The organism is Vagococcus fluvialis bH819 (genome assembly GCF_900163795.1).
In the GTDB taxonomy this organism is placed as follows: Bacteria; Bacillota; Bacilli; order Lactobacillales; family Vagococcaceae; genus Vagococcus; species Vagococcus fluvialis_A.
The window spans coordinates 1-57,671 of the sequence record NZ_FWFD01000014.1 but is presented as its reverse complement, the minus strand read 5'-3'; the positions used below and the strand labels follow the sequence as shown (position 1 = coordinate 57,671).

Sequence of the window (57,671 nt, the reverse complement as noted above, 5' to 3'; positions counted from 1 at the left end):
TGTAAAAAAAGAGAATCCTTATTTACATTGCCTCAGGATATCATTTACAATCGACACACTTCATTTGTAGAGAATTTTTCAGTCCAAAATCCTTATATATTCGATAAATTAAAAAAAGCTATCATTCATACCATGCAACGTTTAGAAATGAATACCGATTATCTTTTTGACTATATTTTTTATTTAATTTTAACCAATTGTCATCTTATCATTGATGAAAAAGAAAATAAAAATATTATCATTTATAGTGATTTAGGTAGAAATCATGGTGATTTTTTAGCATACTCAATTATTAGAGCTTTTCTAGATGCACCTTTATCTACTATGGTCGTTGATAAAGAATTTTTTGAAAACTATCACTATGATTCAGCAGATTTAATTATTTCCACAACAGATTTACCTTGTGACGCTCCTATATTGTTTGTTAATGATTATTTGACAGAAAAACAATACTACCAATTACGAAAAGAATTAAAAATTATACAATAAAAAAAGGTGGTCAAAAGTTATTTCCCTCCCTAATTACACGAGGAAAATGACTTTTAAACCACCTTTTTATTTATAAACTATCTTGACTATCTTGAAAATAATTGAGAACAAATGCTAAGGCAACGAGTACAATCCCTACTATATAAACTTGATGTAAATTATTATAAAGAATCTCTCTTAAATCTCCAACTAACTTACTAGGCAATGAACTAACCGTATGAGGATTAATCAGTTTATTCATCATATCTTTAGTTACACCTAATTCTTGTTTTTCTGCTAGACCTTGATTCATTGAGGCGTTTAGAACTAATCCAAAAATCGATATCATGATCGTTTGACCAATCGTCCGAGATAAAGTAAAGAATGATGTTGCCACACCAATGTGATGATCATCAACAGATGTTTGTGCTAAGACAGTTAAAATCGTCATCGTCATCCCGAACCCAACACCTAAAATGGCTGAAAAAATAAAGAAAATACTGTAACTTGTATCTAGTTGCGCAAGACTTAAAAACAGCGCACCAATTAAAATGGGAATCATGCTAATAAAAATAGCCTTTTTAGCTGACCATTTCTGCATCACTTTCCCACCAGCTAATGAACCAAACATCCAAATAACTGACATCGGCGCTAAAACAATTCCGCCTAAAGCAGCCGACTTACCTAAAACCCCTTGCATCCACATAGGAATATAAACTTCCACTCCCATTAAGAAACCACTAATAAGAGCTGCTACTAAGTTGACAATCACATACGTTTTATTTTTGAATAACTCTAACGTAATAATTGGATCAACGGCTGATTTCTCGACTTTAATAAATGAAACTAAACCAATAATAAAAACTGCGAAAGAAGCAACTGTGATCAGACTAAACCCTTCACTGACCGTCTGGAAGCCATATAATAAGGATAGTAACATGACAACTAAGAATATGCTGCCTAAGTAATCGACAGGAGCTTTTTCCACTTCTCGTTTTTCTTCAATTAAATAGACCCAAACTAAGGCCATCAAAACAATTCCAATTGGCACATTAATCAAGAAAATCCAATGCCAGCTTAATGCATCTACAATAAATCCACCAGCTAATGGACCCACAATACTCGCAATTCCCCAAGCCGCACTATTAAGCCCTAAAATACTTGCTCTCTTTTCCACAGGATAAATATCAGCAATAATCGTTAAAGATACTGGAACAATCGCTCCTGCACCAATCCCTTGAATCGCTCTAAAAATAATTAACTGAATCATATTTTGACTTAAACCTGATAATGCAGAACCCACGATAAAAATTGAAATACCAATTAAATAAATTGGTTTTCTACCTATTTTATCTGCTAATTTTCCATATATCGGTGTCATCATCGCGTTCGTTAATAAATAAATTGAAAATACCCAATTCATAATAGATATTCCTTTTAACGACCCGACAATTGTTGGCATTGCCGTTGAAACAATTGTTCCTTCTACAGCTGTCATAAACGTTGCGATAAACACACAGGCTGTAATGACTTTTACATTTGTTTCTCTTTTCTTTGTCACTTAATTCTCCCCCTATCCAAAATAAAAAAACCTTTGTTAGATAGTGCGCTCTAACAAAGGTTTGAATTTTACATACCTAAACTTGTTTTTAATGCTGAGACTTTATCTAATTTTTCCCATGTAAAATCAGCATCTTCCCGACCAAAGTGACCATAAGCAGCTGTTTTTTGATAAATCGGACGTCTCAAATCAAGCATCTCAATAATTCCTACTGGAGACAAGTCAAAGTTTTCACGAATCGCTTCGATTAAAGCTGATTCTGCCACTGCACTTGTTCCAAACGTTTCAACAGAAATTGAAACAGGTTGTGCGACACCGATAGCATATGCTAACTGTACTTCACACTTATCTGCTAATTTTGCTGCTACAATATTTTTGGCAATGTAGCGCGCAGCATAACTTGCTGAACGATCGACTTTGGTTGCATCTTTTCCTGAGAAAGCTCCGCCTCCATGCCTTGCATAACCACCATATGTATCAACAATAATCTTACGACCTGTTAAACCAGAGTCCCCTTGAGGACCACCAATGACAAATCGACCTGTTGGATTAATGAAATATTTTGTTTCTTCGTCTATAAGTGTGCTTGGTATAACTTCTGCTATAACCAAACGTTTTACATCTTCAACAATTGTTTCTAATGTAACGTGTTCATCATGTTGTGTACTAACTACTATAGTATCTACTCGAGCAGGTTTTCCTGCTTCATCGTACTCGACTGTTACCTGTGATTTAGCATCTGGTCTTAAGTAGTTCAGTGTTTCATTGATTCTAAGTTCACCTAATTTTTTCATAATACGATGACTTAGCGCAATCGGTAATGGCATTAACTCTGGTGTTTCGTTATTGGCATAACCAAACATCAAGCCTTGATCTCCTGCTCCTAAATCTTCTTGGTCGTGACTGCCTTCTCTTTTTTCTAAAGAAGCATCCACTCCTTGAGCAATATCGGGTGATTGTTCATCAATTGCTACCATCACGGCACATGTGTCTCCATCAAAACCATATTTGGCACGAGTATAACCGATACCTTTAATCGTTTCACGAACCACTTTTTGAATATCCACATAGGCTGTTGTTGTGATTTCACCAAAGACAAGAACTAAACCTGTCGTAACAGATGTTTCACATGCCACACGAGCATAAGGATCTTTTGCTAGAATCGCATCTAGTATGGCATCACTGATTTGATCGGCGATCTTATCGGGATGACCTGCTGAGACTGATTCTGATGTAAATAATTTTCTTTCTAACATTTTTATTCCCCCTTTGTTTTGTCGGTTACAAGGAATATTTACATATCACACGTAAATCCTATCGGGAATCCTGCAACATTGCTAGTATAACAGATAAAACTTTTTTTACCTACTTAAAATTATTGACCTTTTCCCTCACATACCCTAAAGTAATAGGATAAGATAATAAAAAGAGGTTAGACGATTGAATAATACAAAAAAAGGCTTATTTGCCTTACCCTTTATAATTAGTGTCACACTACTCCAAACCACAATTTCTCTGCTTCCTGGTGTTCTTTTCTTACGTGATAGCAGCCGTGGTCCTGCTATTTTAACCTATATGGTTCTTTACTTACTACTTAGCGATTTTTTCCAGCTAATCGGTAAAGCATCTTATAAAAAAGGAACCTTCATCTCTATTCCTGTTTACGGAATGAAATTAGTAGCTTCTTGTGTTCTTATTTTTATGATTTCTAAACAAACAGCTTATCAATTTGCCTTAATTTTACTTGCTTATGAGTTATTTCAACTCTTAATTTTCTCTAAACAATTCTTTTATATTGATTCGATTTTTTACTCGATACTCAATGCCTTCTTTAAAGGAATTGTCTTCAATCAGTTATTAACGATTAATTATCCTTTTAATTATAATTTTGACTTAATCAAACCATTTATCTTTGCTTTTAGTTTGATTTTATTCATTACTATTTTAACTCAAGGAATGTACTCCTTTCTCTCTAGGCAATCATGGTTTTTTATTCTGGCATTACTTTCTCTAGGATTTATGTATTACTTACTCATTACACAGTACCTAAACCAAGAAACTGTTCTTTGGAAGCTTATCATCTTTGGACTATGTAATATTGGTGCTGTTTATTTCTTCTTGAAATCTAAAAATGCTAAGAAAAAAGAGTTAATTCTTAATTTATTCGCTCTTATCAGTTTGTTTATATACTATTTTTAAATAAGAAAAAGGCTAACAATATGTTAGTCTTTTTCTTATTTTTGCAAATAATTCTCTAATCCACTTGACATATGAATGTTTCGTCATATATAATAGTGTTAATTAAATGATTATTATTTAACCTAACAAAACATTAAAAGAAAGGGTGTTTCAAATGGAGAAAAATAAAAGCAACCACGACCACGATCACGGAGCAAGATTAGCAGTTACAATGTTCTTTATTGGATTAGCGGCATTCATTATCGGGCTTTTTGTATCAAACACGAATGAAACCTTTAGTTCAGTTCTCTTTATTATTTCTGTTATCACTGCTGGCTATCATATTATTTTTGAAGGTATTGGAAATACGATTAGCAAAACAAAACAAGCAAAAAAATTTCAGCCTAATGTTCACTTCTTAATGACTATTGCAACCGCAGGGGCTATTGTTATAGGTAATTATGAAGAAGCTGCTTTGCTTATTCTCATTTTTGCAGGCGCTCACTTTCTTGAAGATTATGTTGATGGAAAAAGTAAAAGAGAAATTACCAACTTACTTAATTTGAATCCTACAGAAGCTAGAATTTTATTAGCCGATGGAACATCTAAAGTTGTTTCTGTTGATCAAGTTAAAGTAGGCGATACATTACAAGTATTAAACGGTGCTCAAGTACCAACAGATGGTGTTATTATTAGTGGATCTACTTCAATCGACGAATCTTCTATTAATGGGGAAAGTATTCCAAAAGAAAAAAATGTCGGTGACGAAGTGTTTGGTAGTACTATCAATGGTTCCGGAACTTTCACTATGGAAGTAACTAAAGATAGCACAGAAACAGTTTTTGCTAAGATACTAGAACTTGTTGATCAGTCTCAACAAAGTTTAACAAAAACAGCAACATTAATTCAGCGTTTAGAACCTAGGTATGTCACTATTGCTTTAGCCCTGTACCCCTTTGTATTATTAGCAGGCCCTTATCTTTTAGGCTGGTCGTGGGATGTTAGTTTATACAGAAGTATGGTGTATTTAATTTCAGTATCACCTTGTGCTTTAGCAGCAAGTGCGGTCCCAACAACCTTATCTACAATTTCCAACTTATCTAAAAAAGGTGTTTTAGTCAAAGGTGGCGCGTACCTCTCTAAATTAAATGAACTTAAAGCTATTTCCTTTGATAAAACTGGAACTTTAACTAGTGGTAAACCAGTCGTAACAGATTTTTCATTTGCTTCTGAAGAAAATGAAGATCAATTAATTGATTTAATTGTTGCTATGGAGTCTCAATCAAATCATCCATTGGCTACGGCTATTATTAATAATTTTCCAGATCGTCAAAAATTAGATATTACTGTTGAAAATGAAGTAGGACGTGGATTATCTACTACTTATCAAGAAAAAAAATACCGAATTGGTAAACCAAGCTCGTTTGAAGATGTCTCTTCTTTCTACAAAGATGATGAACAAAAATTAGCTTCTGAAGGTAAAACAGTTGTTTTAATCGGTAAAAACGAAAAAGTAATCGGATTGATCGCTCTTATGGATGTGCCTAATGATTATGCTAAAGACGCCATCACTTACTTTAACGACCAAGGTATCCATACAACTATGATCACTGGAGATGCTAAACTAACTGGTGAAGCAGTTGGTCGTCAAGTAGGAGTCGCTGAAGTTGTTGCGAATGTTATGCCTGAAAATAAAGCAAGTATTGTTGCAGAACAACAGAAAAAATACGGTGCAACTGGTATGTTAGGTGATGGTATCAACGATGCACCTGCCTTAGTAACTGCGGATGTTGGTATCGCTATGGGAGATGGGACAGATGTAGCAATGGATGTTGCTGACCTCGTCTTAATGAAAAATGATTTATCAAAATTAGTTTACGCTCATAAACTAACTAAAAAAATGGATAAAGTGACATGGCAAAATATTTGTTTCTCAATGCTCGTTGTTGCTTTACTCGTGACCTTAAATTTCTTAGGAAAAATGAATATTGCGATTGGTGTTATTGTTCATGAGGGTAGTACTATTCTAGTTATTCTTAACGCATTAAGATTATTACGAACTCCAAAAAAATATTTGTAAGATTAGAGTTAGATACATGTAGGAGGTCTTTTCCATGGAAAATATTTCTCTAGAAAATACCACATATTCTGAACTGGAAGTAAGGGATAGCTTACAACTATTCCACTTATTGAGAAATGAAATACGATTTAAAATTTTATGCCTATTACTTAATAAAGAGTATAATGTTAGTGAGTTGGAAATAGCTATTCAAGAATCACAATCAGCTATTTCCCATCAATTATCTTTATTAAAAAATGCTAAATTAGTAAAATCAAAGCGTGTAGGAAGAAAGCAGTATTATCGAATTTACGATGATCATATAAAATGGATCATCTACCTTGCCCTATCTCACACTAAAGAGAGAAGTCAGTTAAATTAAGAAGAACTTCTTTTAGCTCTTCTAACCAAAAAAGAAGGGACTACAACATGAGTTTACAGACTTATGTTACAGTCTCTTCTTTTTCATTTATCAAAAAAGCAGTATACTAAAAGTATCATATTATTATACAAAGGAGTGAACCCAAGTATGGATCCAAATCGTAACCCTAAAAAAGAATATATCTACCGCACTGTCTCGTTAGGAATTGGTATTTTAATTGCTCTATTTTTAATGAAATATTTATAATCCAGAGTGGTGAAAATGGCGGTTAACTCCAAGCAGCTGGAAGAAAATTTTTATCTCCTGAGTTTCAATTTATTACTTGAGCTTCACACACTGTCAGCCTTTATACTTTAGAAAAAGAGGAGGTTATCTTGATGAAAATCAGTCATTTTTCAAAATTAGCCAATACCAGTGTCAGAATGCTACGTCACTATGAGGAAGTCGGTTTACTCACTGTCTCTCGTTCTTCTGAAAATAACAATTACCGAGACTACTCAGCCGAGCAACTCCCTCGCATCAACCAAATTAAAAGTTTACAGGAAATGGGATTCTCTTTAAGAATGATTAAAGAGATTTTAGACAATCCTGAAACAAAAACCCTAGAAACATACTTTGAACTTCAGAAAGAGTATTTAAAAGAGCAGCTAGAAAAAGTCAGCTATCAGCAAAATCTACTTGAATCTGTTGCTGAAATGATAAGTACCAACAATGAGTATTTGAATTACAACGTGGTATTAAAAGAATTACCTGAAAGACAAATCATGAGTTTGAGACGGACTGTTTCTGACTATCAAGAGGAACAAATCTTATGGCAAGAATTATACGAAGAATATTTAGCTCAAAATGTCTCATTTTCTGAACCACCACTAGGTCTAACCTTGTATCATAATGAAGCTTTTGAGGAAGAAAATATTGATTTGGAAATTCAAAGTAGTATCGTTGGTGAGTACCAAGATACTGAATCCATTACTTTTAAAACTGCTCCTAAAATCACTGTTGCTTCAACAACTTTCCAAGGCTCATTTGAACAAATGCCACTTATTATGGAAGCTCTTGGTCGTTGGATTGAAGTCAATCACTTAGAAATTGCAGGTCCCATGATTAATATTTATCACGTGACAGCTGCCCAAGATCCAAATCCAGATAACTGGCTGACAGAAGCTTGTTTGGTGGTTAAAACTAAGGAGGAATTATAGTGGCTAGAGCGAAAAATAAAGAAGAATTATTATTGCAAGGAGCGGAAAACTATCAAAAGTTAATTACTTTAATTGACTCCCTAAGCGAAGAAGAGCAAGTTGGTACTTTTCCTTTTGAAGGACGTGATCGTCAAATCAGAGATTGTTTGGTTCATTTATATGAATGGCACCAGCTCTTTTTAGATTTTGTCAAAAATAATCAACAAGAATTTGTCATACCTTTCTTACCTGAACCTTACAATTGGAAAAACTATGGCGAGATGAACATTAAATTTTGGGAGAAACATCAAAATACGTCTCTTGAAGATGCCAAGAAAATACTTGAAACTAGTCACAACGACTGCTTAGGTGTGATTAAACAATATTCTGATGAGGAGTTGTTCACGAAGAAATACTACAACTGGACAGGAACAACCAGTTTAGGCAGCTACGCCGTTTCAGCCACAGCTTCTCACTATGATTGGGCACTTAAAGCGGTTAGGAAGTATAAGAGGAGTTTGAAATGATGACTATTATGCTATACTAGATTTATTAAAAGGAATTCAATTAAGACCAAAACCACTAGTGGGCTGACTAGTGGTTTTTTTCATGTCATAAATATAATAAAAAAGTTATACTTAACCTATTGACCTTCACGTTACGTCAACCTATATGATAAGTGTGTCAGGAGGAATAACCATGGAATATACCATTAAAAAACTAGCTGAGTTGTCTGGTGTCAGCACAAGAACTTTACGCTACTACGATGAAATTAATTTACTAAAACCTGCTCGAATTAATTCATCTGGTTACCGAATTTATGGACAAACAGAGGTCGACCGCTTGCAGCAAATTTTATTTTACCGCTCACTGGATATGAAGCTTGAAACCATTAAACAAAGTTTAGACGAAACCGATTTTGATTTTTCACGTGCACTGGAAGATCAATACCAAGAATTAACTAAGAAAAAGGATCAAATCAACCATCTCCTTCTGACAATTGAAAAAACAATACGTTATCATAAAGGAGAAATTAACATGTCAGATAAAGAAAAATTTGAAGCATTCAAACAGGAAAAACTAGCTCAAAACGAAGCAACTTATGGAAAAGAAATCAGAGAAAAATATGGTAAAGACGCCATCGAATCTTCTAATAAGCAGTGGCAAAATTTAAGCGAAGCTGATTTTAAAAACATGACCCAAGCCGAAAAAAATTTATTTATAGCTTTAAAAGAACTGGTCAAAAAACAAGATCTTCATTCAGAAAGTGCTAAAACTGTTTTTGAAAAACACAAAGAATGGTTAACTTACACTTGGGCAACTTATTCCAAAGAAGCTCATATTGGACTAGCCGAAATGTACTTAGCCGATGAACGTTTTTCCGCTTACTACAATGACCAAATTGGAAATGACGCAACTCACTGGTTAACAGAAGCGATCAAAACATATGCCTAAAAAAGAAGCTTACCGAAATTCGGTAAGCTTCTTTTTAATTAGATAGTTACTCAGAGCTGAACGCCTTTTTCACTACCCTATTCTTTAATTAATGTTTCTAAGCCGACGATCATCATTTCATCAAATGTTGATTGACGTTCTTCTGATGTTGTTTCTTCACCTGTTACCATGTGATCGCTAACTGTCATCAATGCTAAGGCTTGAACATCGTATTTAGAAGCCAAGTAATACATAACAGCAGCTTCCATTTCTACAGCTAATACGCCATGCTCACCAAGTTTGAATGTATCTGATAAATCATCTTTATAAAAACTATCATCAGATAAAACATTACCCACATGAATATTAAAGCCTTTTTCTTTACCAATACTATAAGCAGTTGATAATAAATCATAATCAGCAATTGGAGCAAATGTATGATTAGGGAAATCAGCTTTCATGAAGGCCGAATTAGTCACAGCTCCTTGAGCAAGAACTAAATCACGAACATGAACGTCTTTTTTAAGAGCACCACATGTTCCCACACGTAATAATTTTTTTACATCATATTCACGAATTAACTCATTAGTATAAATAGATGCTGAAGGAATTCCCATACCAGTTCCTTGAACCGATACTTTCACCCCTTTATAAGTTCCAGTAAACCCGAGCATACCACGAACTTCATTATAGCAAACTGGGTTATCTAAGAATTTTTCTGCAATGTATTTTGCTCTTAAAGGATCACCCGGTAATAAAATTTTATCTGCAATTTCACCTTTTTTAGCGCCAATATGTACACTCATTTTATGTCCCCTTAAATTCTTTCTAATGTAATTTTTACTAACTCTTTAAAGTCAGCTTTCACGCGTTCAGTTGTTTCAACAACTTCTTCATGGTTTAAGTTGGCTTGCATACCTGCTGCTAAGTTAGTTACACATGTAATACCTAACACACGCATTGACATGTGGTTAGCGACGATTACTTCCGGAACTGTAGACATACCTACAGCATCTGCTCCTAAAACACGTGACATTCTGATTTCAGCAGGTGTTTCATAAGTAGGACCTGAGTATCCCATGTAAACCCCTTGTTGTAATCTAATTTTAAGCTCTGTTGCTACTTTTTTAGCCACTTCGCCATATGCTTTGTCATAGGCTTCTGACATATCTGGGAAACGAGGTCCTAAGTCATCTTCATTTAAGCCCATTAATGGATTATCGCCTGTGTAGTTGATTTGGTCAGTAATTAACATTAAATCCCCTGGTGCAAATGAAGTATTTACGCCACCTGCAGCATTTGTTACGACTAATGAATCAGCTCCTAAAGCTTTCATTACACGCACTGGGAATGTTACTGTTTGCATTGAATGACCTTCATAATAGTGGAAGCGTCCTTGCATTGCTAACACTTTTTTACCTGAGAGTGTTCCGTAAACCAATTGTCCAGCATGTCCAACAACTGTTGAAACTGGGAAGTTTGGAATTTCTTCATAAGGAATGACGATTCTATCAGTAATTTCGTCCGCTAATTCACCTAATCCAGATCCTAAAATCAAACCAAAATCGATTGAAGTAACCCCTTTGCCTTGGATATATTTTGCTGTTTCTTTTAATTTTTCACTTAATGTCATTGTATGTAACTCCTTATTTTAATTGATCTAAAAAACTTGTTCCGTTTTCTGTTTGTTTCACGCCAAAGTTTTCAGCAACTGTCGCTGAAATATCTGCATAGAATCCTTGTTTAAGGCTTCCTTGACCTGTCATGTTTTTACTGTAAGCAAGTAATGGCACATATTCTCTTGTATGATCTGTTCCTGGGAAAGTTGGATCATTTCCATGATCTGCTGTGATTAATAGTAAGTCATCTTCGCCCATTGCATCATAGATTTCAGGTAAGCGAGCATCAAATTCTTCTAAGGCGTTACCGTATCCCGTAACATCACGACGGTGACCAAATAATGCATCAAAGTCCACTAAGTTAGTAAAACTTAAACCAGTGAAATCTTCTTTCATCACGTCTAATAACTTATCTACACCATCCATATTAGATTTCGTACGAACAGTAGCCGTTGTTCCTTGACCATTAAAGATATCGTTGATTTTACCAACAGCAATCACATCTTTGCCTGCTTCTTTTAATGAATCTAGTACTGTTTTTCCAAATGGATCTAAAGCATAATCATGACGATTTGGTGTACGGGTAAAGTTTCCTGGTTCACCAACATAAGGACGAGCAATAATGCGTCCAATCATATATGGGTCATTTTTAGTATATTCACGTGTAAACTCACAAATTTTATATAATTCTTCTAAAGGAATAATATCTTCATGAGCTGCAATTTGAAGAACTGGGTCAGCTGATGTATAAATAATCAAATCGCCAGTTTTCATTTGTTCTTCACCGAAATCATCAATAACTTTAGTACCACTGTATGGTTTGTTTGCGCCCATAATAACACCGCGACCTGAAAATTCAGTGATTTTATCTAATAATTCTTGAGGGAATCCTTCTGGGAATACTCTGAATGGTGTTTGAATGTTTAAGCCCATGATTTCCCAGTGACCTGTCATTGTATCTTTACCAACAGAAATTTCTTCTAATTTTGTTGCATAACCTTTGTGATCTTCAACTGCCTTAACACCTTTAAGTGGCTCAATTGTTCCTAATCCTAAATTTTCCATGTTAGGAATATTTAAACCAGCAACTTCTGCAATGTGACCTAGTGTGTGACTTCCTAAATCACCAAATTTTTCAGCATCTGGTGCTTCTCCAATACCTACTGAATCAAGTACTACTAAATGAACTCTTTTAAACATATAGATCTGCCTTCTTCCAAAAAATTTTATTTATAGAAAACGTGCCAAAGAGGTTCCCTGGCACGTTCGTAATTATTTTGATTTCACATAAGTTTTACCAATAGCTTTTGGTCCTTGTGATTTACCAATAAATATTACTAGTACGAGTACTGTTAATACGTATGGTGCTGCTTGTAAGTATACTGCAGGTAATTCTTTGATACCTGGAATTAAGTTTCCAATAACAGCTAAACTTTGAGATAATCCAAAGAAGATTGCCGCAAACATGACACTAATTGGATTCCATTTACCAAAGATCATTGCTGCCATTGAGATAAATCCTTGTCCTGCAATCGTTGAAAGTGAGAATTGACCTGAAATTGATTGAACAGCTACAGCTCCCCCCATACCACCTAAGAAACCTGAAATTAACACGCCAGCATATTTCATACCATAAACATTAATTCCTAAAGTATCCGCAGCTTGAGGATTTTCACCAACTGCACGAAGTCTTAAACCAAATTTTGTTTTATAGATAACATAGTATGCTAAAACAGCTACTAGAATAGCTACATAAGCAGGTGCTGATGTATCTTTAAAGAAGATTTGACCAAGAACTGGAATATCTTTCAAAATTGGAAAACTAAATTTACCAAATGTTTGTTTGATCATATCTGTTTGTCCATGACCATCAAATAACATTTTAGTTAAGAATACTGTTAACCCTGGTGCCATTAAGTTGATAACTGTACCACTGACGATATGATCAGCACGTAAGTTGATCGTTGCCACAGCGTGAATAAGTGCGAATAAAATTCCCACAAATCCACCGAATAACATCGATATCCAAGGTGTCATTGAGCCAAAAGTACTTGCTGAGTAAAGGTTAAAGATTGTGGCACTAAAAGCACCAACAGTCATAATTCCTTCTAACCCAACGTTTACTATACCACTTCGTTCTGAGAAAGTTCCTCCCAAAGCTGTAAAGATTAAAGGAGCTGAATACACCAATGCTGATGAGACAATAATTGCTAACATTGATACCATGTCTTACGCATCTCCTTTCTTAATCTCTTGTTTTTTAGGTGTTGCTTTATCAAGTAAGTAACGAATAGCATAGCTGATACCTACAAAGAAGATAATTGAAGCAATAACGATTTCTACGATTTCATTTGGTACACCAGCACTACCTGGCATACTAAGTCCACCGATTTTTAATACTCCAAATAATAATGCTGAAACTAAAATTCCGATTGGGCTACCACTACCAAGAAGTGATACAGCCATACCGTCAAATCCAATTGTTGGTACTGAACCTAATACATAAAGGTTTTGGAATGTTCCTAATCCTTCAACAACACCACCCATACCAGCTAAACCACCAGAGATTAACATTGCTAAAACAATATTTTTCTTGGCATTCATACCAGCATATTCAGAAGCGTCTGGATTTAAACCTACGGAACGTAATTCAAAACCGACTGTTGTACGATTCATTAATACCCATACAACAAAAATCATCAATAGGGCTAAGAAAATCCCCATATTCAGACGAGAACCGCCTGTCATTTGTGTTAAGAAATCTGCTCTTAAACTTGCATTTTGACTAATTTGTGCCGTTGTATCTGCGTCATTTGTAAAGACATTACGTACTAAATGATTGCTGATATGTAAGATTGTATAATTTAACATAATGGTTACGATAACTTCACTTGTTCCAAATTGTGCTTTCAAGTATCCGGCAATCCCTGCCCAAAAAGCACCTGCTAGTGTTCCTGCAATAATACATAAAGGAACTAGAATAGCTTTTGGTAAATCTGGGAATAACATTGCTAACCAAATGGAAACAATCCAACCTGACAAAGCTTGACCTGACAAACCAATATTGAAGAATCCAGCTGTATTAGCTACAGCAAATCCTAAACCGGTTAAAATTAATGGTGTTGCTAGACGGACAACTTCACCAATGTTATACGTGCTACCAAGCGCACCATTCAACATTGCACTGTAACCTTCTACTGGGTTGTATCCAAACACTAACATGATAATTGCACCTAATAATAATCCGAATACGACGGAAAGAACTGGCACCGCTAAATTTTTGATTGTTGATTGTTGCTTATTCACTAGCTACAGCCCCTTTCCTTACTTCTTCAAGTGGTACACCGGCCATTAATAGCCCTAATTCTTGTTCATTTGTTTCAGAAGCTTTAACGATCCCTGTAATATTACCTTCAAACATAACGGCAATACGATCAGATACGTTTAAGATTTCATCTAACTCAAAGCTGACTACTAAAACACCTTTTCCATTATCACGTTGCTCGATTAGACGTTTATGGATATACTCGATTGCTCCAACATCTAAACCACGAGTTGGTTGAGCTACCATTAATAAATCTGGGTCACGGTTAATCTCTCTTGCGATAATTGCTTTTTGCTGATTACCACCAGATAACGCTGAAGCTGGAACTAATTCATTTGGTGTTCTTACATCAAACTCTTCGATCAATTTTCTTGCATGGGAATTAATTTCTTTATAATTTAATAACCCATTTTTACTTAGTGGTGCTTTGTAATATGTTTGTAGAGCGATATTTTCTGATAGCGTCATTGGTAAAACTAAACCAAAGCGATGTCTATCTTCTGGCACATGCCCCATACTATTTTCAGTGATTTCACGAGGACGTTTGTTAGTCATGTCTTGACCATTAATAACGATCGTACCTGATTCAACTTTTCGCATTCCTGCAATAGCTTGTAATAACTCACTTTGTCCATTGCCATCAATCCCTGCAATTCCGACAACTTCCCCCGCACGAACTTCTAGGTTTAGACTTTTAACTGCATCTAATCCCCTATTTTCTTTAACAACTAAGTCGTTAATTTTTAAAACAGGTTCTGTTGGATTTGATGGGCCTTTCGGTGTCTTAAATGACACCGAGCGACCTACCATCAAATCAGCTAATTCTTGTTGAGAAACATCTGCAACGGTAACTGTATCAATACTCTTACCGCGACGGATAACAGTACAACGGTCAGCAACAGCTTTAATTTCATCTAACTTATGAGTGATTAAAACAATTGACTTACCTTCTTTAACTAAACCATGCATAATTTCGATTAACTCATCAATTTCTTGAGGTGTTAAAACAGCTGTTGGCTCATCAAAGATTAATATTTCTGCTCCACGATAAAGAGTTTTTAAGATTTCTACACGTTGTTGCATCCCAACTGAAATGTTACCTACTAATTCATTAGGATCAATCTTAAAACCATATTTATCCGAAACAGCCATGATATCTTCAAAAGCTTTTTTCTTATCAATTACTACACCAGATTTTGTCGGCTCACTACCTAAAATAATATTTTCTTCAACTGTGAAATTATCAATCAACATAAAATGTTGATGAACCATCCCGATACCAAGTTTATTGGCAACTGTGGGATTAGCTATTTTTTCTTCTTTTCCATTAATATCAATAGACCCTGAAGTAGGTTCTAATAATCCAGATAAGATATTCATTAATGTTGACTTACCGGCACCATTTTCACCCAATAACGCGTGAATCTCACCTTTTTCTACTTTTAGATTAATATTATCGTTGGCTTTAAACGTTCCAAAAGCTTTTGTAATATTTTTCATCTCGATCACGTATTGTGATTCATTCACTTTCTTCACTTCCTAACTATTTCGGATAAACACTTTGAACTAAGTAACTAACTGTAATTATTTAGTTGGTTTTTCTGGAACTTCTACTTTACCATCTTTAATTTCTGTTTTAGCAGCATCTACAGCTTTTTGTACGTCGTCAGTTAATTGACCTTTAGTTAAATCAACACCGCCATCTTTAAGTCCGTATACTAATGTTTCGCCACCAGGGAATTTGTCTTCGTTTGCTTTAGTAGCAATATCTTTAACAACTGTTCCTACACCTTTAAGAGTTGAAGTTAATGTTACGTTTCCGCCATCATATTTTCCTTCTTCTTCTTGGTCACGGTCAACTCCGATTACCCAAACTGGTTCTGCTGGTTTACTCTTCATGATATCGCGAGCTTCTGAGAATACACCGTTACCAGTATCTCCTGAAGCATGGAAGATTACATCTACACCACTTTTGTACATTGCTGCTGCAATTGATTTACCTTTAGCAGCGTCACCAAATGATCCTGCATATTGAACGTCAACTTTGATTTCTGGATCTACTGATTTAACACCAGCTACGAAACCAGCGTCGAAACGTCCGATAACTTCACCTTCTTGTCCTCCAACAAAACCAACTTTTTTAGATTTTGTTGTTTTAGCTGCTGCGATACCAGCTAAGTATGCTGCTTCGTTATCTTTAAAGACAACTGATGCTACATTATCTTTTCCTTCTACTACTGAATCAATAATAACAAAGTTGTTATCTTTTTTGCTTCCAGCAATTTCTTCAATAGCTGGTTGTAATTTGAATCCGATACCAAAGATTGTTTTGAAACCATCATTGATTGCTTGGTTTAAGTTAGGTAAGAAATCTGCATCTGATGTTGATTGATAGTAGTTAAAGCCATCTTTACCTTTTTCTTTTTTGTTATCTTTACCCCATTCTTGTAAACCTTCCCAAGCTGATTGGTTAAATGATTTATCATCTACCCCACCGATATCAGTAACTAATGCTGCTGAATGGTTAGCTGAGTCTTTACCGCCATCTTTTTTTGCATCGTCTTTCTTAGCATTTCCACCACATGCAGTCAGTGTTAATGTTAACGCTAATGCCAAACCTGTTTTTACTAATGTACTTTTTTTCATTGTGTTATTCCCTCCAGAATTTTATATAAAATTTTTAAACACCTTAATTAAGAATTCATTTGATCACTTTCAAATGAATAGGGCAATAATTCAGAAACAGTTGTTTCTTTCACATCACCTTTTTTATTGATTAGTGTCACCGGCATCTTTGGTCCACAAAATTCAACCATCACCTGGCGACAGGCACCACATGGAGATATTGGTTCTTCTGTATCTCCTGCAACTACTAAATGACTAAATGAGACGTTACCTTCAGAAACTGCTTTAAAAAAGGCAGTTCTTTCAGCACAGTTGGTTAAACCAAACGATGCGTTTTCAATATTACATCCTTGAAAAACCTCACCTGTTTCAGTAACTAATGCTGCTCCTACTGGAAATTTAGAATAAGGCACGTAAGCTTTATTCATTGCATCAATCGCTGTATCAAGCCACTCTTGTTTTGCTAACATAAATGAGTTCCCTCTCTTTTCATCAATTTTTACTGTTATTGCTTACTTAAAGTTGGTAAAACAGTTTAACTATACCTTTTGGCTCTATTTTATTCTCACTTACAGACAAAACTTAAATGCTGACAAATGATAAAGTTAGAAAATAACTATTCTATACTTTATTATCATTCAGGATGATTAATAAAAATCCTAACGAATATTAGCCTCCTTTCGCTTATTAAAAGCTCACTCAATTTTAACATTTTTTCTAACAATAAACATCAAAATTATGTAGAAAAATTAGATTGTCACTTTTTAAGGTTTATCTCTTAATTATTAACATTAAAAAACTTATATTATCCTACAAAAAAACAATTTATCACATTCTAATTAAGTGAAAAAGACTTTCAAATATTTACTTCAGCTAATATTCCTTTTAGGTTTCTTATTAAAAAACTCACATTTCACATTCATCATTTGTGAACAATAAAAATTGTATAACATTTATTATTCGGTAATTACTTTATGGATTAAAGTTGGCTCTACACCTTCATCTCCAATTTCGATATTATCATAAAGAACTTTTTTAACATCTTCTACTTCTTCACGATTAGCATAAATAGTTACTAATGATTCGCCTTCTTTAACTGAATCTCCCACTTTTTTGTTCAAGAATAAACCAACAGCATAATCAATTTCTTCTTCTTTAGTACGTCGACCTGCTCCAAGTAACATAGCAGCAATACCAATCTGATCAGCGACCATCTTAGAAACGACACCTGTTTTTTTAGAAGGTACTTCTATTGTATATTTAGCTTGAGGTAATTTTTCGGGATGATCAACCACGCTGTCGTCTCCACCTTGATTTCTAATCATCTCTTTGAATTTAGCGATTGCTCTTCCATCTGCAATACTTGCTTCAAGCATTTTTCGAGCTTCATCTAATGTGTCAGCTTTTTTAGCTAAGACAACCATTTGACTACCTAATACGTAAACCATTTCCATTAAATCTTCTGGACCATCGCCATTTAAAGCATCAATCGCTTCTTTCACTTCGATAGCGTTTCCAATTGCATTGCCTAAAGGTTGAGACATATCAGAAATAATAGCCATTGTTTGACGATTGGCTAAACTACCAATGCGTACCATTGTATGTGCTAAACGTTCTGCATCTTCAATGCTCTTCATGAAAGCTCCGTCACCTGTTGTTACATCTAGAACAATTGCATCTGCTCCTGAAGCAATTTTTTTACTCATAATAGAACTTGCAATCAAAGGAATTGAATCTACGGTTGCTGTAACATCTCTTAATGCGTATATTTTTTTATCTGCTGGAGCTAAATCTCCTGACTGACCTGTCACTGCTACATAACTTTCATTCACTAAACGGATAAAGTCATCATTAGCTATTTCCACTTCAAATCCTGGGATAGCTTCTAATTTATCGATAGTACCACCTGTATGACCTAGACCGCGTCCACTCATTTTAGCAACTGCGGCACCAACTGATGCTACTAATGGAGCTAAAACGATAGTTGTTGTGTCCCCCACACCACCTGTTGAATGTTTATCAACTTTGATGCCATTAATTTCTGACAAATCAATCACATCACCTGATTGGCTCATCGCCATTGTTAAACAAGTGATTTCCTCATCTGTCATATCTTTAAAATAAACCGACATCAAGAAAGCACTCATTTGATAATCTGTAACGTCCCCTGATGTGTAACCTGTAACGATGAACTTGATTTCTTCCTCAGAAAGAACGCCACCGTCTCTTTTTTTCTGGATTAAATCTACCATTCTCATGAATAAAAACCTCACTTCTTTTTTAGTAAAACGATTTACAAGAAGTAAAACAAAAAAGTAAACCGTTTTACCTTTCGTAGTTATGTATTAACAGCGCTTACAAATTAAAAATATCATGTTTTTTATATTTTGTCAACAAGAGATGTACTTCCTCTAACAATAAATTTAGTCCCAAAGGTTTTATTAGGCACTTTTGCTTCTGGTTGGTTGATTGATTGAAAGAGATAACTGGCTGCTGTATAGCCTATTTCAAAGGCGGGTTGAGCAACTGTCGTTAAAGGCGGGTTCAGATATTCAGAAATTTCTAAATTATCAAAACCGATAATTGATAAATCATTAGGTATATGTAGACCTGATTCATACGCTGCCCGATAAGCCCCTATTGCCATTTGATCATTTCCACAACAAAGTGCAGTAATATCCGTTCTTGCTAGCACTCTTTTAGCAGCTTGATAACCGCCTTCAATTGTGACTGGTCCATCTTCTAAATAAGTTTCATTATAAGAAATATTATTATCTTTTAGACATTGACAGTACGCTTCATATCTTTCAGACATTTCATAATAACCAGATTCATTCGTTAACATGCCAATTTTACGATGACCTAGGTTGATTAAATATTGGACTGATTCGTAACTTCCATCGTATTCTTTAACAAGTAAGTTCCCTTCCGTTCGTGTGTTAAGTCCACGGTCAATTAAAATATAGGGACTTTTTAAGCTTGTTTCCAATTCTAAAGAGTTAGGACTAGCTAAAAGAATTCCTGCAACAGAACGATTTAACAACTGTTTAATATAGTCTTTTTCCATTTCATGTGAGTGATTTGAATTACAGAGTAAAATCATATAATCTTTTTTAGTTAGATAGGCTTCTACACCTTCAATAACTTTGGAGAAAAATAGATCTGTTACATCTGGAACAATCATTCCAATTGTTTTTGATTCACGATTAATCATATTCTTAGCAAAATAATCTGGATTGTAATCGTATTCCTCAACCGCTTTCAAAACTCTACGACGCGTTTCATCACTGAAGCGTTGACCTTTATTATTTAATATTTGAGAAACTGTTGTTGTCGATACGCCAGATATTTTGGCAATATCTTTGATGGTAATTTTCACGCCTGTTTCTCCTCTCCTATTTCCAAAATCATCATATCAAAATTTGATAAGAATGGGTAGCGTTTTTTTTATTACAATTAGTTAAAATTTTTTTCAAAAAAAATCCCTAGCTTTCGCTAAGGACTAAAAAGGAGTTGTTTATTTACTTTGGAGGAGTAAATAAAATGAAAAAGTTTGTTAGGGTTGTTTTGTTGGTATGCTTATATAATACTGCGTGACTGTGAAGAATTAATACCTGATTTGTTGCTTTTTTATGAAGAGTTATTTAAGAAATAGTAAATATCCCAAAATTCGGTATCCGATGATATTTCATTGAGTCTTCTAGATTTTTTTATTTTTTTAATAACTATTTTTATACCAACTATTCTCTAGTTACTATATTTTAATTTGATTCTACTATATAAAATAAATGCAGCAAAAAAGCTTTATAAAAACTATTTTTACAGTTTTTATAAAGCTTTTCACTTATTCTATTTTAATCCAACTACCCGCCAATTAAGAAATCTAAGACATTCCAACCGTCAGATGTATTTCCTTTGTACAACTCTGTATACCCACAACGTGTACAACTTACTGTGATAAATTTCTTGTTTTGCACGTCAAAAATCTTGGCAAAATTACCACCCGTTGCTTGAAATTGATCTGATTCATAACGATCGTTTCCACACTTTTCACAATGATATTGTTTCTTCTCCATTTTAGTCTCCCCCGTTTCTTATGAGAAAATGATAGCATGGAGATATTTAAAACACTATCCGTCTAAAGTCTAATTTTGACGTATTACTTTTGACCATGAATACGGAGTTGCCCGTAAGTACCAAATTTCTCAATAACTTCTTCTAATTGTTCATCATTTAGTAATACTGGTGTTCCGATTGATTTTGCACGGTAATAAAGTTTGGCAACAAATTCAATATCTTTCGCCACTGAAAAGGCCGAAGCTAAATTTTCACCAATAGATAGAGTCCCATGATTTCCTAACAATATTCCCTTATCATCCTTCATTTCTTCAAAGGCTACCTCCGCTAATTTAGCTGTACCAAATGTTTCATAACGACAACATCTCACCTTGTTGCCTATCGAACCAATGATATAGTGGAGCGGCAATATATCTTCTTGAAGACATGCAAAAACTGTTGCAAACTCAGAGTGTGTATGAACAATGGCATTAACATGCTCAGTTTTTTGATAAAATACTCGGTGCATATCGTATTCGCTAGATGGCTTTCTCACGCCTTCTAGTACGTCGCCTTCAAGAGTCATCAATACAATATCTTCTTCTGTTGTTTCATTGTAAGGAATGCCACTTGGTGTAATCAACATCACATTATCTTCTCTGACGTAAACACTTAAGTTTCCACCTGTTCCTGTTGTTAGTTTGTCTTCTAACATTTTTTTTCCATATTCAACTAATTGTTTTCTTTCTTCTAAATACTTCATGAAAGACCATCCTTTTTATTATCATTTCCCCTATAAACAAACAGTACTTGCTATCTGTCTCTTTTATACTGTATTTTAATAAAAACGTGTTTGTTCTAATTTAAAATACTCCTCTAAATCATAAGGTGAGTATATTCCTTTATTTGTTACAATGCCACTAATTCTTGAAGGTGCTGTGATATCAAAGGACGGATAAATGCCCTCTACACTTGGTAATGTATTAGGAATTCCACGATACTCTAAAACTTGTTTAGGGTCACGTTCTTCAATAATGATATCTTCTCTACCAAATTTGTCCGTATCTGGAATACCGGTTACAAAATAAGGTACCTCATAATGTTGAGCGACAATCGCTATTTGATTTGTTCCAATTTTGTTAGCAATATGACCATCTCGAGCAATAGAATCCGCCGCAGATGTGAAAACATCGATTCCTTTTGTTTCCATTACATAAGCTACCATATTATCAGTAATTACAGTTGTTTTAAACCCTAAATCTGCTGCACAACTTGAAGTAAGTCTTGCTCCTTGTAAATAAGGTCTTGTTTCTGCACAATACACTTCTAAGTCATTTCCTTCTTCTTTAGCCGCTCTTAACAAAGTTCCTACGATCGTTTCCCCAAAACACTGAGTTAAAATTTTACCATTTTGGGGTATTTTTTTCAGTAAAGTTCTTCCGACTTTATCCATGACTGTGTAGCGTCGATTCAAGGAATCAATGGTTGTTTGGAAAATGGCTTCAATTGCTGAACCGCCATTTTCTAATGCTGATTTTCCTACTTCATAACAATTATCCGTAATTTGAGTCATTCGATTAGCCGTTGTTGGACGAGCATATCCTATCGTATGAGCTGCTTTCTTTAAAAAATCAATTTGTTCACTTGTTGACAAGTTTCTAGCTTCATAAGCAGCTAATACCATTCCCATGCCAGCAGCTGTATACGGACCTGCACTCTGAGTCACCATATCTGTAATAGCTTGAGCTACCTCTTTGTGCGTTTCACATTCAACAAACTCGATTGATGTTGGATAAATTCGTCTATCTAAAATTCTAACTTTTCCATCTTCGTACCATGCTACATTTTCGTATTGTAAGAGAAACGGCATGTTATAATCGGCTCTTTTCATGTTTACTCCCCTATCTTTATGCTTTGACTAATTGAAAAGCCTTAACTAATTCTTCTCCTGAATTAAAATCATCTCGGTGTAAAATTAAATCAATTCCTAATTTTAATAAACTTCGTTCCATAGCAATGCGTTCTTTTCCTAAAGGTGCAGTAGCTACTTCTTTCACTTTAGAATCACCAATCACACGTCTAATAATTTCTGTCCCCACATAACCTAATGTATCCGCCATAATGCCATTAATAAATTGTGTTTTAAAGGCTTCATTTTGATAAATGGACAAACTAACTTTCTCTGCATAAGCTTGCGTTAATTTTTCTTTAACTTGATCAAAAATATCTTGAATGGTTGTTATTAACCATTCACTGAACTCTTCATCGTGATCATAAAACTCATTTTTTGCTAACGGAAAGAATAAATTTCCAATCACATTTCCAATATCGTATCCCATTGGTCCATAAAATGCGAACTCAGGATCAATCACTTTCATTCCGTCTTGATTAACAAAAATCGAACCCGAATGTAAGTCTCCATGAACAAGGGCTTGAGCATTATTCATGTAATTATTTCTTAATTTAGCAATTTCTGTTAACAAGGCTTGATTCATATAGATGAAACGTTCAACAAACTCTTGATTCCCTTCTATTATAACATTTTGTTTTTTATAATCGTTATACGGCTCTGTAAAGACTAAGTCCTCACTGATATCACACATATCTATATTAACAAAGTTTTTAACTTGTTTTTTCTTATCTTGTCGATCCCATACTAAATCAGTAGTTGATAATAACGTTTCTACCAAAAATGTACTTATTTCATCTGCTAATTTAGGAAATATTATCTTTTTTTCTAACTCATAACGTAGATTTTTATAAGCAGATATGTCTTCCATTGTTAATGCTGCCATAGCCTCATCATAATGGTAGATTTCTGGAATAAATTCTGGTACTAAATCATATTGAATTTTTAAAATATCTGCTTCAATCTTGTTACGATTAATATCTAAAGGTCTACCTGATGAACGCAGTAAAACATCTGCTTGTTTAACGACAACACTTTTTTTAGTTTTAGCATCTTCTACGATAAACACATAATTGATGTTACCATCGCCAACTTCTTTTACTACCAATTCTGCCTCTTTTGAAAAGAGATTTAACTTTTGAGTGACATATTCTTTCACATCATCATGTGACATTAAAAAATGTGCTTTAAATTTTTCCATATTAAACTTCCCCTTCTACTGTAACTGATTGACTTGTTACGCTTTTTTTGTGGTCTGATAAAGTTCCTTTTGGAAAACCAATCGCAATTGAAAGTAATCCAAAAACTAACATTAAAATCGAATACCAATTATATGGCATAATGCTAACTGGTGAAATACCTGCCATTCCACCAATAACTAACAATTGACCTGCATAAGGTAGTAATCCGTTAAACGCTGCAGAGAAAAGATCTAATAAACTAGCAGTTCTTGCTCTTGAAATCCCAAACTCATCTGAAATGTCTTTAGCTAGAGGTCCTGCTGCAATAATAGATATTGTATTATTAGTCGTTGCAATATCCATTAAACTAACTAGAGCTGCAATTGATAATTCGCCACCACGAGCACTTTTCGTATTTTTAGTTAATAATTCGAGTAACCAATCGATACCACCTAAATAATTCATCAAAGCTACCAAACCACCAACTAAAACAGCGATAATAGCCATATCTTCCATGCCCTTCATACCATCATGAGCAATTTTCATAAACTCAATGATATTGAAGTCTCCATGGATTAAGCCAATAGCCATTCCCGAAAGAATCCCGGCTACCATAACTAGCAACACTTGAACACCCACTAAAGAGAGAATAATTACTAAGATATAAGGTATGATGTTCACTAAATTGTATTCATGAGTAGCTGTTGATAAGGCGGTTGTATCAATTGGTTGTAAAGCTAAGACAACTAGATTAATTACCACAGCTGGTAAAACCATTAAAATATTTGCTTTAAATTTATCTTTCATCGAAACGCCTTGACTCCTTGTTGCCGCAATCGTTGTATCTGAGATAAATGATAAGTTATCTCCAAACATTGCTCCCCCAACAACAATACCACAAACTAAAGCTACATTGCTTCCTGTTTTTTCAGCAATATCAATCGCAATTGGCGCAAGCGCTGCAACAGTTCCCATTGATGTTCCCATCGCAAAACTTAAGATACAGCCAATAATAAAAAGTCCTGGTAAAATCAAGTTAGATGGTAAAACACTAAGGCCTAAGTTAGTAATCGAATCTACTGCATTCATTCCATTAGCAACTCCGTAAAAAGCGCCTGCTAAAATGAAGATGACAACCATTAACATTAAACCTGAATCTCCACCACCTTTACAAAACATCATAACGCGCTCTTCGAAAGTTGAAGGATTATCTTTGTTATTCATTAACAATGCAATAGACGATGCAATTAAAATCCCCACCATCAATGGCATGTTTTCAAAACTTCCTGTTATTAAACCTGTTGCCATGTACAAAATTAAAAAGATAATAAGTGGGACCATCCCCATAAAGTGCCCTTTTTTCTTCTTTTCCATTTTATTTTCTCCCCATTCAATAAGTTTTAATTAGTTTCACCTTAAAGCTTGATAGAACACGATTATTTTGTTACATCCCCTCCAAAACAAAAAATGTATTCGCTTCCAACTGATTGGATTATACCTAAATAAAAAAAGAAAAACAAGACATTTCGAAGAAAAACAAGAAATAATAAACGTTTTTTCTTTGTTTTTCTTTGAAAAGGTTTGTTTTTTTCTTTTTAATCTTTACTTTTTATTTATATTTGTTAAGATAAGAGTATCGAAAACCTTTAAGATAAGGAAAGAAAATAATGATAAAATATGATAGATTAAACGCTATACTTAACTTGTTAGAAAAAACAGGTAGCGTAAAAGTGACTGACCTTAGTTTAATGCTTGGTGTTACAGAAGAAACAATTAGAAAAGATTTAGATACTCTTGAAGATGAAAAAAAATTAAAGCGAGTTCGGGGTGGTGCCTTTATGCCGAACATCAAAGACAAAGAAGTGCCAATTCCACTACGAGAATCGATGTTCATGGAAGAAAAAGAGGTCATGGCCAAACTTGCTATTAGTTTAATTGAAGATAGTGACTCTATAGCACTGGATAGCTCAACAACGTGCCTAGCTATTGCAAACCAGCTACTAGACTCGCAATTAAAGATTACTGTCATTACTAATTCTCTTGATATATTCAATTGTCTAAAGGGAAATCCTAGAATTGATCTCATAGGAATTGGTGGAAATTTCAGACGTGTTTCTCACTCTTTTGTTGGAGCTAATGCTCAAGCTGATGTCGCGAGATACCTAATTGATAAGTCCTTTATTAGTAGTTCAGGACTTTCACTTGGAATTGGACCAACAGATAACAGTGAGGTTGAATCTCTTGTTAGAAAACAATTTATGATTCAATCTAAACAAAATATCCTGGTAGTCGACCATACTAAATTTGATTTTAGAACGATTCACTTAATTTCAAATTTTTCAAAAATTCAAACGGTCATTACCGATCAAAAACCGATTAATAACGAGTGGCTTTCTTTCTTTAAAGAAGAAAACATTCGATTAATATATTAATACCTATTCCTTCACTAAATGTATTTCTTCCAACTAATTAATCATTTATAAGGGAGCTAACTAATATGTTAAATTTTAATTATCACAATCCAGCCAACATTTATTTTGGTCAAGGGGAAGAAAAAAAAGTCGGAAAATTAATTAATCAATATACAGTAACAAAAAATGTTTTAGTCCTATATAGTGGCGATTATATTTTTGATTTAGGAATTTATCAAACGATTGAAGAAGAATGTCAGCAATATGATATTAATCTTTTTAAAAATGGTGATGTTGTCCCCAATCCTGAATTAAGTTTGATTCAACGATTAGAAAAAGAAGTGACAGACAATAATATTGATTTTATCCTTGCTGTAGGTGGTGGAAGTGTCATTGACACGGCCAAAGCCCTATCATTTGGTTCTTTATATGAGGGTGATACTTGGGATTTCTTTTTAGGTAAAGAAGAGGTATCAGATGCTTTACCTATTGGAGTCATTGCAACAGTTGCTTCTTCAGGCTCAGAAATGTCAAATGCGACAATCGTTTCTAAAGAGAAGCATAAATTAGGGGTAGAAACCAACTTAATTATTCCTAAATTTTCAATATTAAATCCCGAATATACATTAAAACTTCCTAAATATCATACCGGTGTAGGTGTTTCTGATATTTTAACTCATCTTTTGGAACGCTATTTTACAAACGAAAAAAATGTTAATTTAACTGATTTTCTTTTAGAAGGAGCTGCTAAGTCACTCATTATTAATGGAAATCATTTAATTAATGATCTAGAAAATTATGAATTACGCGCAGAAATCATGTGGACAGCCTCTATGGCGCATAATAATAGTTTAGAACTTGGCCGTGAGCCTGATTGGGCATCTCATAGAATTGAACATGAAGTGAGTGGGCAATACGGAATTGTTCACGGTGAAGGGATGGCTGTTATTTTCCCTGCTTGGATGACTTATGTTAGCAAGTCACATCCTGATATTTTTGTTCAATATGGGGTACGTGTTTTTGGGATTGATCCTTTCGCTTATACTGAAAATGAGATTATTACTTTGGGAATTGAAAAAACGAAAGAATTTTTCAATAAAATGGGCATGAGGTCTACATTAGCTGAGTTTGATATTGATAACACTCATTTTGAAGAAATGGCAAATCGAGCGACTAAAAATGATTCGCAAACTGTGGGCCATTTAAAACCTCTTAATTCAGAAGATATTATTAACATTTTAAAACTAGCTTTATAGTATATAATTAAAATAGAGACCGACGAAAAGGATAAATACTTTTTCGTCGGTCTCTTATCTATTTTGTTTCCAAAATTGTATTACTACTATTTTTTTTTAATTTCATATAAATATAATTAAATAGTAATCCCGCAACTGCTACTGCTATAGCAACATAAAAGGCACTTGTAAAACTACCTCCATTTGCTTCTGCCATACTAATAGCCATCTTAGGCGCAAAGAAAGCTGAAGCTGAATAACCAATGAACACAATACCATAATTAACACCCTGATTAGCCGGCCCATAGTTTTCCATTACCATAGGTGGAAAGACTCCCATAACGCCTCCAAAGCAAAGTCCCAACGCTATAATTCCCACCATGAAACCAACTTGAGTAGATAATGTTACCAAAGTGATAAAAGCTAATATAACAACTATCAAAATAATACTGAATGATCTATTTCTTCCTATTTTATCAGATACTGTTCCCCATAAGACTCTACCAAAACAGTTAGATAATGAATATAAGCTAACATAAAAGGCTGCTACACCAGGTGTTAAGCTAAACATTTTCTGACCAATAACTGAAGCATTCGAAGCAATCATCAGACCAGAAAAAGCACCACTAAACAACATAAAGAAAATCAAGTAAAAGAAGGGTGTGTTCAACATACCTTTCCAATTAACGTTTACTATAGGTTGTGAATTTCCACTTGCTACTAGATTAGCTGGTGCTGTTTTAATAAATAAGCTTGCTATCAAGACAACCACGATATAGCTTATCCCTAAAACTTTAAAAGCCACCATAACATCAAATGTCGCAATTAATTGATTAGCTATAGGAGCAGCAATAATAGCTGCTCCACCCATTCCAGCAGTAATAATGCCTGAAGCTAAACCTTTTTTATCCGGAAATAGTTTAATCGTATTACTTAAACAACCTGAGTAAGCTAATCCCTGACCTAGTCCACCTATAAGTCCATAAGTTAGGTATAGCATGGTTGTGCTATTCACAATCCCAGTTAAGAAAAAACCTATTCCAAATAATAGTCCCCCACTTACAATAACCCATTTAGCTAGGCCTTTATCCGTCATGAAGCCACCTAAAATCATTGGAATCGGCGCAATAGCTGCATTTATAGTAAATGCTAACATGACTTCTTCCATTGACCACCCTTTAGCAGCACTTAAAGGACCTGCTAAAACACTAAATGCATATACTGCACCTGTACAAAGTAATACGGCTGTTGAAGCATACAAAACAGCCCATCTATTTATCCCTTTATTCATCAGTTATCCCCCACTTATTTCGTTAATTGATTTACAGCTGACTGACCTGCAATCCTACCAAAGGTGAAAATGTCTGTTAGTGAGTTTCCGCCTAAACGATTACCAGCATGAATCCCACCAGCTACTTCCCCAGCTGCAAATAAGCCACTAATTACTTGTCCATTTGTGTCGATAACCTCTGTTTTAGTATTTATTTTTAATCCACCCATTGTATGATGGACTGCTGGTTTTCTTGGTGTTGCGTAAAACGGTCCTTTTTCTACTTTTAGATCAAATACATCTTTTCCAAATTCTGGATCTAATCCTTTTTCGACATAATGATTGTAGTTAGTAATCGTTTTTATGAAAACTTCAGAAGATATATTTAATTGTTTAGCTAAATCTTCCAACGTCTCTCCTCGATACAAAGTACCTGCTGCTACCTGCTGATCAATTTTTTCTTGGCTTGTGTTATAAGCAGTTTCTTTAATCATCTCATCTGCAATTAGATAGAATAATCCCCCGTTATCAATAGCTGCTTGAGTCAATTCATCACGGCTACCATACTCGTTTACAAACCTCTTGCCGTCTGTATTAATCATTACAAAGTTTTGTGGTGGAACTTGTAACCCACTGAATAGAGCTCCTGTATTAGGGTCCGACACTGGCATCATTTGAGAGAATCCCATTCCTACTAATTCAGCTCCAACTTCTTTCCCTAAATGTATGCCATCTCCCGTAATCGCTGGTGAGTTAGATGTTTTGATATCATCTGCAATCTCAGTCCAATACGTATTATATTGCTTCAACATTTTGGTATTTGCTCCAAAACCACCAGAAGCAATCACTACTGCATCGGCATTTACGGTTACTTTTTGCCCGTTCATTCCTTTACCGATTACACCTGAAGCCTTACCATTAGTCATGATAATCTCTTCGACTGCCGTATCCGTTATTATCTCTCCACCTTGTTCCTTAACAAATGTTTCTAAAGCTGCTACATAAGCATATCCTTCATTTTTTAACGGTTTATGACCACGTCTCCATAAAGCCCCAACAGGCATGGTTACATCATCTTGGTCAAACTCAACCCCAATATTTTCTAACCAATGAATTGAATTCAACGCTTCATCCGTTAAAATCTTAACTAAATCATATTGGCCGTATATTTTTTCTCCATTTTGATCAACTCTTTTGCCACCCAAGTAAGTTTGAATTCGATGTAAGATAGATGAATCAAATAAATAATCTTCATCAGCTAAATAAGCTCTTATTTGTTCTTTAAGTAACTTAACATCATTAACATATTCTTCATCTACTTCCCCTTCATCTAACGTTAACATATCTTCCAATGTATGATGTTCTCCAGGCATGGCAGAAAATCCTTTTTGCCATGTTGGGTTTGCCGCATTCATAGGTCCTCCTGTTCTAACTGTATTTCCTCCAATTGAAGGGAATTTCTCAACAATTACAACACTTTTCCCTTCTTGTAAGACACTTGCGGCTGCTGACAACCCAGCTCCTCCGCCACCAATAACAACTACATCGGCCGTTAGCTCAGTATCCTCTTTATCTAATGCACTTGGCGCCTTTGCTCTTTTTCTTAAAATATCCGGATTGGCTCCAGCTTGCTTAACAGCTTTGGCAACACCATCAATAACGCCCTGACTTGTCACTGATGCTCCAGACAGAATATCAATATTTAAGGTTTGTCCCTCAACTATTTGCGAAGGGATTCTAGTAAAGACAACATCGGCAATACCTTCTGATTCTCCAGACGTATCAATGCTAATATCTTCAATTCTTTCTTTTGTTAACGTTACAGCCATAGGTAAATTACCGTTATGACCTGGAGCTACAACATTGTAGATACCCGGCTCGTAGCATACTTCTTCTGGAATATTTAATAGATTTGAAATTTGTGTAAAGCGTAAAAAACGCAAGAAACAACTTTCTAAAAAGTCTACCGTTCCTTCATTTTTAATATTTCCATTTTCATCAAAAGCTTTATGTACTTGTCCTAATAAAAACTCATATCCAGGCATCACATTAGCATTAACCCCAGGAGCATCAAGGATTTGTCTTAAGTGTAACTGGGCTCTCGAAGACCCTTGTACGTCATAAGAAGCTCCTACAATCATGACTGGTTTACCATCAAAAGGATGCAACTGAAAAGAGAGCCATTCTAGAATACTCTTAAGTGATGAGGGAATAGAATGATTATGCTCTGGTGTAGCAATAATTACCCCATCAGCTTCCAATATTTTTTGATTAAATTCTTGAATAACTGCTGTATCCGATTGATCAATAGATTCATTAAACATAGGAACGTTAGTCAGTTCAAGTATCTCAATATCTGCCTGTTCTTTAAAGTGTTGTTGCATAAATGTTAGAAGAACTCTGTTATATGATTTTTTAGCATTAGTACCAACAATTGCAATTAATTTCATTCTTTTTCCCCTCCATCTTGAAATTTTTCCCAAGAAAAAACTTTATTTATTTCTCTAGTAGATTTATTCTCACTGATAAGGCGATTAACTATTTCAACAAACATGATAAATTCGTGGAAACAATCTTCTAACTCTGTTACTTTTTCTGCATAAACTAAATTACCCTCTTCATCAAAAGCTTGAAGTGATCTTCCTAGTAAAAACTCCGCACTAGGCATGATACGTGCTTTTAGTTCAGGTGAATCTAAAATTTGTCTTAAATGACCCTGCGCTCTAGAAGAGCCTAATGAACCGTGAGATGCACCAACGATCATAACGGGTTTATCAATTAATGGTCGTGTCGTATACGAAAGCCACTCTAATACACTTTTTAAAGCTGCCGGAATAGAGTGATCGTACTCTGGTGTGCTTATTATGACACCATCTGCATTAGCTATTTTTTTGGAGAATTCTTGAATATTACTTGGGGCTATTTTTTCTTCTGGTTCATTAAAGCTTGAAAACTCTGCAATTTCTAACAATTCAATTTCTGCTTCTTTTGAAAAGTGTTTTTTCATAAATTGAAGTAATTTCCTATTGGTTGACTCATTTGAATTGGTTCCTACTATGCCTACTATTTTCATTTGTTAACCCTTCCCTCTTCTATTGTGATTTAACGAGCAATATAAAGTAAAAAAATATTTAATAAATTAAATAAGCTTATAAACAGACTATAATAGATATAAACCGTTTTGTGAAATATTTATTTTTGTATGGAGTTATAAGTAATTTGTTATAATGATAATAGGAGGTGTTGGCATGACAACTATTGAATCAAACTTAATGTTACAATATTTAGAAATGCTTTTAAAACACGGTACATTTACTAAAGCATCAAAAGAATTGTATATATCCCAACCTTATCTAACCCAGACAATAAAAAAAACAGAAAAAATTTTGGGAGTCTCTATTATTAATAGAACCTCTAAACCACTTCAATTAACTGAGGCTGGTAAAATATATTATCAACACTTAACTTCATTGGAAATTGAACAAGATAACTTTATGAAAAAAATTCATACACTTTCCTATCCTGATCATCAAACGATTCGTATTGGAATCCTATCGAGTTTAGGGACCTACTTATTACCTATCATTCTTCCTAAATTTATCAAGAAGAATCCTAATTTGATGATTAATATTAATGAAGATATTCCTAGTGCTAATGAAGATAAAGTACTTAATGGAGATTTAGACTTTTTGATCGGCCAAAATCCTGAAACTATCTCTCCTAATTTAACTGTTAAAGATTGTGGTTCTCACTCTTACTTTGCTTTGATTCCTAATACTTCTTCTTTGTATCAAAAAAATACGCAGTTTCTCCCTGAAGGAACCTTGTCAATCAGGCAACTACTTAGCGAACCTTTAGTTTTAACAACACGCGGTTCTGCTATTCGTAGACAAATTGATTATCTTTTACAAAAAAATAATATAACTCCTAATATTTCCCTTGAGTGTGACAATATTTTTACAGTTGGTGAACTAGCTAGTCATGGAGTTGGTATCACGCTTCTTCCAGAAAGTACATTACCTTTTCAAAATTTAGACAATTGTAACTTATACTTACTCAATCAAGAGCTTATATCCTTAAAATACTTTATTGCTTTTTCTAATAAAAAAAATTTAACACCAGAAGAGGAACAATTGATTCAAATTTTTACTACTGAAATTTCCAAAAATATCAAAAATAAGAACAGATACTTTAATTAAAAAGGATCTGTCCTTATTTATACAAGCCTATTTTTTATTCCCTTTGTATAAGCCAATTCTCCATTCTTAGTCATTAAAATAGCTTCTAATGAATCATCTTGTGAAACTGTCTCTAATATTTTAGAGATGTTGTGACCAAATAATCGAGTTGTCCAAATCTCTCCATCTAATGATAACTTAGAAACAATTGTTAAGCTTACTAGGTCCGTAGCAACTGGATAACCTGTTTTTCGATCAAATATATGATGATATTTTTGATCATTATCAACTAATACTCGTTCATAAATGCCAGACGTTACAACCGATTGATTCTTTATCTTTAGGATCATAGCCTGATTTCCTCTTGGTAAAAATGGATTTTGTATACCCACTTTCCAAAAATCGTCCCCAGTATGAGAGGCTTCCCCAAAAGTTAATACATTTCCTCCTAAGTCAATGAAACCTGAAACAGCCCCCTCCTGCTTAAAAAAATGAATAATTTTATCAGCAAAATAACCTTTTGCCAAAGCTCCAAGATCAATTGACATCCCTTTTTCTTTTAATAAAACAGACTGTTTCGCATCGTCTAGTAGAATTTTTTTTGGATTACTTAATTGTAATTTTTCAGTAATTATTTCTTGTTTGGGCATCTGAGCATCTAAAAAGCCAATGTTCCAAGCTTTAATTAAAGGTCCTAAAGTAATATTTAAAAAACTGTCTGGATCATCACTATGACGCTTACCTATTTTGATAAGTTCATATAAATCTTGATCCAAAACCGTCACCTTTTCACCTGCATTTTTAGCTAACTTCATTAATTGAGAATTTTCATCATTTGCATTAAAGCGTTGTTCAAAATCAATTAACATATTCTCCGCAACTTGTAATATGTGGTGAGCATTTTCTGCTTGGACTTTCAATTTAATAGTTGTTCCCATACGATTAATTATCTTTTCCTCTTCCTTCACTCTTACTCTCCCTTAATACAAACATTTTTATTTGATACTACCATAACACTCTTAAAGGTATTGTGGTTAATAAAAAAAATCAAAATTAATTAAAATTTTGATTTTTCTACTTCTATTTAAAATATCCTTATCCTATTATTAAACTAAGTAATAACCCAATAACCTGGGCCCCATTAAAAATTATTAAATTTTTAATCGAAATACTAAAAGTTGTAGCTTTTTCTTGTTTTTGACTAAATGCTTGAACATTTTTATGGATCAATGGAAACGTCCCTAAAACAAGTAACATTATCCAATGATAGATACCTAAAACAATACCGCCTACTATAAATATATAACAACTATACATCAAAATTTGAAACAACCTTACGCCATTTTCTTTGCCAATATAGTAAGGCAAAGTATAACGATGATTACTAATATCTTGTTCCATATCACAAAGATTATTAGCCAACATAATATTGGCAATAGTGAAGATCATTGGAACCGATGCCCAGACAATAAAAAATAATTCTTTAATATTACCAACTAAGGCAAAATGTCCATCCATCAAAGACAGACTTAAAATGTCTAATTGAGCAATATTCAAGTAGATTGTGATAAAGAAAATACCAAAACCCATTGTCACACCACTAAAAATTTCACCTAGAGGCATACGTGATAGCGGAACTGGTCCAAACGTATAAAAAATACCAATTAAGAAGCACAATCCACCCATTGCTAGAAGCAAAAGACTTGTTCGGTAAGTTAGATAAATGCCAATGATACTTGAAAAAGCAATCATCCCGTAAATAAGGAAACTTACTTTTTTTTCATCTAATTTCGCCATACCAACAATATTTGTATTTTCTTGATAATGATCATTTTTAGCTTTTTTGAAATCCATTAAATTATTAATGGCTGTTGTTGCCATATCAAAAGTAAACATTGCCACAAAAAACAAGAACATATTTATACCATTTACTTGCTCAAAATAATAAGCAGAAAATAGCAAGCCTACTAAATAAGGAAAAAGACTTGCTAACTTCGTCCTAATCTCAACCAACTCTAAAAAAACTTTGACTGTCATTTTCTTCCCTCGCTATTTTAAATCCTTAATATCTTTTACTTTATAAGGAGAATCTTCATTTAATTTAAATATATCTTTCACACCACTACTTAGATAAATATCATCACTCTTCGTTATAAAAATCGCATCAATATCTTTACGGTCTTCCACATATTTCATTCCATCTTTCACACCCATTGAGAATACGCCTGTTGATAGTCCATCTCCAGCAATTGACGTTTCAGAGATAATCGTCACACCAGCAATTTCATTTTCAAAAGGATAGCCTGTTTCCGAGCTGAATAGATGATGATAAACTTTACCATCTACTTCTAAATTACGTTCATAAATTCCTGAAGTCACCAGTGACATATCTTTTTTCTCAACTGAACCAGCAATGGTATTTCTGGCCTCGTTAGGATCTTGGATACCAACTTTCCAATTTCCTGTTTTATTTTTAGGGCTATCACCTAGAACATAGATATTTCCTCCTAAATCGACAATCCCAGTTGTTACACCATTATCTTCAAGAACTTTCACAGCTTCATCGGTAATGAATCCCTTAGCAATCGCACCTAAGTCTAGTTCCATTCCTTTTTCTTCAAGGTAAACTGTTTTTTCTTTTTCATCTAACTTAACTTTTTTGTAATCAACTAATTTTAATTTATCATCAATTTCTTTTTGTTCTGGTTTTCTTGCATCATCAAATCCGATGTGCCACAAGCTTGTGATGGGTCCAATGGTTAAATCAAAACCACCTTTTGAATCTTCACTAAAATACAACGAATCTTTCGTTAAACGGTAAACATCATCCGATACTTTGACTGGTTTAATTCCAGCTTGTTCATTAATTTGATCGACTTCAGATCCTTTTTGATTAACCGTAATTTTTTTATCCAATTCTTTGATTCGATCAAACACTTTATCTAAGACATCTTCCTTACCTTCATCAAAAATTTGGACTCTGACATATGTTCCCATTAAAAATTCTTCTTTTTTATAAGGATCTTTTAAAACAGAGGTATTTTTACTCTCTACTTTGTTTTCTTTCTTAGATGTTGAGCTACATGAAGCTAAGGTTAACATCGCTATCGGTATAACTAACAATGCTAGCCAACCTTTTTTATTAATTTTCATTGATTTTCCCCCGTTTTTAGTTATCTGTTACATTTAACTATAAATTTGGTTTTTTTTCAAATTAAAACAAAAAAGAGGCTGACCTAAATGTCAGCCTCTTTTTTATTAATACGAATAATTATTGTTTAAAAACAAGGTTATCTACTTCGATTTTAGCAGTGTCGCCTTTTTCTGCAGCGTTAATTAATTGTTCTGCATACATTTGGAATGAATGAGTAGAATGAGTTGCTCCTGTTACTACGTCCATTTCAGATGGTTTTTGTTTTTCAACTAATGCTTTGTTTAACTCAGGAATATATTTTTCTGGGCTATTTTTTGAAACTTCTTCCATTTTTTTGTTGTATTCAGCATCTTCTGTTTTTGATTTACCATCTTTGTTGATGTTATCATATTTAGATTCAGCAATCTTACCATCTTTAACTACCATAGTGAACGCAGTACGGTAACCATTAGATTCATTTTTTTCTTCTAATGTGTATTCACCGTCTTTTAATTTAGCGCCATTATCGATTTCGATTTTGTCTGTTTTGCCAGCTTGAGCTGCTTGAATTAATTGTTGTGCATAGTTTTTGAATGATTCGGTAGAGTGAGTAGCACCTGTTACTACATCAACACCATCAGCTGATTGTGCTGCTACGAAAGCTTCATTTAATTCTGGAATAAATTCTTTTGGTCCAGTTTTAGTTACTTCTGTCATTTTTTTGTTATATTCTTCGTCATCTACTTTTGATTTACCATCTTTATTGATGTTATCATATTTAGATTCAGAAATTTTACCGTCTTTAACGACCATTGTAAATGTTGCACGGTAACCATTTTCTTCATTTTTTTCTTCTAATGTATATTCGCCATCTTTAAGATCGCCACCAGCTTCTTTTTCTTTTGGAGCTGCGTCTTCTTTTTTATCGTCTTTTTTAGTAACTTCTGATGATTTTGCTGTAGAGTCTTTTGTATCTTTATCTTTACTTCCGCCACAAGCAGCCAATAGTAATGTTGTCATAGCCAAAACTGTCATACCAGTAATTAATTTTTTCATTTTCATAATGATAAAACCACCTTTTATTTTTTAGTTCATGTGAACTTATTTACAGAATTTATTTTATCTCATTCCTATAAAAAAAGCAATTCTTTTTAAATATCAAATTCACTTTTTCACAAATTTTTAATAAAAGTCAGTAACTCTTAAAAATTCTAAAAATTTTATAAATTTTGTTAGACTTTTTATGCACTTGGCTTTATAATTAAATACGATTGTGTATTTTTTTTCACGTAATCAATTTATTTTTGTACTTATTATTATATTTTTTATTTATGAAAAGGGGAGAATTATATCATGGCTAAAACAGAGATTGTTGTAGTCGGTGCTGGATATTCTGGTATAGCAGCTGCAAAGATGCTTTCTAAGAAGCTTAAAAAAAATAGCGACATGCATATTACTTTAATTGACCGTCATTCTTATCAAACAATGATGACCGAATTGCATGAAGTTGCTGGTGGACGTGTCGAACCAGAAGCAATCCAATACGATTTACAAAGACTATTCTGCAAGAGAAAAAATGTGAGTGTTGTTACTGATTCAGTAGTCAACGTTGACAAAGAAAATAAAGTGGTAAAAACAGAACGTGGTTCTTATTCATTCGATTACCTAGTACTTGCTATGGGTGGCGAACCTAACGACTTTGGAACACCTGGCGTTAAAGAACATGGTTTCACTTTATGGTCTATGGACAATGCAATTAAAATTCATGATCATATCGAAAAAACAGTGACACTAGCTGCTATGGAGCCGGACGCTGAAAAACGTAAAGCAATGTTAAACTTTGTTGTTTGTGGTTCTGGCTTTACAGGGATCGAAATGGTCGGAGAATTAATCGACTGGAAAGAAGTTCTTGCTAAGAAAAATAAATTAGACCCAAGCGAAATTAACTTAATGGTCGTTGAAGCAGCTCCTACAATCTTAAACATGCTAGATCGTAACGATGCTGGAAAAGCTGAAAAATACTTACTTAAAAAAGGCGTAACTATTCTTAAAGATACTCCTATTGTTGAAGTAGCAGAGGATCATATCGTTCTTAAATCTGGCGAAAAAATTCCAACACATACTTTAATCTGGACTGCTGGTGTTAAAGCTAACAGTGACACTGAAGAATTCAAAATGGAATCAGCTCGTGCAGCTCGTTTAGTAGCTAATGAGTTCATGCAAGCTAAAGGTTACGAAGATAAAAATATCTATGTAATTGGTGATTTAGTTTATTTTGAAGAAAAAGAAAATATGGCAACACCTCAAATCGTTCAAGCCGCTGAACAAACAGGTCATTGTGCCGCTAAAAATATTTTAGCTGACATTAATGGAACTGAAAAAGTAGCTTATAAAGGTAAGTATGATGGATTCATGGTTTCTATTGGATCTAAATATGCTGTTGCTTGTGTCTTTGATAAAATTCACATGAGTGGTTTCTTCGCAATGGCGATGAAACATATTATTAACTTACGTTATTTCTTTGACATTCGTTCTGGATACTATGCTTTCCAATATATCATGCACGAATTCTTTAGAATTGGTGATCAACGTAACATTATGCGTGGTCACTCTTCTCGTAACAGTAATGTTTTATGGTCAGTACCACTACGTGTCTTCTACGGTTCTGTATGGTTAGTTGAAGCAATGAAAAAAATTGTTGGTAATGGTAAACTAATGCAACCTGGCACTTGGTTTGGTGAAGGATCATGGTTTACTGATAATGTTGCTTTTCCATTCCCATGGTTACAACAAGCCGCTGATGCAACAAGTGGTGCCAGTGAAGCAGCTGCTACAACTGATGTCGCTACTGCCGTGGCGGATCCTGCATTTGGTTTAAGCTATGCTTATGGCGAAGAACCAATGACAGTCTTTAAGACAATGCCTAAATGGTTCTCAAACATTATGGAATTCATGATGCCTAACCAAGACGTTGCTTTATTTATGCAAAAATTCATGACAATTTTTGAAGTATTATTAGCTCTAGCTATCATCGCTGGTTTATTTACATGGTTAGCTAATGCAACAACAATTGTCTTAGTTGTGATGTTCTGTCTCTCAGGTATGTTCTACTGGGTTAACATCTGGTTCCTATTTGTCGCATTCGCTTTAATGAACGGTTCAGGTCGTGCATTTGGTCTAGACAAGTGGGTAATGCCATGGATCCAAAGAACGTTTGGTAAATGGTGGTACGGTGACGTGAAGTCTCAATATGGCGATAACGCTTAATTGATAAATTAAATGAAGTTGTCACAGTGCTTAATTTTGTGACAACATTTGTTAGTATAGGAGGGATTGTGATTACTCAGTCACAGTCCTTTTCTTTTATAATTAGACAGCATTTTCAGTTGCTTTCCGATTTAAATGATAGTATTCTCACTATGATAGGAGAAACTTAATGAATAAAAATAAAAAATTAATTTATATTGCCTTACTCGTAGCACAAGGTATCATCATCGGTTTACTAGAAAATATGATTCCCTTTCCGTTTGCTTTTGCTCCAGGTGCAAAACTTGGACTTGCCAATTTAATTACAATTATTGCGATTTTTACCATGCCTGTAAAAGATAGTTTTTTACTCGTTATTCTAAGACTTTTCTTAACTACTTTACTTGGCGGAACTGTTTCAACACTACTTTATAGTGCAGCCGGCGCTATTTTAAGTTATCTTGGGATGCTTTCTTTGAAACAATTTGGCTCAAAAAGAATCAGTACCATTGGCATTAGTGCCGCTGGTGGTTTTCTACACAACGTGGGGCAACTTGTCATGGCTAGTTGGATTGCTAGATCTTGGAACGTGATGCTTTATCTACCTGTCCTCTCATGGATTGGTATCTTAGCTGGCATTGCAATTGGTATTGCGGCAAATTATGTGATGGAACATGTTAAAACAATTCAAGAATTTAAATTAGAATACGAATAAGACACACTCTATAAAAAGGAGACTATCTATGGAAATTCATGTCATGTGGAATGATTACCCAAAACTAAAAAAGGAGTTACAAAAAACTCTAGATTTGATGTCTTCCTCTATCTCTTTACCAAATAAAGAGATAGAAAACACCATCATCGAAATGTTTCACTCAGGTGGTAAATTGCTTCGCCCTGCTTATCTTTTACTTTTTTCAAAATTGGGAAAACAGCCTGATTCTAAAAAAAGTATCGCTCTAGCAGCTGCCATGGAAACATTACATACCGCAACACTCATTCATGATGATATTATCGATGAAGCAGATGTAAGACGGGGTGTTACAACTCTTCAAACAAAATTTGATAAAGATGTTGCTGTTTATTCTGGAGATTATTTATTTATTGTCTGTTTCAAATTACTTGTTCAATACACAGATTCTTTTAGAAGTATTAAATTAAACACTGCTAGTATGGAAAAAGTTCTTCTAGGCGAACTCGGTCAAATGGATACCCGATACCATATGGATATTACTGTTGATGAATATATTCAAAACATTTCTGGAAAGACAGCTGAATTGTTCGCTTTAAGTTGCTTTCTTGGGTATTTTGAAAATGGCGGTTCTAAAAGAGTGGCTGCTGATTGTCGTGAGATTGGAAAATCGATTGGCTTAGCATTCCAAATTGTAGATGATATTTTAGACTACTCACAAGATGAAGTTAGTATCGGAAAACCTGTGTTAGAAGATGTTAAACAAGGGGTTTACAGCTTACCTTTAATTTGTGCGTTAAAGGAAAATAAAAAATTTTTTGAGCCTTTACTCTCTAAAAAAGAACTGATGACAGATGAAGATTCCCTTAAAGTTCATGAAGGGGTTGTTCAATTCAAAGGGGTTGAAAAAGCGTATGAACTAGCTGATTTCTATACAGAAGAAGCTTTACGTCTCATCCAAACTCTCCCTAACAACAAAGCGAATACAAAAGATACAATCTATGAAATTACTAAAAATATTTTAACTAGAAAAAACTAAAAAAGATTGCCCATTCACTTGAGCAATCTTTTTTTAGTTATCTATCTTATATCCAGATTCAATATTATGCTCAATCATGCTTTCAATGTCACTGTCTGGTGGTAAATAATGGAAGTAGTCACCAATTCGTTTTTTTGACTCTTCCAAATCCTTTGATAGCGTGATGATTTTTGAAAACTTACTTTTACCCGTTGTAATTTCAGCGTCAACCCCCTCACTTTTTCTCTTTTTTTGATAGTAATCAATGTCTGTCATTGGAAAAGAGTAAGCTTTATCTGTTCCTGATTTAAACCAAGCCACATAAGTAATCTCACAATTTTGAACATTATTAACCACGTCTTCCATTTTGCCCTCAGCAATCTCTTCACCATTTAACATAGTGTTTCTTTCTCTCACTTCATCCTGCCAGCTTTTATAATCTAATTTAGTCGTGATCAACATATTATGACCACCTTCAAAATGCTGCCCCATATCATATACAACGATTATTTCATCTTTTGGTATATGGAATTTTTCTTCAAACAACACATAACTATCACGAGTTAATTGCTCTTTGAAAAAATAATGGCCGATTTTATTGGAGACAAAAATCAAGCTTGGGAGAAGGGTAATTGAAAATAAAATGACATATTTTATTCGTTTTTCTTTTTGTTGCTTTATTTGAAAAAGAAAATAACAAGGGGTTGCAATTAAACAAAAAATAATGAGATAAATCATCTATCAGACTCCTTTTTTGAGTATTATAGCACAATCCTTTTTTACTTTCTTGCATTCCCACGAGAAGCCCGATATAATCGAAAGGACACATAAATTAGTTTAAAGAAAAAGTGAGGGATTACATGATTACCGTATCAAATGTTAGTCTGCAATTTCCAGATAGAAAATTATTTGAAGATGTAGATATTAAATTTACACCAGGAAATTGTTATGGGTTGATTGGTGCCAATGGTGCTGGAAAATCAACTTTCTTAAAAATATTATCTGGAGAAATTGACCCATCAACAGGAAATGTAACGTTAGGTCCTGATGAGCGTTTAGCAACCTTAAAACAAAACCACTTCGATTATGAAGACCAAACTGTCTTACACACTGTTATGATGGGACATAAGCGTCTTTATGAAGTAATGCAAGAAAAAGATGCTATCTATATGAAAGCTGATTTTACTGATGAAGATGGCATTAAAGCCGCTGAACTTGAAGGTGAATTTGCCGATTTAAACGGTTGGGAAGCTGAACCAGAAGCAGCAAGTTTGCTTCAAGGACTAAACATTCCAGAAGAATTACATGACTTAAAAATGGCTGAGTTAACTGCTGGTCAAAAAGTGAAGGTTTTACTAGCCCAAGCATTATTTGGCCAACCAGATGTTTTACTTTTAGATGAGCCTACCAACGGCTTAGATCGTGAGTCGATTGCTTGGTTAGAAGAATTCTTAATCAACTCAGAAAACACAATTATTACTGTATCCCATGACCGTCATTTCTTAAATAAAGTTTGTACGCACATGGCCGATTTAGATTTTGGTAAAATCAAATTATTCGTCGGTAACTATGATTTCTGGTTAGAATCAAGTGAACTCGCAGCAAGACTTCAATCAGATCAAAATACTAAAAAAGAAGAAAAAGTAAAAGAATTGCAAGCCTTTATCGCAAGATTTAGTGCCAATGCTTCTAAATCTAAACAAGCAACATCTCGTAAAAAAATGCTGGATAAGATTGAATTAGATGATATTCAACCATCATCACGCCGTTACCCATTTGTTGGCTTTAAAGCCGAACGTGAAATCGGTAATGATTTATTACAAGTTGAGAATATTTCTAAAACAATTGACGGCAAAAAAATCCTAGATAATATTAGCTTCACACTTAGAAAAGATGACAAAGCTGCCTTTATCGCCAAAGACGATATCACAACAACCGTCCTTTTCAAAATTATCATGGGTGAAATGGAGCCTGATTCTGGAACAGTTCGCTGGGGAGTAACAACTAGCCAAGCCTACTTACCAAAAGATACCTCTCATGAATTTGATACAGATCAACCAATTGTTGACTGGTTGCGTCAATATGCTTCTAAAGAAGAATCAGATAATACTTTCTTAAGAAGTTTCTTAGGTCGTATGCTATTCTCTGGTGAAGATGTTCTTAAATCAGTTAATGTCCTTTCTGGGGGCGAAAAAGTTCGTTGTATGTTATCTAAATTAATGCTTTCTAAAGCCAACGTTTTAGTTTTAGATGACCCTACCAACCATTTAGATTTAGAATCAATTACTGCCTTGAATGATGGCTTAATTGGTTTTAACGGTTCATTATTATTCTCTTCTCATGACCACCAATTTATCCAAACAACAGCTAATCGTATCGTTGCTGTTTCAGATAAAGGGGTTGTGGATCGTGCAGAAACAACTTATGATGAATTCTTGGACAACGAAACTGTCAAAGAACAAATGAAACAAATCTTTTAATAAGAGTGGTTAAAAAGGCGTTTAGCTCTGAGTAACTGGAGGAAACTAGAAACAATCCTCGCTTTTCGGATTGATTTTAGTTTTTGAAGTTACCTCAAGGAGCTGCCTTTTGAACCCAGACTAAATAAGAGTGGTGAAAAAGACGCTTAGCTCCAAGCAGCTGAAGTAACTTTTAAATTCAAAATACAAACAAAGACGAGGATGACTAAAAAAGTCACTCTCGTCTTTATTTGCATGCATACTTTTTAATTATTTATAGATAGCCCAATACCTAAGAGCTTCATTTTGTATTTCTGCTTCTTTAAAGGCTTTACCTGTATGTTTTTTTTCATCTGTATCGCTTGGATTATTTAACCAAAAAGTATTGGTTTTTCTATCATATCCTGAGATTACCATGATATGTCCAACCTTCGTGAAATACCCTGGTTTTACAGAAACAACGATAGGATGACCTTTCTCTAAATGTTTTTTAGCTAACTCCTGCTGATCACCCAAGTCTTCAAATTCATACTCTTTAGACACAGCAAAATCATTAAATATCTGCCACACAGTCCCTTCGTTTTCATCATAATACCGATTGCCTGACCACTTTAATACATCTAATGGTGTTACTTCTTTTTTGTCCAAATAAGTACTTACCATAGCTAAAGTTGTAATGGCACATCCATTAATTTCCACAGTGTTCTTTAATGGGTCACTACCTTCTTCTCCGTAAAATTCATTCTTCCATTTCTTATCAGTTTGTAAAATTAAAGGAATAGGCATTCGATTTTTAAATTCGTTACTCATAATACGATCATTCATTTTTTCAACATACGTTTTTTTTGCCTCTTTATCCCTTGCAGCTTGCTTTATAGCCTCTTGCTTTTTAACAATCTCTGCTTCTCTGGCCCTTTCATTAGCAAATACACGATTAATATAAATAGAAAAAAATAATGTAATAACTACTAAAATACTAACTATTAGCAATAAAATAGAATGTTTCTCTTTCAGAAAAACACACCTCCTATTTTGATTTATATCCTACATTACATTATGCCATATATTTCTCAAATAAAATAGATTCTCTCTTTTCTCTCCTTAAACATTAATAAATGGTACGATAAAAAAAGTTGTTAATGCCAAAAATTGGAAAAACAATTTTTAGTATTAACAACTAATCTATTTTTCGATTCCAAATGAAAAGATAGCGATTGCTCCATATCCTGTATGACTTGCGATCGTTGGTCCCATAGGTAATATCTCTACTGCTTTAACCGGTATTGTTTCTTCGATTAATTTTTTAGTATATTCTCCAGCTTCTAGATCTCCTGCATAAGCAACTAATATTGTCTGATCTTCACTAGAAATTATCGTTCGTTTAGTCTCTGAGACAATTTTTTCCAATGATTTTTTTCGACCTCTTACTTTACCTACATTAACTAATTTTCCTGTAGGGTCGACATTAATAATTGGTTTTATTTTTACTAAGCTTCCAATAGCTGCTGATGTTTTAGAAATTCGTCCGCCACGTTCTAAGTGATTTAAATCATTGACTGTTACCCATGAGTGTACTCGGTTCACATTATTTTCTAGCCACTCTTGTACTTCTTTCAAGCTCTTGCCTGCATCTCTTTGCTTAATCACTTCTTTGATTAACAAACCTTCTCCTAATGACGCTGCTTTCGAATCAACAATCGTTACTGAAACCGAATCATTATCTTCTTCCAGAAGTCGCAAAGCAGAATATGCATTTCTTTGTGAGCCACTTAGTTCAGAAGAAAAAGCCACATACAACAAAGGTTTGTCTGCATTAACATAGTGACTAAAAGCCTCAGAATACGTTCCAATATTAATTTGTGAGGTACTAGGCATTTCTTCTGCTTTTAATTGCTCCATAAACCAATTATAATCAAATTTTTTCCCTAAATCATCGATATATTCTTTATGATTTAAATTAATAATCATACTAACTAACTGAACATTATTTTGTTCCAGATAATCAAAAGGTAAGTCAGAACACGAATCGACTAATAAATCAAATTTTTCTGTCATTTTACAACCTCCTCTACACATCTTACTACCTTTTAGTAAAAAAAAGAAGCAGTTTTTTAACTCCCCCTTTTTTTTGTTTATTAAATTTGTGCCCAAACGCTTTCTAAGACGTTCGTTTGTGTTCTATCTGGACCAACTGAGAAGGTTGAAATTCTAACACCTACTAGTTCAGAAACACGATGAACATAATTTCTAGCATTTTCTGGTAAGTCAGATAAAGTTTTACAACCTGTAATATCTTCTGTCCAACCTGGTAACTCTTCATAGACTGGTTTACAACGAGATAATTCTTTTAAACTTGCTGGGTAATGATAAATCTCTTTACCATCTAATTCATAAGCTGTACAGATTTTTACAGTTGGTAAACCTGATAATACATCAATTGAATTCAATGATAAATTGGTAATACCTGACACACGTTTCGAATGGCGCATCACAACAGTATCAAACCAACCCACACGACGTGGACGGCCTGTTGTTGTGCCATATTCACGACCCACTTCACGAATTTGTTGACCTGTTTCATCAAATAATTCAGTTGGGAATGGACCGTCTCCCACACGTGATGTGTAAGCTTTACAGACACCCACGACACGGTTAATTTTTGATGGTCCCACACCACTACCAATCGTCACACCACCGGCAACTGGATTTGAAGAAGTTACAAATGGATACGTTCCTTGATCAATATCAAGCATAACCCCTTGTGCTCCTTCAAATAACACACGGCGACCTTCGTCTAATGCATCATTCAAGATAACTGAAGTATCTGTCACATATTTTTTGATTTCTTGACCATATTGGTAGTACTCTTCAAAGATATCATCAAACTCTATAGCTTCTGAGTCAAACATTTTAACAAATTGACGGTTCTTTTCTTCTAAATTAATTTTTAAACGTTCAGCAAAAATTTCTTTATCTAATAAATCAGCAATACGAATTCCTACACGAGCTGCTTTATCCATGTAAGCTGGTCCAATTCCTTTAATCGTTGTCCCAATTTTATTTTCACCTTTAGCATCTTCTTGTAATTGATCCAATTTGATATGGTAAGGTAAAATGACATGCGCACGATCTGAAATTCTTAAGTTTTCAGTATTGATATTATGATCTGCTAAATATTGTAATTCTTTAGTAATTGATTTAGGGTTAATCACAACACCGTTTCCAATCACACTGATCTTTTCTTTATAAAAAATACCTGATGGAATTAAATGCAGTTTATATGTCGTTCCATCAAATTGAATAGTGTGACCTGCGTTGTCTCCACCTTGATAACGTGCAATGACTTCAGCATTTTCACTTAAAAAGTCGGTAATCTTTCCTTTTCCTTCGTCGCCCCACTGAGTTCCTACTACTACAACTGATGACATTTAAACACTCCATTCTTATTTTCAATAATACTTAACTATTCTAGCAAAACAGAACTTATATTACAATAAAATCGAACGTTATTTTTTATAATTTTACAAAAAGACAAATAAACCGAACATTAGAACTCTTCTCTTGGAGATAGTGAAGAAAACTTATTGTACTCTTTGATAAATAAAAGTTCTACTGTTCCCCGAGCACCACTCCGGTTTTTTTCAATGATTACTTCGATCACGTTGTTTGTTTCTGGTGGTTCTTCATCTTCACCATCTTCACTTCGATAATAATCATCACGGTAAAGAAATGCTACAATATCCGCATCTTGTTCAATTGATCCAGATTCACGAATATCACTTAGTACTGGTCGTTTATCTTGACGTTGTTCTACCCCACGTGAGAGTTGAGACAAAGCAATAACTGGCACATGTAATTCTTTGGCTAGCTTTTTTAGTTGTCTTGAAATCTCAGAAACTTCTTGTTGTCTATTTTCTCGTCCAGTTCCCTCAATAAGCTGTAAGTAATCAATGAGGATTAAACCTAAATCGCCTTGCTCCTGTGCTAATTTACGACACTTAGCACGGATTTCAGAGATTTTAATACCTGGTGTATCATCGATAAATATATTAGCTTTAGAGAGGCTTCCCATTGCGACAATGATGTTGTCCCACTCTTCGTCTGATAATTGACCAGTTTTTAAGTGACTCGCTTCTACTAAACCTTCCGAACATAACATCCGGTTAACTAAAGATTCCGCACTCATCTCTAAACTAAAGATAGCAACGGATTCATCTGTCTTAGTCCCTACATTTTGAGCAATATTAAGTGCAAACGCTGTCTTACCTACAGCCGGTCTAGCAGCCAAGATAATTAATTCTTCTGCTTGAAGTCCTGCTGTCATTTTATCCAATGCATGATAACCTGTTGGAAGTCCAGTAATTGCTTCACCTTGTTGTGATAGTTTTTCAATTTGATTAATCGAATCGCCTAGGACATCGGCAATCGCTAAAAATCCACTACGATTTCTTTTTTCTGATACTTCTAATATCTTTCGCTCCGCATCATCTAAAATACTTTCTACATCTTCATCTTGTTCAAAACCACTAGTAACAATATCAGTAGCTGTTTGTATCAAGTTTCTTAATAGTGATTTTTGTTCTACAATTTTAGCATAATAACCAACATTAGCTGCAGTTGGAACACTTAGTGTTAGTTCAGATAAGTAACTAACGCCACCAATATCTTCAATCATTTTCTTCTGTTCAAGTTGTTCTTTAACCGTAATCGCATCGATTGCTTCATTACGGTTGTTTAAATCAATCATAATTTGAAAAATAGTTTGATGACCACGACGATAAAAATCTTTAGCTTCGATGTATTCCATTGCTTCCACAATTGAATCAGAATCCAAAAAGACCGATCCTAGTACAGCCTGTTCAGCTTCAACACTTTGTGGTGGTATTCTATCTTGTTGGATAAGTTCCATGTTGTTTTTCCCCTACCCTTATTTTTTATTCAGTAATAACATGGACACGTAATTTTGCAGTTACTTTTTTATGTAACTTAGTTGGTACATTCGTATAACCTAACGCTTTAATAGGTTGTTTTAAATCCATTTTACGTTTATCGATTTTAATTCCGTGTTGCTTTTCTAACGCTTCAGCAATTTGTTTTGAAGGAATAGAACCAAATAAGCGACTATCTTCACCTGCTTTTGATTTAATAATCACTTCAAATTCTTCTGCTTCTATCACATCTCTTAATTTTTTAGCATCTTCCAATACTTCTGCATCTTCTTTTTCTTTTGCATTGGTTTTACCTTTTAACTCACTTAATGATTGTGCTGTTGCTTCTACCGCTAATCCTTTTTTTAATAAAAAATTTTGTGCATACCCTACAGCCACATCTTTTACTTCACCTTTTTTACCTTTTCCATTAACATCTTGTAAAAATATAACTTTCATATAAGAAACACTCCTTATCTACTTTAAAATTTAAGTCTGTACCTTACCATTTTAACATAATATTAATGTTTCATAAAACAAATATATAATTGTTTCACGTGAAACAAAAAAAGACATTCATTTAGAATGAATGTCCTCTAAAAATTATTGTTCTTCACCAACGAATGGTAATAGACCCATAATTCTTGCGCGTTTAATTGCGATAGTTAATTTTCTTTGGTGTTTAGCACAAGTACCAGTCACACGACGTGGTAAAATTTTACCTCTTTCAGAGATAAATCTTGCTAATAAATCAACATCTTTATAATCGATATTATCGATATGGTTAGCTGTAAAGTAACATACTTTACGACGTTTTTTTCCGCCTCTTCTTTGTTGAGCTGCCATTTTTATGCCCCTCCTATTCTATTTTAGAATGGTAAATCGTCATCCGAAATATCAATTTGTGATGAGCTTCCAAAAGGATCACTATTATCACGATCAAAATTCGGCATTTCGTTTTTACTTGAAGATTGACTAAATGACTGACTATTTTGATTTTGAGAAAAATTACTAAAATTATTTCCTGCATCTTGATTACCAAAGCCACCAGGTTGTTGCTGTTGTCTTTGTTCAGATACATTACGTGATTCTAATAATTGGAAATTATCACATACTACTTCTGTAACATATACTTTTTGACCTTGTTGATTTTCATAATTACGTGTTTGAATACGTCCAACCACACCTAGTAAAGTACCCTTTTTAGCGTAATTTGCTAGTGTTTCTGCTGGTTTTCTCCAAATAACACAATTAACAAAATCAGCTTCTCTATCGCCACTTTGATTTGTAAAGTTACGATTGACAGCTAAGTTAAAAGTTGCTACAGCTGATCCATTTGAAGTAAATCTCAATTCTGGGTCACGAGTAAGTCTTCCTACTAGTACAACGTTGTTAATCATTTGTCGATCTCCTCTCGTTTTTTAATGTTTCACGTGAAACATTTAATTAATTTTCTTCTTTAACAACCATGTGACGGATAATGTCAGCATTGATTTTAGCTAAACGGTCAAATTCGTTAATTCCTACAACATCAGTTGCTGAAACTTTAACGATATGATAGATTCCTTCATGGAAATCTTGGATGTCGTATGCTAAGCGGCGTTTGCCCCATAACTTAGATTCCAATACCTCTGCACCGTTATCTTTTAAGATTGAATCGAAACGATTTACAAGAGCAGTTTTTTCTTCTTCATCAATGTTTGGACGAATTATGTACATAATTTCGTAGTTTGTAGCTTGATTCATTGATTTTTCACCTCCTTATGGACTAAAGGTTCCTAATTTAATAGGAACAAGGAGAGTAAACATTTCTATTTACTCACATTTCAATATTTTACTACACTTGACAACTAATATCAATGATTTTTATTTATCTCATTTGATTTATTTTTTTAACTGGATATTCTTAATATACGTAAATATTTCATGTTTAATTTATAATCTTAATAAAAAACTGAATTTGATAAAATAAGCCAAAAACCATTTAAAATAGATTGCCATCCTACCTATAATTCATTTTATTATAATTATGAATTATGTTAACTAACTCAATACTTAATTGATATAATATTAATAACTAATAAAAAGGAGTTTCTTATGGATAATAAAAAGAGGGAGCAACAGCAACGTTACATTCGCCTTATTAATCAATCTGAAGATTACATAGAACAACATTTATCCACTCCCATTTCTTTAAAAGAATTAGCAGATAATGCTAATTTTTCTGAATATCATTTTCATAGAATTTTTAAACAATACTCTAATGAAACTTTAAAACAATTTATAACTCGGTTTAAATTAGAAAGAGCTGCTATCTTTCTGTCTGTGAACCAATCTTTATCATTGACAGATATAGCTTTAAGTTATGGCTACAATGACTCCAGTACTTTTAGTAAAGCTTTTAAAAATCATTTTGGAGTGAGTCCTTCCGCATATCGAAAAGAGCAAGAAACGACAAGAGTCTCAAAAAAATATATGACATAATAAAATCATCTTAAGACATGGAGGGATTTATATGATTAAACCTATTAATATTACTACTGAGCAGTTGGAAGATCAAAAAATTATTTATATTCGTTTTAGAGGAAGTCAAGCAGAGTTCAGAAAAAATAGCCGTAAATTATTTAATGAGTTATTTGAATTTGCAACAAATAATTACTTAGTCAATTCTGAGCTAACCAAAGTTTTAACAATTTATGATGATAATCCTTATATCACAGAAGATAAAAATTTAAGGACAAGTGTTGCTATGACAATTCCAAATAATATTAATGTCACCGAAAGTGGAAATATCTGTATTTCTAGTATTTCAGGTAAATTTGGAGTAGGTCATTTTGAAATTTCGGCAAAAGAGTATGGAAGTGCTTGGCAGTACATGTATCAAGAATGGTTATTTAAAGATGATAGCCAAGCTAGAGACGCCGTTCCATTTGAATTATATGTAACAGAACCACCTAAAAATTTTAAAGATAAAAGCTTAACAAATATATACATTCCAATTAATTAAATTGTTAAAACAATGGAGATATAAAAAGCTCTCAGAACAAATTTTTCTGAGAGCTTTTTAAGCTAAGCATACTAATCCCATGATTCTATTTTTTAGTTAAATTAAAGCTATCATCGATTAAATGTTTCACTTCATTCATATTATCATTATTAATTTTTGAAAGATCTACTGATATCCAATGTTCTTTATTCATATGATAGGCAGAAAAATATTCTTTTTTTCCTTTTAATATCGTTATTAATTCGGGCTCAATTTTTAAATCGATAATGTCGATTTCTTCTTTACCTTCACCATATATTTTTTCTCTCGGTGTGTTCATGATAATCCCAAACCATTTACGATTTTCTTTATGTCTAAAAATACAATAATTAGGAAATTTAGTAAATGTGTACTCTGGTGAAACATTATATTGATTTTCGATGTATTTAATGATGTCTTCTCTTATTTTTACCATTTCATTTCCTCCAATAAATTATTTCATTATTTATAGATGTACGTATTTAAAGTTCACTTTACTATTCTTTAAATGTAGACACAATATTATTTTCTGATGACCTGATAACTAATAGTTAAAACAGCTTTCATTTATTATTAACTATTTTTTCATAAATAATCATTACCTCATTCAAACAAACTTCACATTTTAAGACTAATATATAAATATACCAACAAAACAACCCTAACAAATAAACTTTTTCATTTTATTTACTCCTCCAAAGTAAATAAACAACTCCTTTTTTGCCTCTAGTATCGTGCTAGAGGCTTTTTTTTATATTGTCCACCTTGAATGTTAAATAAAAGTTACTCCTACTCCCAGAATTTTTTAAACATCCTCGAAAATATCCCCTTACTTCTCTTCTTCGAGACATTTTTCCATTCAGTTAATGTGGGGATTTCTTCATTGTTAAAATATTCTTTTCGTTCATCCGAATTTCTTCCTTTTTAACTGATTATACACCACTTTTTTGATATATTTAGTTAATTTGTTAATACTTTTAATGATTTTGAAACGAATATGGATACTCAAAAAAGAATGGTATGGCGAGTAAATGGATTAATAATTTTTTAAAGAGAATTTGTTTGTATTTGATGTAATACTAACGCTGTCTCCCCATTCTCTCTAGCATGAAGGGAGGTCTTTCTTTTGAATTTCATTCTTATTGTTGTGAGTGAAGTGACGTCACATTACTTCATCAAATTAAGCCCACTCATTAGTCTTAATTGAACGTAAAATAAGCCCCCCAGGGCCGGCACGCTTTGGGGTCTTTGATCTTTACTTGAACTTCTTCTTTGTTACTCAAATGTAGCATGACTTTATTTATCAATCAAAAGTATTGGATGGGTTTAATGTTACTAGGTAATGTTAAATTCTATTGGTTAACATAAACCGCGATTATACCAAGTTTATTTTTGTCATATGGTACAATAAATAAAAAGCAATGGGGGAATTTTTATGTCAGAAAAAAAGCTTTTGAAATCAGAAAAAATCCGTATCAAAAATGATAAGTTGCGTGCAAAAGGAAAAGACCCTTTAAAAGGCTCAAATTCCATTGTAAATACAGGAATGGTTGGTATTAATAAAGCGAATATTGGAATTAAGGATACAGATAATTCTAATTACATGGATAAAAATCCAAACAATCCTAATTTGAACAATGTTCATAAAAAAGATAATAAATAGTAGTTAATGATTTATTAACCCTCTTTTTTTGTTAAACTAAATAAGACAAAACAGTATGGAGGTAAAGATGAATCTAATAAAAACAAATCAATTTTATATTGTTTTATCACTTGTATGTGCAATAGCTATTTTCCAATGAGTATGCTATTTCAGATAACGCCATATTGGGGAAAAAGTATGATTTGGTATTGGATTGGAGTTGTTTTAACGTATGCTATTTGGTTAATTAAGATAATTTTTTTAATTTTAATATTTACAAAAAAAGTGGAGACTATAATTTGCTAGTAGCTGTTTTAAGTGTTGTTTTATGTATTTTATTAGTATTAGGATTTTTATGGACTACTTTTATAATCATTGCAGGTATGTCAGGTTTCTAAAATTTCATATTTTAACGTTATTTCCCCCTTAGTTAACATAATTTAACATTATAACGAGTTACAAAGATGTTAATATTAATTAATAGAAAGGGTGGTCTATCATAAATGCAAATAACACTTTTACAGAAATAGGTTTAGACTTTGATAATAATAAATTTGGACTTGGTGTTAGTACTGAGATAGAATCTTCCAACTATGAAGTTCGAAAAAAAGGACGAAATAACTTTAAATTTGTTTTAGGAATATCTGACAAATAACATATTCGCAGTTATACGGAGTTGGTTAACTACTGTGAGTATGTGAGTTTAATTAGTCTTCAACTTTTTGTAAAAGCCACCCTCGAACTGCACCCACCTCATTAGATTTCATATTTGGAAATGTTTTTGTCATTATTAATTGATTATCTAAATCAAGAGAAAATTTATATCGTATAGAATTATCAGGATTTGAATAAGAACTGTAGCCACTTGCAGTTGTATATGTTCCCACCGAATCTTGAGGAGCTGTAATATCAAGTTGTAATTGCTCAGTATCATTGTTCTTATAAATTTCTATTTCTATAGGCCAATCCTCTTCTGTGGAAGTCCATTTGCCAGTTATATACTCTTTAGATAGTTTTTCTTTCTTAACTTCAGAAGAAGAAGCGCTCGTTGATATGCTATTATCGATAGCTTGCTTATTATTAGAATTACATCCGAATAAAGATAAATTGAAATTTAATAATGCTAAGAAAATAATAGACTTTTTCATACAAACCCCACCTTTTTAAAGTTAATTAATTTTATCATATTTTATTTAGTTTAGATAACTGGTGATGAGACTAAGTTAAAAAGGCTCTCATAACGAATATGAGAGCCTTTATGACTTATTGGTAGATGTCTCGACGATGTCCTATCTCTAAAATCAAAATAGTTATAGTTTCATCATCAATGTTAGCAATTAATCTATAATCACCAATTCTGTAACGCCATTGTCCACTTTGGTTACCTACTAATCCTTTTCCGTGACTGCGTGGAAATTCATTTCCTTCTAAATTCTTAGAAATCCAAGATAAAATTAGTCTAGCTTGATGTTTATCCATTTTTTTAATGCTTTTTGAGCATTTTTCTCATATCTAACTGAATATCCTCTATTACTCATAAACCTAATTCTTTAAGCATATCGTGATGAGAAACACTTTCATCATTTAATTGGTGTGCTTTCATCGCTTTATCGTAAAGAACCATATCAATTTGATTTTCTAAACTTTCTAGTAATTTTGTTCTAGCTAGTTCTGATAAACTTAAACCATTTAAATCAGCCATTGATTGAATAAATGATTTTTCATCGTCTGTTACTCTAAATGTTACTGTACTCATACGTATGCATCTCCTGTATACATTTGTTCTACACATTAATCGTACAACAAATGTGTGCATTTTTCAATTATTTGATTGATTAAAATAAAAGCCATTATAGTAAGTAGCTTTATGAGTTATTAAATTAATTAGAGTTTCTGATATTAAGAGTTATAGAATAATTTTAAGTTCATTGATTAATAATTGTTACTTATTCTTTTTTGTTAAATCTCTCAAAAAAATTTTTATTTGTGTTGTATACGATAAACTGTAATTTTTTTTATTTTTTATCATATTTGAAAAAAAATCGGATGAATATTCTGCAATTAAAGCGCCTACTACTATAAATCCACCTAAACTAAAAAAAATATATTTTAAAACAGTTATCATATTAACATTAAGAAAAATGACTGTAGCCGACGCCGAGGAAGTCTTTATACTTGGACGAACTCTGAAACGACCGCTAAATATTTAACTTGGGCATCTCATGCCGCAATTGACGTGACAAAAGAATATCAAGCAGCCGAAGAAGAAAGTTAGCAAGAAGGTTGGAGAAAAATTCTGGAATCATGGTTATGTCAGTGAGGCTCTAATCACATCATGAAAAAAGCAAGCATGAGGCTTGAAGGCATTTTAAGACAATCTGGATTTAACAACTGAGATATTGTTGATGTGGCTTTCACAGAAAAGAAACACGATTCATTGCAATTTATTCACACTTTAAGACTATTATATATAGCATACTTACAAAACAACCCTAACAATAAATTTTTTCATTTTATTTACTCCTCCAAAGTAAATAAACAACTCCTTTTTACCTCTAGTTTTTTAGCTAGAGGCTTTTTTATTTTCTTTGAAAAATAGTTAACTTGAAGCTTAATAAAAACTTTTTTAATTAATATTTCATTTGATTTGCAAAATATTATGGATTGTTAACCTTTCGAAATAGATAGTTCAATCTAATATATGATTAAGTTAATCAATTAGTTCAATAACTTGGAATATATTGCTACTCTCACCATTTATTTTGTATAAAAAAAAAGAAACAAAAAAACTTTATAGTCATTTAACAAAAAAAACAATTTATAAGGTATAATAAAAGTATACATATCAATCAAATTTTAATAGAAAGGAAATGTTAATATGAAAAAAAAAATATCTACGTGGTTTAGTCTATTTGTTATACTTAGCTCTTTATTAGTAAGTCCCTTGGCTGCAATAGCAGAAAACACAGAAAATTATATTGCTAATCAACAAGTAATAGAGAATGTAGAAAAAGAGGTTATTAAAGATAATCAGAATCAGGAATCTTTAGACATAGAGACTACTAATTCTGAAACAATAAGTACTACAGACTCAGAAACTATGGTCGATACTGAAACAGACAAGAAACAAAAGTCAGAAATGATTGAAAGAACAGATCAACAAACAAGGGCTCCTAATAATGTAATTACTAATATAACAATTACAGATAAAAATGGAAACCCTTTATCTCAAGCTGTAAGTCAATGGGAAAATTTTAGAATTAATGGGAATTTTTCATTACCAAATGGGCAGATATCTGCTGGAGATATAACAACAATTACTTTACCTACTCAATTGAAATTTGGTAATATAACAGATTTTGAGGTAAAAGATGTCAGTGGAAATATAGTTGCCAATGCTACTATATCGCCTCTTACAAAACAAATTGTTTTAACCTATACGAGTTACGCAGAGTCACATTCTGATGTTAAGGGTTCTTTTTATTTTTATGCTGGGATAGATACTTCGGTAGTTAAGGAAGAGCAAACTATTACAACTGAAATTGATATTGATGGTGAAACATTTCCTATTGAAATTGAATTTGAAGGTGTTGGCAATGATACGCATCCTTTATCTAAAGCCGGTTGGTTTATCGAAGGGGAGGATCAACAACTTCAATATTATCTTGCAGTAAATAGAAGTAAAAAGAGTTATCCAAATGCTGTTTTAAAAGATTCGCTGAAAAGCCCGGCAGTTGCTTATGTACCGGGATCGTTTAAAGTTTATAAAGGGGAGTGGAAAAGAAATAGTGATAATACTGATTGGGAATTAGTTAATCAAGTTGATATAACTTCTACTTTGAATATTAATCTTTCTGAAGATAACAGATCATTCTCAATTGATTTTGGTAACATTACGGAGCAGGATCATTTTTCAGTCTATTATAATGCTAAGATGAATTATAAACCTGTAGATGGCGAAAAGATAAATAACACTGCTATGTTAATTTCAAACGATGAAATTGTTACAGAAACTACTATTGAAACGCCTTTCCAAGAAGGCGGTGGTGAAGCTGAAGGATATAATTTAACCATTAAAATTCATAAAAAAGACCCTAGTGGAAATAATTTATTAGGAGCCGAATTTGAAATTATTCGTGACAAAACAGGGGAGGTAGTTGGTAAAATTACGACTGATAACCTTGGAAATGCTAGTGTGTCAGGTCTGTTAAGAGATAACTATACAATTAGAGAAATAAAGGCACCTGATGGATATGAATTATCTAAAGAAGATATAAAAGTCTCTCCAGATGATTTTAATAATAATAAAGAAGTATTTAAAGAAATTATTAATAAAAAGAAAGAAATTAAACCGACTAATATTGTCTTAAACGTTAATAAAGTTCTAACAGGTAAAGAATTAACAGCTGGCGCATTTAACTTTGAGTTAAAAGATGAAGCAGGCAAAGTTCTACAAACAA

The 57,671-nt window shown here is 33.4% G+C and carries 54 protein-coding genes, 1 pseudogene and 1 riboswitch (1 of these 56 running past the window's edge); of the genes and pseudogenes, 18 read left to right on the top strand and 37 right to left on the bottom strand.

Annotated features, from left to right (window positions below; translation table 11 throughout):
* Positions 1–489 carry the 3' end of a helix-turn-helix domain-containing protein gene (locus tag FM121_RS09550; RefSeq protein WP_086951936.1) on the top strand. It extends 786 nt beyond the left edge of the window, so 489 of the gene's 1,275 nt are visible here — the last part of the coding sequence; its start codon lies beyond the left edge, outside the window; the stop codon is at positions 487–489.
* A 70-nt stretch (positions 490–559) separates the two neighbouring features.
* On the opposite strand, the gene FM121_RS09545 is transcribed toward FM121_RS09550, so the two are convergent.
* Together FM121_RS09545 and metK are read right to left on the bottom strand one after the other, a co-directional pair.
* Positions 560–2,029 carry an MDR family MFS transporter gene (locus FM121_RS09545; protein ID WP_256958444.1) on the bottom strand — a complete coding sequence of 490 codons (1,470 nt, stop codon included), beginning with the start codon at positions 2,027–2,029 and terminating at the stop codon, positions 560–562.
* Between the two features lie 68 nt (positions 2,030–2,097).
* On the bottom strand, positions 2,098–3,285 hold the full coding sequence (gene metK / locus FM121_RS09540; RefSeq protein ID WP_086951935.1) for a methionine adenosyltransferase: 1,188 nt from the start codon (positions 3,283–3,285) through the stop codon (positions 2,098–2,100).
* Positions 3,283–3,366, bottom strand: a riboswitch (SMK box riboswitch). It overlaps the preceding gene by 3 nt.
* A gap of 103 nt (positions 3,367–3,469) precedes the next feature.
* Here metK and FM121_RS09535 point away from each other — a divergent pair.
* From FM121_RS09535 to FM121_RS09510, 6 genes are all read left to right on the top strand, one after another.
* A complete protein-coding gene (locus FM121_RS09535) occupies positions 3,470–4,228 on the top strand; it encodes a hypothetical protein (protein WP_086951934.1) in 759 nt (252 codons plus the stop codon).
* A 154-nt stretch (positions 4,229–4,382) separates the two neighbouring features.
* Positions 4,383–6,287 carry a heavy metal translocating P-type ATPase gene (locus tag FM121_RS09530; RefSeq protein WP_086951933.1) on the top strand — a complete coding sequence of 635 codons (1,905 nt, stop codon included), beginning with the start codon at positions 4,383–4,385 and terminating at the stop codon, positions 6,285–6,287.
* Positions 6,288–6,321: 34 nt separating this feature from the next.
* Complete coding sequence (locus FM121_RS09525) at positions 6,322–6,648, top strand: ArsR/SmtB family transcription factor (RefSeq protein WP_086951932.1); 327 nt, start codon at positions 6,322–6,324, stop codon at positions 6,646–6,648.
* A gap of 377 nt (positions 6,649–7,025) precedes the next feature.
* Entirely contained in the window at positions 7,026–7,847 is an 822-nt protein-coding gene (locus tag FM121_RS09520) for a MerR family transcriptional regulator (RefSeq protein WP_086951931.1), read from the top strand.
* Entirely contained in the window at positions 7,847–8,353 is a 507-nt protein-coding gene (locus FM121_RS09515) for a ClbS/DfsB family four-helix bundle protein (RefSeq protein ID WP_086951930.1), read from the top strand. Before FM121_RS09520 ends, FM121_RS09515 begins: the two co-directional genes overlap by 1 nt.
* Before the next feature lie 172 nt (positions 8,354–8,525).
* Positions 8,526–9,281 (top strand): MerR family transcriptional regulator, encoded by a 756-nt coding sequence (locus tag FM121_RS09510; protein WP_086951929.1) that lies wholly within the window; start codon positions 8,526–8,528, stop codon positions 9,279–9,281.
* Between the two features lie 77 nt (positions 9,282–9,358).
* Here the strand turns inward: FM121_RS09510 and deoD are convergent, their stop codons facing one another.
* From deoD to FM121_RS09435, 15 genes are all read right to left on the bottom strand, one after another.
* Complete coding sequence (gene deoD / locus FM121_RS09505; RefSeq protein ID WP_086951928.1) at positions 9,359–10,066, bottom strand: purine-nucleoside phosphorylase; 708 nt, start codon at positions 10,064–10,066, stop codon at positions 9,359–9,361.
* A gap of 11 nt (positions 10,067–10,077) precedes the next feature.
* Entirely contained in the window at positions 10,078–10,893 is an 816-nt protein-coding gene (locus FM121_RS09500; RefSeq protein ID WP_086951927.1) for a purine-nucleoside phosphorylase, read from the bottom strand.
* Positions 10,894–10,906: 13 nt separating this feature from the next.
* Positions 10,907–12,079 (bottom strand): phosphopentomutase, encoded by a 1,173-nt coding sequence (gene deoB, locus FM121_RS09495; protein ID WP_086951926.1) that lies wholly within the window; start codon positions 12,077–12,079, stop codon positions 10,907–10,909.
* A 72-nt stretch (positions 12,080–12,151) separates the two neighbouring features.
* On the bottom strand, positions 12,152–13,105 hold the full coding sequence (locus tag FM121_RS09490; protein ID WP_086951925.1) for an ABC transporter permease: 954 nt from the start codon (positions 13,103–13,105) through the stop codon (positions 12,152–12,154).
* Positions 13,106–13,108: 3 nt separating this feature from the next.
* Positions 13,109–14,185, bottom strand: coding sequence for an ABC transporter permease (locus FM121_RS09485; protein ID WP_296745411.1), 1,077 nt, complete (start codon positions 14,183–14,185; stop codon positions 13,109–13,111).
* The gene (locus FM121_RS09480) at positions 14,178–15,731 is read right to left on the bottom strand and encodes an ABC transporter ATP-binding protein (RefSeq protein WP_373385079.1); all 1,554 of its coding nucleotides are present in this window, start codon (positions 15,729–15,731) and stop codon (positions 14,178–14,180) included. Before FM121_RS09480 ends, FM121_RS09485 begins: the two co-directional genes overlap by 8 nt.
* Before the next feature lie 57 nt (positions 15,732–15,788).
* Positions 15,789–16,850 carry a BMP family lipoprotein gene (locus tag FM121_RS09475; protein WP_086951924.1) on the bottom strand — a complete coding sequence of 354 codons (1,062 nt, stop codon included), beginning with the start codon at positions 16,848–16,850 and terminating at the stop codon, positions 15,789–15,791.
* A 47-nt stretch (positions 16,851–16,897) separates the two neighbouring features.
* Positions 16,898–17,299, bottom strand: coding sequence for a cytidine deaminase (locus tag FM121_RS09470; protein WP_086951923.1), 402 nt, complete (start codon positions 17,297–17,299; stop codon positions 16,898–16,900).
* A gap of 486 nt (positions 17,300–17,785) precedes the next feature.
* Positions 17,786–19,087, bottom strand: coding sequence for a pyrimidine-nucleoside phosphorylase (locus FM121_RS09465; protein WP_086951922.1), 1,302 nt, complete (start codon positions 19,085–19,087; stop codon positions 17,786–17,788).
* 122 nt (positions 19,088–19,209) lie between these two features.
* Positions 19,210–20,208 (bottom strand): LacI family DNA-binding transcriptional regulator, encoded by a 999-nt coding sequence (locus FM121_RS09460; protein WP_086951921.1) that lies wholly within the window; start codon positions 20,206–20,208, stop codon positions 19,210–19,212.
* Positions 20,209–20,692: 484 nt separating this feature from the next.
* Positions 20,693–20,905, bottom strand: a complete 213-nt coding sequence (locus FM121_RS09455) for a zinc ribbon domain-containing protein (RefSeq protein ID WP_086951920.1) — start codon at positions 20,903–20,905, stop codon at positions 20,693–20,695.
* An 83-nt stretch (positions 20,906–20,988) separates the two neighbouring features.
* A complete protein-coding gene (locus FM121_RS09450; protein ID WP_086951919.1) occupies positions 20,989–21,648 on the bottom strand; it encodes an L-fuculose-phosphate aldolase in 660 nt (219 codons plus the stop codon).
* 75 nt (positions 21,649–21,723) lie between these two features.
* Entirely contained in the window at positions 21,724–22,776 is a 1,053-nt protein-coding gene (locus tag FM121_RS09445; protein WP_086951918.1) for an S-methyl-5-thioribose-1-phosphate isomerase, read from the bottom strand.
* Between the two features lie 16 nt (positions 22,777–22,792).
* Positions 22,793–23,995 carry an S-methyl-5-thioribose kinase gene (mtnK, locus tag FM121_RS09440; protein ID WP_086951917.1) on the bottom strand — a complete coding sequence of 401 codons (1,203 nt, stop codon included), beginning with the start codon at positions 23,993–23,995 and terminating at the stop codon, positions 22,793–22,795.
* A gap of 1 nt (position 23,996) precedes the next feature.
* Entirely contained in the window at positions 23,997–25,349 is a 1,353-nt protein-coding gene (locus FM121_RS09435) for a Na+/H+ antiporter NhaC family protein (protein WP_086951916.1), read from the bottom strand.
* Between the two features lie 293 nt (positions 25,350–25,642).
* On the opposite strand from FM121_RS09435, the gene FM121_RS09430 reads away from it, so the two are divergent.
* Entirely contained in the window at positions 25,643–26,407 is a 765-nt protein-coding gene (locus FM121_RS09430; protein WP_086951915.1) for a DeoR/GlpR family DNA-binding transcription regulator, read from the top strand.
* Between the two features lie 65 nt (positions 26,408–26,472).
* Entirely contained in the window at positions 26,473–27,642 is a 1,170-nt protein-coding gene (locus tag FM121_RS09425) for an iron-containing alcohol dehydrogenase (RefSeq protein WP_086951914.1), read from the top strand.
* A 58-nt stretch (positions 27,643–27,700) separates the two neighbouring features.
* Here the strand turns inward: FM121_RS09425 and FM121_RS09420 are convergent, their stop codons facing one another.
* From FM121_RS09420 to FM121_RS09410, 3 genes are read right to left on the bottom strand one after another with little or no spacing between them, the layout of a single operon-like run.
* Positions 27,701–28,912: an L-lactate MFS transporter gene (locus FM121_RS09420; protein WP_086951913.1), complete on the bottom strand. Its 1,212-nt coding sequence runs from the start codon at positions 28,910–28,912 to the stop codon at positions 27,701–27,703.
* Between the two features lie 14 nt (positions 28,913–28,926).
* Positions 28,927–31,341 carry a flavocytochrome c gene (locus tag FM121_RS09415; protein WP_086951912.1) on the bottom strand — a complete coding sequence of 805 codons (2,415 nt, stop codon included), beginning with the start codon at positions 31,339–31,341 and terminating at the stop codon, positions 28,927–28,929.
* Positions 31,338–31,964: an NADPH-dependent FMN reductase gene (locus FM121_RS09410; RefSeq protein WP_086951911.1), complete on the bottom strand. Its 627-nt coding sequence runs from the start codon at positions 31,962–31,964 to the stop codon at positions 31,338–31,340. The genes FM121_RS09415 and FM121_RS09410 overlap by 4 nt, the downstream gene beginning before the upstream one ends.
* 175 nt (positions 31,965–32,139) lie before the next feature.
* On the opposite strand from FM121_RS09410, the gene FM121_RS09405 reads away from it, so the two are divergent.
* A complete protein-coding gene (locus FM121_RS09405; protein WP_086951910.1) occupies positions 32,140–33,090 on the top strand; it encodes a LysR family transcriptional regulator in 951 nt (316 codons plus the stop codon).
* Positions 33,091–33,107: 17 nt separating this feature from the next.
* Here the strand turns inward: FM121_RS09405 and FM121_RS09400 are convergent, their stop codons facing one another.
* The 4 genes from FM121_RS09400 to pplA form a co-directional block, all read right to left on the bottom strand.
* Positions 33,108–34,037 (bottom strand): FAD:protein FMN transferase, encoded by a 930-nt coding sequence (locus FM121_RS09400; protein ID WP_179203847.1) that lies wholly within the window; start codon positions 34,035–34,037, stop codon positions 33,108–33,110.
* Between the two features lie 127 nt (positions 34,038–34,164).
* Positions 34,165–35,106, bottom strand: coding sequence for a 1,4-dihydroxy-2-naphthoate polyprenyltransferase (gene menA, locus FM121_RS09395; protein WP_086951909.1), 942 nt, complete (start codon positions 35,104–35,106; stop codon positions 34,165–34,167).
* 12 nt (positions 35,107–35,118) lie between these two features.
* Positions 35,119–36,222, bottom strand: coding sequence for an FAD:protein FMN transferase (locus tag FM121_RS09390; protein WP_086951908.1), 1,104 nt, complete (start codon positions 36,220–36,222; stop codon positions 35,119–35,121).
* Between the two features lie 118 nt (positions 36,223–36,340).
* The gene (gene pplA / locus FM121_RS09385; protein ID WP_086951907.1) at positions 36,341–37,264 is read right to left on the bottom strand and encodes an extracellular electron transfer flavoprotein PplA; all 924 of its coding nucleotides are present in this window, start codon (positions 37,262–37,264) and stop codon (positions 36,341–36,343) included.
* A gap of 291 nt (positions 37,265–37,555) precedes the next feature.
* On the opposite strand from pplA, the gene FM121_RS09380 reads away from it, so the two are divergent.
* The 3 genes from FM121_RS09380 to FM121_RS09370 all read left to right on the top strand — a co-directional run bounded on the left by FM121_RS09380 (position 37,556) and on the right by FM121_RS09370 (position 41,178).
* Entirely contained in the window at positions 37,556–39,469 is a 1,914-nt protein-coding gene (locus FM121_RS09380; protein WP_086951906.1) for an NAD(P)/FAD-dependent oxidoreductase, read from the top strand.
* Between the two features lie 169 nt (positions 39,470–39,638).
* Complete coding sequence (locus tag FM121_RS09375) at positions 39,639–40,163, top strand: Gx transporter family protein (protein WP_086951905.1); 525 nt, start codon at positions 39,639–39,641, stop codon at positions 40,161–40,163.
* 28 nt (positions 40,164–40,191) lie between these two features.
* Positions 40,192–41,178 (top strand): polyprenyl synthetase family protein, encoded by a 987-nt coding sequence (locus FM121_RS09370; RefSeq protein ID WP_086951904.1) that lies wholly within the window; start codon positions 40,192–40,194, stop codon positions 41,176–41,178.
* A 33-nt stretch (positions 41,179–41,211) separates the two neighbouring features.
* On the opposite strand, the gene FM121_RS09365 is transcribed toward FM121_RS09370, so the two are convergent.
* Positions 41,212–41,895 (bottom strand): hypothetical protein, encoded by a 684-nt coding sequence (locus FM121_RS09365; RefSeq protein ID WP_086951903.1) that lies wholly within the window; start codon positions 41,893–41,895, stop codon positions 41,212–41,214.
* A gap of 122 nt (positions 41,896–42,017) precedes the next feature.
* Here FM121_RS09365 and FM121_RS09360 point away from each other — a divergent pair, with 122 nt between their 5' ends.
* Positions 42,018–43,637, top strand: a complete 1,620-nt coding sequence (locus FM121_RS09360; protein WP_086951902.1) for an ABC-F family ATP-binding cassette domain-containing protein — start codon at positions 42,018–42,020, stop codon at positions 43,635–43,637.
* A 249-nt stretch (positions 43,638–43,886) separates the two neighbouring features.
* Here FM121_RS09360 and FM121_RS09355 read toward each other — a convergent pair whose 3' ends face one another.
* From FM121_RS09355 to rpsF, 8 genes are all read right to left on the bottom strand, one after another.
* Entirely contained in the window at positions 43,887–44,606 is a 720-nt protein-coding gene (locus tag FM121_RS09355; RefSeq protein ID WP_086951901.1) for a C39 family peptidase, read from the bottom strand.
* A 192-nt stretch (positions 44,607–44,798) separates the two neighbouring features.
* On the bottom strand, positions 44,799–45,671 hold the full coding sequence (locus FM121_RS09350; protein ID WP_086951900.1) for a DegV family protein: 873 nt from the start codon (positions 45,669–45,671) through the stop codon (positions 44,799–44,801).
* An 80-nt stretch (positions 45,672–45,751) separates the two neighbouring features.
* Entirely contained in the window at positions 45,752–47,044 is a 1,293-nt protein-coding gene (locus tag FM121_RS09345; protein WP_086951899.1) for an adenylosuccinate synthase, read from the bottom strand.
* A gap of 119 nt (positions 47,045–47,163) precedes the next feature.
* Entirely contained in the window at positions 47,164–48,525 is a 1,362-nt protein-coding gene (dnaB, locus tag FM121_RS09340; protein WP_086951898.1) for a replicative DNA helicase, read from the bottom strand.
* A 25-nt stretch (positions 48,526–48,550) separates the two neighbouring features.
* Entirely contained in the window at positions 48,551–49,003 is a 453-nt protein-coding gene (gene rplI / locus FM121_RS09335; RefSeq protein WP_086951897.1) for a 50S ribosomal protein L9, read from the bottom strand.
* Between the two features lie 144 nt (positions 49,004–49,147).
* Positions 49,148–49,390 (bottom strand): 30S ribosomal protein S18, encoded by a 243-nt coding sequence (gene rpsR, locus FM121_RS09330; RefSeq protein ID WP_086951896.1) that lies wholly within the window; start codon positions 49,388–49,390, stop codon positions 49,148–49,150.
* Between the two features lie 23 nt (positions 49,391–49,413).
* Positions 49,414–49,944 (bottom strand): single-stranded DNA-binding protein, encoded by a 531-nt coding sequence (gene ssb / locus FM121_RS09325; protein ID WP_086951895.1) that lies wholly within the window; start codon positions 49,942–49,944, stop codon positions 49,414–49,416.
* A 46-nt stretch (positions 49,945–49,990) separates the two neighbouring features.
* Positions 49,991–50,290: a 30S ribosomal protein S6 gene (gene rpsF / locus FM121_RS09320; RefSeq protein WP_086951894.1), complete on the bottom strand. Its 300-nt coding sequence runs from the start codon at positions 50,288–50,290 to the stop codon at positions 49,991–49,993.
* A gap of 351 nt (positions 50,291–50,641) precedes the next feature.
* Between rpsF and FM121_RS09315 the strand changes: the two genes are divergently transcribed.
* Positions 50,642–51,028, top strand: coding sequence for an AraC family transcriptional regulator (locus tag FM121_RS09315; RefSeq protein ID WP_086951893.1), 387 nt, complete (start codon positions 50,642–50,644; stop codon positions 51,026–51,028).
* Between the two features lie 31 nt (positions 51,029–51,059).
* Positions 51,060–51,551 (top strand): AraC family transcriptional regulator, encoded by a 492-nt coding sequence (locus FM121_RS09310; RefSeq protein WP_086951892.1) that lies wholly within the window; start codon positions 51,060–51,062, stop codon positions 51,549–51,551.
* A gap of 85 nt (positions 51,552–51,636) precedes the next feature.
* Here the strand turns inward: FM121_RS09310 and FM121_RS09305 are convergent, their stop codons facing one another.
* Entirely contained in the window at positions 51,637–52,005 is a 369-nt protein-coding gene (locus FM121_RS09305) for an MmcQ/YjbR family DNA-binding protein (RefSeq protein ID WP_086951891.1), read from the bottom strand.
* Positions 52,006–53,004: 999 nt separating this feature from the next.
* On the opposite strand from FM121_RS09305, the gene FM121_RS09300 reads away from it, so the two are divergent.
* Positions 53,005–53,232: a hypothetical protein gene (locus FM121_RS09300; protein WP_086951890.1), complete on the top strand. Its 228-nt coding sequence runs from the start codon at positions 53,005–53,007 to the stop codon at positions 53,230–53,232.
* Positions 53,233–53,918: 686 nt separating this feature from the next.
* Here FM121_RS09300 and FM121_RS09295 read toward each other — a convergent pair.
* The 3 genes and pseudogenes from FM121_RS09295 to relB form a co-directional block, all read right to left on the bottom strand.
* Positions 53,919–54,359: a hypothetical protein gene (locus tag FM121_RS09295; protein ID WP_086951889.1), complete on the bottom strand. Its 441-nt coding sequence runs from the start codon at positions 54,357–54,359 to the stop codon at positions 53,919–53,921.
* A 115-nt stretch (positions 54,360–54,474) separates the two neighbouring features.
* Positions 54,475–54,749, bottom strand: a pseudogene (locus FM121_RS09290) (type II toxin-antitoxin system RelE family toxin).
* Positions 54,746–54,967, bottom strand: a complete 222-nt coding sequence (gene relB / locus FM121_RS09285; RefSeq protein ID WP_086951887.1) for a type II toxin-antitoxin system RelB family antitoxin — start codon at positions 54,965–54,967, stop codon at positions 54,746–54,748. Before relB ends, FM121_RS09290 begins: the two are co-directional and overlap by 4 nt.
* A gap of 1,122 nt (positions 54,968–56,089) precedes the next feature.
* Between relB and FM121_RS09280 the strand changes: the two genes are divergently transcribed.
* A partial coding sequence (locus FM121_RS09280; protein ID WP_256958443.1) for an Ig-like domain-containing protein occupies positions 56,090–57,671 on the top strand: 1,582 nt, incomplete at its 3' end.

Excerpts from the sequence above, each read along its gene's own strand:
- FM121_RS09490 (WP_086951925.1), bottom strand. The coding sequence starts at position 13,105 with ATGGTATCAATGTTAGCAATTATTGTCTCATCAGCATTGGTGTATTCA.
- FM121_RS09305 (WP_086951891.1), bottom strand. The coding sequence starts at position 52,005 with ATGGTAAAAATAAGAGAAGACATCATTAAATACATCGAAAATCAATAT.
- metK (WP_086951935.1), bottom strand. The coding sequence starts at position 3,285 with ATGTTAGAAAGAAAATTATTTACATCAGAATCAGTCTCAGCAGGTCAT.
- FM121_RS09345 (WP_086951899.1), bottom strand. The coding sequence starts at position 47,044 with ATGTCATCAGTTGTAGTAGTAGGAACTCAGTGGGGCGACGAAGGAAAA.
- FM121_RS09315 (WP_086951893.1), top strand. The coding sequence starts at position 50,642 with ATGGATAATAAAAAGAGGGAGCAACAGCAACGTTACATTCGCCTTATT.
- FM121_RS09525 (WP_086951932.1), top strand. The coding sequence starts at position 6,322 with ATGGAAAATATTTCTCTAGAAAATACCACATATTCTGAACTGGAAGTA.
- FM121_RS09375 (WP_086951905.1), top strand. The coding sequence starts at position 39,639 with ATGAATAAAAATAAAAAATTAATTTATATTGCCTTACTCGTAGCACAA.
- FM121_RS09430 (WP_086951915.1), top strand. The coding sequence starts at position 25,643 with ATGATAAAATATGATAGATTAAACGCTATACTTAACTTGTTAGAAAAA.
- FM121_RS09465 (WP_086951922.1), bottom strand. The coding sequence starts at position 19,087 with ATGAGAATGGTAGATTTAATCCAGAAAAAAAGAGACGGTGGCGTTCTT.
- FM121_RS09360 (WP_086951902.1), top strand. The coding sequence starts at position 42,018 with ATGATTACCGTATCAAATGTTAGTCTGCAATTTCCAGATAGAAAATTA.
- relB (WP_086951887.1), bottom strand. The coding sequence starts at position 54,967 with ATGAGTACAGTAACATTTAGAGTAACAGACGATGAAAAATCATTTATT.
- FM121_RS09300 (WP_086951890.1), top strand. The coding sequence starts at position 53,005 with ATGTCAGAAAAAAAGCTTTTGAAATCAGAAAAAATCCGTATCAAAAAT.
- mtnK (WP_086951917.1), bottom strand. The coding sequence starts at position 23,995 with ATGGAAAAATTTAAAGCACATTTTTTAATGTCACATGATGATGTGAAA.
- FM121_RS09520 (WP_086951931.1), top strand. The coding sequence starts at position 7,026 with ATGAAAATCAGTCATTTTTCAAAATTAGCCAATACCAGTGTCAGAATG.
- FM121_RS09350 (WP_086951900.1), bottom strand. The coding sequence starts at position 45,671 with ATGACAGAAAAATTTGATTTATTAGTCGATTCGTGTTCTGACTTACCT.
- FM121_RS09530 (WP_086951933.1), top strand. The coding sequence starts at position 4,383 with ATGGAGAAAAATAAAAGCAACCACGACCACGATCACGGAGCAAGATTA.
- dnaB (WP_086951898.1), bottom strand. The coding sequence starts at position 48,525 with ATGGAACTTATCCAACAAGATAGAATACCACCACAAAGTGTTGAAGCT.
- pplA (WP_086951907.1), bottom strand. The coding sequence starts at position 37,264 with ATGAAAATGAAAAAATTAATTACTGGTATGACAGTTTTGGCTATGACA.
- FM121_RS09390 (WP_086951908.1), bottom strand. The coding sequence starts at position 36,222 with ATGAAAATTAATAAAAAAGGTTGGCTAGCATTGTTAGTTATACCGATA.
- FM121_RS09470 (WP_086951923.1), bottom strand. The coding sequence starts at position 17,299 with ATGTTAGCAAAACAAGAGTGGCTTGATACAGCGATTGATGCAATGAAT.
- FM121_RS09420 (WP_086951913.1), bottom strand. The coding sequence starts at position 28,912 with ATGAATAAAGGGATAAATAGATGGGCTGTTTTGTATGCTTCAACAGCC.
- FM121_RS09295 (WP_086951889.1), bottom strand. The coding sequence starts at position 54,359 with ATGAAAAAGTCTATTATTTTCTTAGCATTATTAAATTTCAATTTATCT.
- FM121_RS09455 (WP_086951920.1), bottom strand. The coding sequence starts at position 20,905 with ATGGAGAAGAAACAATATCATTGTGAAAAGTGTGGAAACGATCGTTAT.
- rpsF (WP_086951894.1), bottom strand. The coding sequence starts at position 50,290 with ATGAATCAAGCTACAAACTACGAAATTATGTACATAATTCGTCCAAAC.
- FM121_RS09405 (WP_086951910.1), top strand. The coding sequence starts at position 32,140 with ATGACAACTATTGAATCAAACTTAATGTTACAATATTTAGAAATGCTT.
- FM121_RS09310 (WP_086951892.1), top strand. The coding sequence starts at position 51,060 with ATGATTAAACCTATTAATATTACTACTGAGCAGTTGGAAGATCAAAAA.
- rpsR (WP_086951896.1), bottom strand. The coding sequence starts at position 49,390 with ATGGCAGCTCAACAAAGAAGAGGCGGAAAAAAACGTCGTAAAGTATGT.
- FM121_RS09510 (WP_086951929.1), top strand. The coding sequence starts at position 8,526 with ATGGAATATACCATTAAAAAACTAGCTGAGTTGTCTGGTGTCAGCACA.
- FM121_RS09450 (WP_086951919.1), bottom strand. The coding sequence starts at position 21,648 with ATGAAGTATTTAGAAGAAAGAAAACAATTAGTTGAATATGGAAAAAAA.
- FM121_RS09435 (WP_086951916.1), bottom strand. The coding sequence starts at position 25,349 with ATGGAAAAGAAGAAAAAAGGGCACTTTATGGGGATGGTCCCACTTATT.
- deoB (WP_086951926.1), bottom strand. The coding sequence starts at position 12,079 with ATGTTTAAAAGAGTTCATTTAGTAGTACTTGATTCAGTAGGTATTGGA.
- FM121_RS09425 (WP_086951914.1), top strand. The coding sequence starts at position 26,473 with ATGTTAAATTTTAATTATCACAATCCAGCCAACATTTATTTTGGTCAA.
- FM121_RS09445 (WP_086951918.1), bottom strand. The coding sequence starts at position 22,776 with ATGAAAAGAGCCGATTATAACATGCCGTTTCTCTTACAATACGAAAAT.
- ssb (WP_086951895.1), bottom strand. The coding sequence starts at position 49,944 with ATGATTAACAACGTTGTACTAGTAGGAAGACTTACTCGTGACCCAGAA.
- FM121_RS09410 (WP_086951911.1), bottom strand. The coding sequence starts at position 31,964 with ATGAAAATAGTAGGCATAGTAGGAACCAATTCAAATGAGTCAACCAAT.
- FM121_RS09475 (WP_086951924.1), bottom strand. The coding sequence starts at position 16,850 with ATGAAAAAAAGTACATTAGTAAAAACAGGTTTGGCATTAGCGTTAACA.
- FM121_RS09500 (WP_086951927.1), bottom strand. The coding sequence starts at position 10,893 with ATGACATTAAGTGAAAAATTAAAAGAAACAGCAAAATATATCCAAGGC.
- FM121_RS09365 (WP_086951903.1), bottom strand. The coding sequence starts at position 41,895 with ATGATTTATCTCATTATTTTTTGTTTAATTGCAACCCCTTGTTATTTT.
- rplI (WP_086951897.1), bottom strand. The coding sequence starts at position 49,003 with ATGAAAGTTATATTTTTACAAGATGTTAATGGAAAAGGTAAAAAAGGT.
- deoD (WP_086951928.1), bottom strand. The coding sequence starts at position 10,066 with ATGAGTGTACATATTGGCGCTAAAAAAGGTGAAATTGCAGATAAAATT.
- FM121_RS09415 (WP_086951912.1), bottom strand. The coding sequence starts at position 31,341 with ATGAAATTAATTGCAATTGTTGGTACTAATGCTAAAAAATCATATAAC.
- FM121_RS09380 (WP_086951906.1), top strand. The coding sequence starts at position 37,556 with ATGGCTAAAACAGAGATTGTTGTAGTCGGTGCTGGATATTCTGGTATA.
- menA (WP_086951909.1), bottom strand. The coding sequence starts at position 35,106 with ATGACAGTCAAAGTTTTTTTAGAGTTGGTTGAGATTAGGACGAAGTTA.
- FM121_RS09370 (WP_086951904.1), top strand. The coding sequence starts at position 40,192 with ATGGAAATTCATGTCATGTGGAATGATTACCCAAAACTAAAAAAGGAG.